General features: G+C 41.9%; 55 protein-coding genes (2 of these 55 cut by a window edge). 33 read left to right on the forward strand and 22 right to left on the reverse strand.

Annotated elements, in window-relative coordinates; genetic code table 11:
* The 6 genes from AC4E96_RS02165 to AC4E96_RS02190 all read right to left on the reverse strand — a co-directional run.
* A protein-coding gene (locus tag AC4E96_RS02165) for an inorganic phosphate transporter (protein WP_490254769.1) crosses the window boundary here: on the reverse strand, window positions 1-934 show its 5' portion. The gene continues 350 nt to the left of window position 1, outside the view; 934 of the gene's 1,284 nt are visible here — the first part of the coding sequence; it begins with the start codon at window positions 932-934; the stop codon falls past the left edge of the window.
* Between the two features lie 36 nt (window positions 935-970).
* Window positions 971-1,648 (reverse strand): TIGR00153 family protein, encoded by a 678-nt coding sequence (locus AC4E96_RS02170; protein WP_488032173.1) that lies wholly within the window; start codon window positions 1,646-1,648, stop codon window positions 971-973.
* 257 nt (window positions 1,649-1,905) lie between these two features.
* Window positions 1,906-2,610, reverse strand: a complete 705-nt coding sequence (phoU, locus tag AC4E96_RS02175; RefSeq protein ID WP_488032172.1) for a phosphate signaling complex protein PhoU — start codon at window positions 2,608-2,610, stop codon at window positions 1,906-1,908.
* 82 nt (window positions 2,611-2,692) lie between these two features.
* Window positions 2,693-3,517 (reverse strand): phosphate ABC transporter ATP-binding protein PstB, encoded by an 825-nt coding sequence (gene pstB / locus AC4E96_RS02180; protein WP_488032171.1) that lies wholly within the window; start codon window positions 3,515-3,517, stop codon window positions 2,693-2,695.
* 84 nt (window positions 3,518-3,601) lie between these two features.
* A complete protein-coding gene (gene pstA / locus AC4E96_RS02185; protein ID WP_490254770.1) occupies window positions 3,602-5,251 on the reverse strand; it encodes a phosphate ABC transporter permease PstA in 1,650 nt (549 codons plus the stop codon).
* Between the two features lie 32 nt (window positions 5,252-5,283).
* Window positions 5,284-7,533 (reverse strand): ABC transporter permease subunit, encoded by a 2,250-nt coding sequence (locus tag AC4E96_RS02190; RefSeq protein ID WP_490254771.1) that lies wholly within the window; start codon window positions 7,531-7,533, stop codon window positions 5,284-5,286.
* Between the two features lie 278 nt (window positions 7,534-7,811).
* Between AC4E96_RS02190 and AC4E96_RS02195 the strand changes: the two genes are divergently transcribed.
* Entirely contained in the window at window positions 7,812-8,324 is a 513-nt protein-coding gene (locus AC4E96_RS02195) for a glycine cleavage system transcriptional repressor (RefSeq protein WP_490254772.1), read from the forward strand.
* 111 nt (window positions 8,325-8,435) lie between these two features.
* Here AC4E96_RS02195 and AC4E96_RS02200 read toward each other — a convergent pair whose 3' ends face one another.
* Window positions 8,436-9,404, reverse strand: coding sequence for a PstS family phosphate ABC transporter substrate-binding protein (locus tag AC4E96_RS02200; RefSeq protein ID WP_488032167.1), 969 nt, complete (start codon window positions 9,402-9,404; stop codon window positions 8,436-8,438).
* 278 nt (window positions 9,405-9,682) lie between these two features.
* Window positions 9,683-10,585 (reverse strand): porin, encoded by a 903-nt coding sequence (locus AC4E96_RS02205; protein ID WP_488032166.1) that lies wholly within the window; start codon window positions 10,583-10,585, stop codon window positions 9,683-9,685.
* A 503-nt stretch (window positions 10,586-11,088) separates the two neighbouring features.
* Between AC4E96_RS02205 and AC4E96_RS02210 the strand changes: the two genes are divergently transcribed.
* Genes AC4E96_RS02210 through AC4E96_RS02220 form a run of 3 tightly spaced genes read left to right on the forward strand, consistent with a single transcriptional unit; the run spans window position 11,089 to window position 13,458 of the window.
* Window positions 11,089-12,012, forward strand: coding sequence for a Dyp-type peroxidase (locus tag AC4E96_RS02210; protein WP_490254773.1), 924 nt, complete (start codon window positions 11,089-11,091; stop codon window positions 12,010-12,012).
* Between the two features lie 48 nt (window positions 12,013-12,060).
* Window positions 12,061-12,996, forward strand: a complete 936-nt coding sequence (locus AC4E96_RS02215) for an SPFH domain-containing protein (RefSeq protein WP_488032164.1) — start codon at window positions 12,061-12,063, stop codon at window positions 12,994-12,996.
* Window positions 12,997-13,005: 9 nt separating this feature from the next.
* Complete coding sequence (locus AC4E96_RS02220) at window positions 13,006-13,458, forward strand: NfeD family protein (RefSeq protein ID WP_490254774.1); 453 nt, start codon at window positions 13,006-13,008, stop codon at window positions 13,456-13,458.
* A gap of 194 nt (window positions 13,459-13,652) precedes the next feature.
* On the opposite strand, the gene argR is transcribed toward AC4E96_RS02220, so the two are convergent.
* Window positions 13,653-14,117: a transcriptional regulator ArgR gene (argR, locus tag AC4E96_RS02225; protein ID WP_488032162.1), complete on the reverse strand. Its 465-nt coding sequence runs from the start codon at window positions 14,115-14,117 to the stop codon at window positions 13,653-13,655.
* 144 nt (window positions 14,118-14,261) lie between these two features.
* Between argR and mdh the strand changes: the two genes are divergently transcribed.
* Window positions 14,262-15,203 (forward strand): malate dehydrogenase, encoded by a 942-nt coding sequence (mdh, locus tag AC4E96_RS02230; protein WP_488032161.1) that lies wholly within the window; start codon window positions 14,262-14,264, stop codon window positions 15,201-15,203.
* Window positions 15,204-15,308: 105 nt separating this feature from the next.
* On the opposite strand, the gene AC4E96_RS02235 is transcribed toward mdh, so the two are convergent.
* The 3 genes from AC4E96_RS02235 to ispB all read right to left on the reverse strand — a co-directional run bounded on the left by AC4E96_RS02235 (window position 15,309) and on the right by ispB (window position 17,484).
* Window positions 15,309-15,977 carry an SdpI family protein gene (locus tag AC4E96_RS02235; RefSeq protein WP_490254775.1) on the reverse strand — a complete coding sequence of 223 codons (669 nt, stop codon included), beginning with the start codon at window positions 15,975-15,977 and terminating at the stop codon, window positions 15,309-15,311.
* The gene (locus tag AC4E96_RS02240; protein ID WP_490254776.1) at window positions 15,967-16,275 is read right to left on the reverse strand and encodes an autorepressor SdpR family transcription factor; all 309 of its coding nucleotides are present in this window, start codon (window positions 16,273-16,275) and stop codon (window positions 15,967-15,969) included. Before AC4E96_RS02240 ends, AC4E96_RS02235 begins: the two co-directional genes overlap by 11 nt.
* A gap of 237 nt (window positions 16,276-16,512) precedes the next feature.
* On the reverse strand, window positions 16,513-17,484 hold the full coding sequence (gene ispB / locus AC4E96_RS02245) for an octaprenyl diphosphate synthase (protein ID WP_490254777.1): 972 nt from the start codon (window positions 17,482-17,484) through the stop codon (window positions 16,513-16,515).
* Window positions 17,485-17,729: 245 nt separating this feature from the next.
* On the opposite strand from ispB, the gene rplU reads away from it, so the two are divergent.
* The 5 genes from rplU to AC4E96_RS02270 all read left to right on the forward strand — a co-directional run bounded on the left by rplU (window position 17,730) and on the right by AC4E96_RS02270 (window position 20,654).
* Complete coding sequence (rplU, locus tag AC4E96_RS02250; protein WP_208833176.1) at window positions 17,730-18,041, forward strand: 50S ribosomal protein L21; 312 nt, start codon at window positions 17,730-17,732, stop codon at window positions 18,039-18,041.
* An 18-nt stretch (window positions 18,042-18,059) separates the two neighbouring features.
* Window positions 18,060-18,317: a 50S ribosomal protein L27 gene (gene rpmA, locus AC4E96_RS02255; protein ID WP_208833175.1), complete on the forward strand. Its 258-nt coding sequence runs from the start codon at window positions 18,060-18,062 to the stop codon at window positions 18,315-18,317.
* Window positions 18,318-18,473: 156 nt separating this feature from the next.
* A complete protein-coding gene (gene cgtA, locus AC4E96_RS02260) occupies window positions 18,474-19,613 on the forward strand; it encodes an Obg family GTPase CgtA (RefSeq protein ID WP_488032157.1) in 1,140 nt (379 codons plus the stop codon).
* Between the two features lie 95 nt (window positions 19,614-19,708).
* Window positions 19,709-20,203, forward strand: a complete 495-nt coding sequence (gene folA / locus AC4E96_RS02265; protein WP_490254778.1) for a type 3 dihydrofolate reductase — start codon at window positions 19,709-19,711, stop codon at window positions 20,201-20,203.
* A gap of 82 nt (window positions 20,204-20,285) precedes the next feature.
* The gene (locus AC4E96_RS02270; RefSeq protein ID WP_490254779.1) at window positions 20,286-20,654 is read left to right on the forward strand and encodes a DUF3718 domain-containing protein; all 369 of its coding nucleotides are present in this window, start codon (window positions 20,286-20,288) and stop codon (window positions 20,652-20,654) included.
* 121 nt (window positions 20,655-20,775) lie between these two features.
* Here the strand turns inward: AC4E96_RS02270 and AC4E96_RS02275 are convergent, their stop codons facing one another.
* Window positions 20,776-23,274, reverse strand: coding sequence for a GGDEF/EAL domain-containing response regulator (locus tag AC4E96_RS02275; RefSeq protein ID WP_488032154.1), 2,499 nt, complete (start codon window positions 23,272-23,274; stop codon window positions 20,776-20,778).
* A gap of 155 nt (window positions 23,275-23,429) precedes the next feature.
* On the opposite strand from AC4E96_RS02275, the gene queA reads away from it, so the two are divergent.
* The 6 genes from queA (at window position 23,430) to AC4E96_RS02305 (ending at window position 30,160) form a co-directional block, all read left to right on the forward strand.
* Entirely contained in the window at window positions 23,430-24,485 is a 1,056-nt protein-coding gene (queA, locus tag AC4E96_RS02280; protein ID WP_488032153.1) for a tRNA preQ1(34) S-adenosylmethionine ribosyltransferase-isomerase QueA, read from the forward strand.
* A 111-nt stretch (window positions 24,486-24,596) separates the two neighbouring features.
* Window positions 24,597-25,733 (forward strand): tRNA guanosine(34) transglycosylase Tgt, encoded by a 1,137-nt coding sequence (tgt, locus tag AC4E96_RS02285; protein ID WP_490254780.1) that lies wholly within the window; start codon window positions 24,597-24,599, stop codon window positions 25,731-25,733.
* Between the two features lie 99 nt (window positions 25,734-25,832).
* Window positions 25,833-26,168, forward strand: a complete 336-nt coding sequence (gene yajC / locus AC4E96_RS02290; RefSeq protein WP_488032151.1) for a preprotein translocase subunit YajC — start codon at window positions 25,833-25,835, stop codon at window positions 26,166-26,168.
* A gap of 63 nt (window positions 26,169-26,231) precedes the next feature.
* A complete protein-coding gene (gene secD, locus AC4E96_RS02295) occupies window positions 26,232-28,091 on the forward strand; it encodes a protein translocase subunit SecD (protein ID WP_490254781.1) in 1,860 nt (619 codons plus the stop codon).
* 15 nt (window positions 28,092-28,106) lie between these two features.
* Window positions 28,107-29,078 (forward strand): protein translocase subunit SecF, encoded by a 972-nt coding sequence (secF, locus tag AC4E96_RS02300; protein ID WP_488032149.1) that lies wholly within the window; start codon window positions 28,107-28,109, stop codon window positions 29,076-29,078.
* A 704-nt stretch (window positions 29,079-29,782) separates the two neighbouring features.
* Window positions 29,783-30,160, forward strand: coding sequence for a YacL family protein (locus AC4E96_RS02305; RefSeq protein WP_488032148.1), 378 nt, complete (start codon window positions 29,783-29,785; stop codon window positions 30,158-30,160).
* Window positions 30,161-30,170: 10 nt separating this feature from the next.
* Here AC4E96_RS02305 and AC4E96_RS02310 read toward each other — a convergent pair whose 3' ends face one another.
* The 3 genes from AC4E96_RS02310 to ygfZ form a co-directional block, all read right to left on the reverse strand.
* Window positions 30,171-31,814: a methyl-accepting chemotaxis protein gene (locus AC4E96_RS02310; RefSeq protein ID WP_490254782.1), complete on the reverse strand. Its 1,644-nt coding sequence runs from the start codon at window positions 31,812-31,814 to the stop codon at window positions 30,171-30,173.
* Between the two features lie 293 nt (window positions 31,815-32,107).
* Window positions 32,108-32,593, reverse strand: coding sequence for an FKBP-type peptidyl-prolyl cis-trans isomerase (locus AC4E96_RS02315; RefSeq protein ID WP_488032146.1), 486 nt, complete (start codon window positions 32,591-32,593; stop codon window positions 32,108-32,110).
* An 8-nt stretch (window positions 32,594-32,601) separates the two neighbouring features.
* Window positions 32,602-33,450 carry a CAF17-like 4Fe-4S cluster assembly/insertion protein YgfZ gene (gene ygfZ, locus AC4E96_RS02320; protein WP_490254783.1) on the reverse strand — a complete coding sequence of 283 codons (849 nt, stop codon included), beginning with the start codon at window positions 33,448-33,450 and terminating at the stop codon, window positions 32,602-32,604.
* A 199-nt stretch (window positions 33,451-33,649) separates the two neighbouring features.
* On the opposite strand from ygfZ, the gene AC4E96_RS02325 reads away from it, so the two are divergent.
* Complete coding sequence (locus tag AC4E96_RS02325; RefSeq protein ID WP_488032144.1) at window positions 33,650-33,952, forward strand: FAD assembly factor SdhE; 303 nt, start codon at window positions 33,650-33,652, stop codon at window positions 33,950-33,952.
* Between the two features lie 55 nt (window positions 33,953-34,007).
* The gene (locus tag AC4E96_RS02330; protein ID WP_490254784.1) at window positions 34,008-34,619 is read left to right on the forward strand and encodes a hypothetical protein; all 612 of its coding nucleotides are present in this window, start codon (window positions 34,008-34,010) and stop codon (window positions 34,617-34,619) included.
* 59 nt (window positions 34,620-34,678) lie between these two features.
* On the opposite strand, the gene nadB is transcribed toward AC4E96_RS02330, so the two are convergent.
* Complete coding sequence (gene nadB / locus AC4E96_RS02335) at window positions 34,679-36,331, reverse strand: L-aspartate oxidase (protein WP_490254803.1); 1,653 nt, start codon at window positions 36,329-36,331, stop codon at window positions 34,679-34,681.
* Between the two features lie 293 nt (window positions 36,332-36,624).
* On the opposite strand from nadB, the gene rpoE reads away from it, so the two are divergent.
* From rpoE to acpS, 11 genes are all read left to right on the forward strand, one after another.
* Complete coding sequence (gene rpoE / locus AC4E96_RS02340; protein WP_488032142.1) at window positions 36,625-37,206, forward strand: RNA polymerase sigma factor RpoE; 582 nt, start codon at window positions 36,625-36,627, stop codon at window positions 37,204-37,206.
* Between the two features lie 17 nt (window positions 37,207-37,223).
* Window positions 37,224-37,907: a sigma-E factor negative regulatory protein gene (locus AC4E96_RS02345; protein WP_488032141.1), complete on the forward strand. Its 684-nt coding sequence runs from the start codon at window positions 37,224-37,226 to the stop codon at window positions 37,905-37,907.
* 159 nt (window positions 37,908-38,066) lie between these two features.
* The gene (locus AC4E96_RS02350; RefSeq protein WP_488032140.1) at window positions 38,067-39,257 is read left to right on the forward strand and encodes a MucB/RseB C-terminal domain-containing protein; all 1,191 of its coding nucleotides are present in this window, start codon (window positions 38,067-38,069) and stop codon (window positions 39,255-39,257) included.
* 96 nt (window positions 39,258-39,353) lie between these two features.
* Window positions 39,354-39,821 (forward strand): SoxR reducing system RseC family protein, encoded by a 468-nt coding sequence (locus AC4E96_RS02355; protein WP_488032139.1) that lies wholly within the window; start codon window positions 39,354-39,356, stop codon window positions 39,819-39,821.
* Between the two features lie 103 nt (window positions 39,822-39,924).
* Window positions 39,925-41,733, forward strand: a complete 1,809-nt coding sequence (gene lepA, locus AC4E96_RS02360; RefSeq protein WP_488032138.1) for a translation elongation factor 4 — start codon at window positions 39,925-39,927, stop codon at window positions 41,731-41,733.
* A 38-nt stretch (window positions 41,734-41,771) separates the two neighbouring features.
* A complete protein-coding gene (gene lepB / locus AC4E96_RS02365; RefSeq protein WP_488032137.1) occupies window positions 41,772-42,695 on the forward strand; it encodes a signal peptidase I in 924 nt (307 codons plus the stop codon).
* Window positions 42,696-42,755: 60 nt separating this feature from the next.
* Window positions 42,756-43,427 carry a ribonuclease III gene (gene rnc, locus AC4E96_RS02370; RefSeq protein WP_490254804.1) on the forward strand — a complete coding sequence of 224 codons (672 nt, stop codon included), beginning with the start codon at window positions 42,756-42,758 and terminating at the stop codon, window positions 43,425-43,427.
* Window positions 43,424-44,389, forward strand: coding sequence for a GTPase Era (era, locus tag AC4E96_RS02375; protein WP_488032136.1), 966 nt, complete (start codon window positions 43,424-43,426; stop codon window positions 44,387-44,389). Before rnc ends, era begins: the two co-directional genes overlap by 4 nt.
* 17 nt (window positions 44,390-44,406) lie before the next feature.
* Entirely contained in the window at window positions 44,407-45,168 is a 762-nt protein-coding gene (gene recO, locus AC4E96_RS02380) for a DNA repair protein RecO (RefSeq protein ID WP_490254785.1), read from the forward strand.
* Window positions 45,169-45,261: 93 nt separating this feature from the next.
* Window positions 45,262-45,999, forward strand: a complete 738-nt coding sequence (pdxJ, locus tag AC4E96_RS02385; protein ID WP_488032134.1) for a pyridoxine 5'-phosphate synthase — start codon at window positions 45,262-45,264, stop codon at window positions 45,997-45,999.
* Window positions 46,000-46,001: 2 nt separating this feature from the next.
* Window positions 46,002-46,379: a holo-ACP synthase gene (gene acpS, locus AC4E96_RS02390; protein WP_488032133.1), complete on the forward strand. Its 378-nt coding sequence runs from the start codon at window positions 46,002-46,004 to the stop codon at window positions 46,377-46,379.
* A 16-nt stretch (window positions 46,380-46,395) separates the two neighbouring features.
* Here acpS and AC4E96_RS02395 read toward each other — a convergent pair whose 3' ends face one another.
* Window positions 46,396-47,445, reverse strand: a complete 1,050-nt coding sequence (locus AC4E96_RS02395; RefSeq protein ID WP_488032132.1) for a patatin-like phospholipase family protein — start codon at window positions 47,443-47,445, stop codon at window positions 46,396-46,398.
* 208 nt (window positions 47,446-47,653) lie between these two features.
* Between AC4E96_RS02395 and AC4E96_RS02400 the strand changes: the two genes are divergently transcribed.
* From AC4E96_RS02400 to AC4E96_RS02410, 3 genes are all read left to right on the forward strand, one after another.
* The gene (locus AC4E96_RS02400; protein WP_490254786.1) at window positions 47,654-49,840 is read left to right on the forward strand and encodes a S46 family peptidase; all 2,187 of its coding nucleotides are present in this window, start codon (window positions 47,654-47,656) and stop codon (window positions 49,838-49,840) included.
* A 149-nt stretch (window positions 49,841-49,989) separates the two neighbouring features.
* On the forward strand, window positions 49,990-50,715 hold the full coding sequence (locus AC4E96_RS02405) for an ABC transporter ATP-binding protein (RefSeq protein ID WP_490254787.1): 726 nt from the start codon (window positions 49,990-49,992) through the stop codon (window positions 50,713-50,715).
* Window positions 50,705-52,153, forward strand: a complete 1,449-nt coding sequence (locus AC4E96_RS02410) for an ABC transporter permease (RefSeq protein ID WP_490254788.1) — start codon at window positions 50,705-50,707, stop codon at window positions 52,151-52,153. Before AC4E96_RS02405 ends, AC4E96_RS02410 begins: the two co-directional genes overlap by 11 nt.
* Here the strand turns inward: AC4E96_RS02410 and recJ are convergent.
* The 3 genes from recJ to xerD form a co-directional block, all read right to left on the reverse strand.
* Window positions 52,150-53,898 (reverse strand): single-stranded-DNA-specific exonuclease RecJ, encoded by a 1,749-nt coding sequence (gene recJ / locus AC4E96_RS02415; RefSeq protein WP_490254789.1) that lies wholly within the window; start codon window positions 53,896-53,898, stop codon window positions 52,150-52,152. The genes AC4E96_RS02410 and recJ overlap by 4 nt on opposite strands.
* 9 nt (window positions 53,899-53,907) lie before the next feature.
* Window positions 53,908-54,633: a bifunctional protein-disulfide isomerase/oxidoreductase DsbC gene (gene dsbC, locus AC4E96_RS02420; RefSeq protein WP_490254790.1), complete on the reverse strand. Its 726-nt coding sequence runs from the start codon at window positions 54,631-54,633 to the stop codon at window positions 53,908-53,910.
* A gap of 133 nt (window positions 54,634-54,766) precedes the next feature.
* A complete protein-coding gene (xerD, locus tag AC4E96_RS02425; RefSeq protein WP_490254791.1) occupies window positions 54,767-55,687 on the reverse strand; it encodes a site-specific tyrosine recombinase XerD in 921 nt (306 codons plus the stop codon).
* A 121-nt stretch (window positions 55,688-55,808) separates the two neighbouring features.
* Between xerD and fldB the strand changes: the two genes are divergently transcribed.
* On the forward strand, window positions 55,809-56,336 hold the full coding sequence (fldB, locus tag AC4E96_RS02430) for a flavodoxin FldB (protein WP_490254792.1): 528 nt from the start codon (window positions 55,809-55,811) through the stop codon (window positions 56,334-56,336).
* Window positions 56,337-56,404: 68 nt separating this feature from the next.
* On the opposite strand, the gene AC4E96_RS02435 is transcribed toward fldB, so the two are convergent.
* A protein-coding gene (locus tag AC4E96_RS02435) for a winged helix-turn-helix domain-containing protein (RefSeq protein ID WP_490254793.1) crosses the window boundary here: on the reverse strand, window positions 56,405-57,671 show its 3' portion. It continues 176 nt past the right edge of the window; 1,267 of the gene's 1,443 nt are visible here — the last part of the coding sequence; its start codon lies off the right edge, out of view; its stop codon occupies window positions 56,405-56,407.

Here is a 57,671-nt window from a genome sequence, read left to right on the forward strand (position 1 = left end):
TCCACCAAGCAAGAGATGCTTTAGGAAGGATTTGACCGTCGTTAGATACGATACTTACAACAGCAGCTAGTGGACCAATTGCGTTTGCAACGTCATTTGAACCGTGTGCGAATGCCATACAACAAGCTGTAACAACCATTAATACTGCGAAGATTTTTTCAACGTTGTTGAAGTGCATTTCTTTGTCAGCACTTGGATCAATTTTGATACGGCTAATGAAGTATTTACCAATAAGCGCTACAACGATACCCGCTAAGATAGCGTAAAGGTAAGCTTCTGTACCTGAGATGTTTAAGTCACCAGACTTAACAACGTGCTTAAGACCTTTCTTGATAGTAACGAGTGCCATTACAAAACCAGCTAGGAACATGTAAAACGGAACGTATTTCTTAGCGTTTTTAAGTGGCTCGTCCGTATCAAATATCAGCTTTTGTGCTGAGATGAAGATTAAGTATGCAATAAGGCCTGATAGCATTGGTGTTACAATCCAGCTACCAACGATACCACCAACTTTACCCCAGTTAACGGCGTCCATACCTACACCAAACGCAGCAAAACCAACTATTGCACCTACGATTGAGTGAGTTGTACTTACCGGCCAGCCTAAGTAAGAAGCAACAGCAAGCCAAATAGCAGCGGCAAATAGAGCTGAGATCATACCAAGAACTAAGTATTCTGGATTAGGAATGAAAGGCGCTGAATCAATGATGCCTTTACGGATGGTTGAAGTTACCTCACCACCGGCTAAGTATGCACCAGCGAATTCAAATACCATTGCGATGATGATCGCTTGCTTGATAGTTAGAGCTTTAGAACCAACTGATGTACCCATTGCGTTTGCAACGTCGTTGGCACCAATACCCCAAGCCATGAAAAAGCCGACAATGGCTGCGGTGGCGATCAGCATGACGCCGTACGTAGATATAATATCCATGAAAATTACCTAAATTAAAAAATAAAAAGTGAGTGCTTAACGCGCTAACATAAGTTCAAGTCTTGAACCCACACGTTCTGCTAAGTCGGCTAAGTCCCCAATCCATTCAATCATTCTGTACGTCACCATGACATCAATAGGATTTAACTCGTCTTCGATTTTTCTAAGTTCCTGGCGGATAGAGATTTGCATGCTATCTGTATCATCTTCAATTGAATCTAATTCAGTAATCATGCGCTCTACTAGTTCCACTTCGCGGCCGCGAAATCCTGTTTCTAGTAGTTCGTCAAATTCATTAATAGCTTTAGCTGCTTGTGCAATTGCATCGATGCTGCGATCAACAAAGGCAACAAAACTCGGTTGAATTTGAGAAGGAATTGCTAACTCACGCCCTAAGAATTGGCCTGAGATGTCTTTTGCTTTATTAGCAATTTTGTCTTGTTGAGTGATTAACTCCAACAAATCTGTTCTTTCTACTGGTAGGAATAAACCACGAGGTAAATTCATACGAACTTCACGTTTTATTTCGTCAGCGTCTTTTTCTAACTGAGAAATTTGTACACGAAGCTCAGAGGCTTTGGTCCAATTTTCTTCACAAACAGCTTCAACAAAAGGTTTTAGTAACTTTGCAGCTGAATGTACAACGTCGATGTGTCTTTCTAACGCTTTTAATGGCGATTTAGCAAAAACATCTAAAATTGAGTTAATGGCCATAATGAACCCTTATTTTGGTAAATGATAATGGCAAAAAAAAGCCTGCATCGTAATGCGGGCTTTGTTTAAAGTTGTATTTTACGTTCTTCTAGACCAATTGCATAGCCTGAATGACAACTTGGTGAAGATTTTATGACAGGTATGTTACAGAAATATTACAGCAGAAAAATGAAAAAAAGCCAGCCTGCGAAACGACACACACACTGACTTATTCTTTAATTTTTGACGAAGATTTAAACTGGATTTAAATCAGTCGTTTACAGGACGTTTTCTTTAATGTCTGACTCAGAGGTGTGACGAACATCTTTTCCTTTTACAAAATAAATAATGTACTCAGAAATATTTTGACAACGATCGCCAATGCGCTCTAATGATCTAACTGACCATAAAACGTCCATTACTTTCGGAATTGAACGTGGATCTTCCATCATGTAGGTCATTAATTGACGCGTAATACCTTCGTATTCTTTGTCCAAAATCTTATCTGACTGGTGAACTGCGAAGGCCGCATCTACATCCATGCGAGCAAAAGCATCAAGAACCTCGTGCATCATAGTGATGGCTTTTCGGCCCATGTTATCCATAGATACCAAAAACTCTTGTTGCGTTTTGTTAAATGATTCAAGTGCCACGCGAGCAATGCGCTCTGCTTCGTCACCAATGCGTTCTAAGTCAGTGATTGTTTTGATAATGGCCAAAACTAATCTTAAGTCTGAGGCTGCAGGCTGGCGCTTAGCGATGATACGCGTACATGCTTCGTCAATTTGAACTTCCATCTTGTTAACATGAATGTCGCTCTCAAGAACCTGTTTTGCTAACTCTTGGTCTTGATTGTTAACCGCGTTTAAGGCGTTTGTCAGCTGTTGTTCAACTAAGCCACCCATTTTTAAAACATCGTTACGGATCTGTTCAAGTTCAACGTTGAACTGACCAGAAATGTGTTTATTTAAATTAATTTCCATTATCTACCCCTCAAAACCTAGCTCTATATACTATATAAACCGAATTAGAACGCTGCGCAATTATTGGCAGCGTTTTGTTTTTCTAACCGTATCTACCAGTAATGTAGTCTTCCGTTTTCTTCATTTTAGGTGTTGTAAATAGCGCGTTAGTGTCAGCGTGCTCGATAAGTTGCCCCATGTACATGAAGGCTGTCTGGTCTGATACACGGGCCGCCTGTTGCATGTTATGCGTAACGATAACAACAGTGTATTTGTCTTTTAGCTCAGTGATCAATTCTTCAATCGTTAGCGTTGAAATTGGGTCAAGCGCTGACGTTGGTTCGTCGAGTAACAATACTTCTGGCTCGATTGCGATAGCACGTGCAATAACAAGACGTTGTTGCTGACCACCTGATAAACCAAGTGCACTTTCGTGTAAGCGGTCTTTTACTTCGTTCCAAAGTGCTGCATTAGTTAATGAGCGCTGAACGACTTCATCGAGAACGCGGCGATCATTAATGCCTTGTAAGCGTAAGCCGTAAACTACATTCTCATAAATACTCTTTGGGAATGGGTTAGGGCGCTGGAATACCATGCCTACTTTTCGACGTAGTGAAGCAACATCAACAGACTTGTCATAGATGTTTTGGTTGTGAAGTAGAATTTCACCGTCGATTCGACATGTATCAACTAAGTCATTCATACGGTTGATACAACGTAATAGCGTTGATTTACCGCAGCCCGATGGACCGATGAAGGCAGTTACCTGGCCTTTTGGAATCACCATGTTAATGTTTTCAAGCGCTTGCTTTTGACCATAGTAAAGGTCGAGATCTTTAATTTGCAAAGCAATTTGATCTTGGCTTAAGTTATCTAAATCAACGCTTGAAGACGTTTTGTTGCTCATATCCGGTGCTACAGAAATCATCTGGTAACCTCTTAACTTCAATTAATTCTTTTACTTAAGCTGGTGACATGCACCAGCCAATTTGTATTCTTGGTAATCTCTAGATTAGTGTTCTAAAGATTTGTATTTTTCACGTAAATGGTTACGAATGCCTATCGCTGTAATGTTTAGCGTAATAATGACAGTAACCAATAACAATGACGTTGCATAAACAAGTGGACGCGCAGCCTCAACATTCGGGCTTTGGAAACCAACATCATAGATATGGAAACCTAAGTGCATGAATTTACGATCTAAGTGCACATACGGGAAGTTTCCATCAATTGGCAACGTCGGCGCCATTTTAACAACACCAACCAACATAAGAGGCGCAACCTCACCAGCTGCACGAGCAACCGCTAGAATAAGACCTGTCATGATAGCAGGAGAGGCCATTGGAATAATAATACGCCAGATTGTCTCGGCCTTTGTCGCACCAAGTGCTAAAGAGCCTTGTCGCAACGAACCTGGAATACGCGATAGACCTTCTTCTGTTGAAACGATAACAACAGGCAAGGTTAAAATTGCTAACGTTAGTGCTGACCAAATAACGCCAGGAGTACCAAACGTCGGGCCTGGTAATGCTTCAGGGTAAAACAATTGGTCAATCGAGCCACCTAACATGTAGACAAAGAAACCCAAACCGAAAACACCATAAACGATAGATGGTACACCTGCTAAGTTAATAACAGAGATACGGATAATCTTTGTTACTGGGTTGTTGCCTGCGTATTCGTGTAGATAAATTGCGGCAACTACACCAAATGGCGTCACAATAACAGCCATAAGAAGTACCATGAAAACAGTACCGAAGATTGCAGGGAAAACACCACCTTCAGTGTTAGCTTCACGAGGGTCGTCAGTAATAAACTTACCAATTTGCTTTATGTATTGACCGACTTTGGCGATAAAGCTCATGTCATTTGGAAATGACACGTCTAGTACATAGAAAATTGGAATAACAACAGATTCGCCACGCATATCGCGAACTGTTACCGAGTCACGGCGAGCCAAGTCACGGTATTCAAAAAGTTGTTTTTCGTATTCTTTATATTTAGCTCTCAGTTCATCACGACGTTGGTTTAACTGAGCTAGGTTCTCGTCAGTTAATTCATTCTCAAGTTCGTATTTACGTTCTTGCAAACGCAACTGCTCTAACTCGTAATTAATTGAACCAATTTCATCGTTTTGTAGGTCGAGTGCTAAATCATTTAACTCAACCGCTCGGTCAATTGCTTTGAAAAGTGCTTCTTGAGTGTTTTGGGTGATAACTTCACCGTCTAATGAAACCGACTCAACAAAACCGTAAAAGTTACCATTTTTTGAACGTTCGAAAACCGCAATGCCCGAAGGTGTTGTCTGAGACTTTATTTCTGGGCCTAAAATCCACTGGAAGTCCAAGTCAACAAATTCACGGTTACCAGTTTTAACAAGTAAACGCTCTACAAATTCACCTTGTACATTTTCAAACTTTACACCCGATTGAATCAAGCGAGCTGTAGGAACCTCTTCACGATCATAAATCTCACCGATAATTGTGCGTGTTTGACCGTTAGCATCAACCAAATCAAATTGATGTATTTGTGAAGGCCAAAAGAATGACAAACCTCGTGACGCGATCATCAGTAACAAACCGATGACGGCTAACAAACTGATGCTTACCGCACCAGCCGTCATCCAAACCCAAGGGGCACCTGATTTAAACCACAACTTCATATTTATTCTCCAAATCTTTTAGTAGGTGCACATTAAAGTGAGCTGTACTTTTCACGTAATCGCTGACGAACAAATTCGGCGATAGTGTTAAATACAAAGGTAAAGATAAATAAGACAAACGCCGCTAAGAATAGGATTCGGTAGTGAGAACTGCCCACCTCAGACTCTGGCATTTCAACAGCAATGTTTGCACTTAGGGTTCTCATGCCCTCAAAGATACTCCAATCCATAATAGGCGTGTTACCCGTTGCCATTAATACAATCATAGTTTCACCTACGGCACGGCCTAAGCCCATCATCACAGCAGAGAATATACCTGGACTTGCGGTCAACAATACGACCTTAGTCAGGGTTTGCCACTGAGTTGCACCAAGCGCTAACGAGCCACTTGATAGTGCTTTAGGAACACTGAATACTGCATCTTCTGCAATTGAGAAGATAGTCGGGATAACCGCAAAGCCCATTGCAATACCAACAACCAAAGAGTTTCGTTGGTCAAAAGTAATGCCTAGCTCATTAGTGATGAACAAACGGGTATTGCCATCAAATAATAGCTCTTCGACCCATGGGCTCATTGCAAATGCTGAATAACCAACTAAAGCAACGACTGGAATTAGGATGATTGAGTCCCAACCTGCAGGAACCTTATTTTTAATGTGTTTTGGAATGTTATGCCAAATAAATGCTGCTGCAAATATCGCTACAGGCAACATTATCAATAACAAAACAACACCAGGAAGTTTGTCTTCAATAAGCGGTGCTAACCAAAGGCCGGCTAAGAATCCAAGAATTACGGTCGGTAATGCTTCCATGATTTCAACGGTTGGTTTAACGACCTTACGTACTGACGGAGCCATAAAATAAGCAGTGTAAATAGCCGCGGCTAAACCAATTGGTACCGCAAATAACATCGCGTAAGCGGCCGCTTTTAACGTACCAAATGAAATTGGAACTAGGCTGAATTTTGACTCAAAATCGTCACTTGCAGATGAGGACTGCCAAATATAGTCGGCTTCTGGATAACCTTCATACCATACTTCTTGCCACAATCCTGACCACGTCACTTCAGGGTGTTCATTTTCAATGTTGTTAATTTGTATGTTGTTTTCGCCTAATACAACAAATGCGTTAGCACGTGGTGCAAAGCGAATGTGTTTAATATCAGCCGTTGTTAATTGACCTTCCCAAAGCTCAGCTTCTGAAGTGGCATGAAATAGATTTACTTCACCCGAATCGGTTAAAGCAATGAACGTACGGCGATAGAATTCTGGGTAAATAGCGACAACCGCTTGATCGTCAGCCTTGGTCTGCATTTCAAAGTGGCGAACTAAAACAAAGTCACGGCCATCTTTACCATTTGATTCAAACCACTGGTTGATAATGCCGTCACTGTAGCCAAGCATAAGAGAATTAGCGCCGGCTAAAAGGTTTGACGTCGTTAACTCGGCACCTTTACGGCTAATGTTTTTGTTGTACAACAGCTCGACTTCGTCACCAAAGCGGCTACTAGCGACGTATAGCTCGTGTTTAGTGACGATAAAGCTACGACTGCCATCTGGTGACACAAGTAAGTTTTTAATTTCACCGTCTACAAAATCTAAGGTAGATTTTTGAATCTCCCATTCGATTTCTTCGGTCATGAAGTTTTCTTCACCCTCTAAGCGGGCAAATTGCACCTGGCCATTGCTCAATTGGTATAAAACGCTGATGACACTTTCTTCAACAGAGAAGGTAAAGTTCGTGACCGTTTCATCATTAGATTCGAATAATGACGGTAATGGTGCCTCACCAAACGGGTAGTTGACTCTTGGTGTTTGAGAACGCTTATTGTCTTTAAAATCAATTTTAAATGATGGTTTAATGATGCTCAGTTCTGCGTTCTCATTCATGAATCCATAAAGACCTAAATGCGGAGCAGCTTCTGAAAATGCAACAATATTACCATTAACGTTAGCTTGAATAGAGTCTATCTTTTGACCAGCGTTTGGGCCTTTTGCATTGAAAAAATCCACCGTTGCACTTGGTGTTACAGCAAAAGTTATCTCAGTTTGCTCTTCTATACCCGCAGAAAAGTATTCTTGACTGATTGACGTGGTTGCCTCTCTAGACTCGACCTCAGCCGAATTAAAAACAGGTTTAACCACGTATAAAAGATAAAAGAAAATAAGTAACAATGCGCACAGCACTAAAATACCGCCAGTCATTACGCCATACTTAGCCAGTTTGTCCTTAAGTATACGTGTTGACTCGGTTTTTAACGCGTTGTCTGATGTTTGAGACATACTAAATACCTACCCTAAATTAGTTGCCGCGCAGTATATTTCATTATTGTTACAAGATTGTGACAAACAGGTCGATGTCGGCGCGAGACACCTTAGAAAATTGACAGCAATTATAGTAGGGAATTGAGATAATTCACGCTATGTAAAGCCATATTGTGGCAATTTGTCACTTAGTTTTATGTTGAAAGCTTGTATTTAAAATAGTCACATTGAAACTGGATATATTCATTAATTTTGTTAATACTCACTAAGACAGTGGAAAAAAAGGTACATAGTTAATGAAGCATTTAGTATTAACGGTAATTGCCGAGGACCAAAATGGACTTGTTGAGCGAGTATCGAATGTCGTTGTCAACCACGACGCAAATTGGTTAGCCAGTAACTTAAGTATATTAAGTGGATATTTTGCCGGGGTCATCGAGGTTATGGTACCTGAAAACAAACTTGCAGGTTTGCAAGCCGACCTCAGTAAGCTTGAAGGGATGCAGATTACGACTCATCTTTGTGACGCAAAGGATAATGTTAAAGCACAAGAAATTGAGTTTGTTATCACAGGAAATGATCGAAAAGGGATCGTTCAGGAACTCGCTAGCGTGATTAGTCACAAAGGGGCGAATATTGTGAGTTTTGTTTCATCACATCAAACGGCACCAAATTGGGGCGGTGAACTGTTTCATGCAATTGCAAAAGTAGGCTTGCCAGAGGGAATGCAGCCAGAAGTGATTGTTGATGCTTTGGAGGAGATCGCAGCCGATATCGTCGTTGATATCGAACTTGAAGAAGCGTCGTAAGGCCTGTCATTCCTCTTTAAAATCACTAACGACATAATCAAACTCATAAAAAAAGTCACTGACTAAGCAGTGACTTTTTTTCTTATCGAGTAGGACTCGAATCGACCTTTATTATTTAAGACCTAGCTTGCTTAGCTGCTTTGATACAACCGCTGCTGGTAATGGAACGTAGCCATCTTTTTCAACAATCTTTTGGCCAGATTGAGAAAGAACCATCTTAATGAACTCAGCTTCCATTGGTGAGAATGGTTTGTTTGGATTTTTGTTTACATACATCCATAAGAAACGAGAAAGCGGGTATTCACCTGTCACTGCATTTTCCATTGTTGCATCAACATAGTTGTCACCACGCTTAGCTAGTGGAACAGTACGAACGCCTGACGTTTTGTAACCGATACCAGAGTAACCAATACCGTTTAGTGAAGAAGAGATTGACTGTACAACAGACGCAGAACCAGGTTGTTCGTTTACGTTATTTTTGAAGTCACCTTTACATAGGCCTTTCTTTTTAAAGTAGCCGTATGTACCAGATACAGAGTTACGACCAAATAACTGAATGTCTTTAGCAGCCCACTCACCTGTTAAACCTAAGTCACCCCAACGATTAACGTCTTTGTCACCGCCACACTTACGTGTAGATGAAAAGATTGCGTCTAGCTCAGAAATTTTCAAACCTTTGATTGGGTTATCTTTGTGTACGAATACTGCAAGAGCATCGATTGCTACTGGAATTGCAGTTGGCTTATAACCGAAATGTTTTTCAAAAGCTTCGATTTCTTTTGATTTCATTTTACGGCTCATTGGACCGAACTGAGATGTGCCCTCAGTTAGAGCTGGTGGAGCAGTTGAAGAACCAGCAGCTTGAATTTGAATGTTTACGTTAGGGTAAAAACGCTTAAATTCTTCAGCCCAGAACGTCATCATGTTGGCTAATGTGTCAGAACCAACAGACGAAAGGTTACCAGAAATACCACTTGTCTTTTCGTAAACTGGAATGTCCTTGTCTACTGCTGTTGCAGATGTACTTACTAATGATGCAAGCGTTAAACCTAACGCGCCAACTAGTGCTTTTAGTTTCATTGTTTTGCTCCAATTATTTTAGAATTTGCGTTCAGTGGTTGGGACTGAACTGAAACTTAATTCGTTGTAACTGAGGTTATAGTAGGTCAAGAATGTGACAAGTTTATGACATGAAATGCGATTTATCACTTTTTGTGATCTTTTTTTAACAACGAAGATCACTGAGATCAAAAGTATGGTGAGATTGTTTTTTATACAGGTGTTTTGACGAGGAAACCTGGCTTTAGAAAACAAAAAAGGCCGTAAAAATACGACCTTTCTTTAGCGATTTTAAGAGATTAGAACTTGTGTTCTAAGCCTAGACCTAAGTATGTTTCATCTTCGGCCATGTCGAAGTTGAACGTAGTGTAGAACGCAAATACTTTTGTGCTCTTACCAAGTTTACGGTCGGCACCAAGTGTAAAGCCACTGTCATCTTCCATCGTTTGGTACTGACCTTTTAAGTTGTATCCACCAACTTTGTATTGAGCGTTAACCATGAAGCCGTCTTTGTCTTCGCCAGACTCAACGTTTTCTTGAGTTTGGTACATAGCACCTAATTTAACGCCAGATACCTTAGTACCAACAGTTAAACGAGTTGCGTCATAACCTTTAACTTCGCTATCAATTGCGATGGCTGCGTAGTACTTGCCTTTTTTAAGAGCACCGTCACCGTAAGTTAAAGAAAGTGATGTTGCTGAATCATCGTTGTCTTCATCCAGGATGTAGCTGATACCAGCTTGGAAGCCGTTCATTTTTGGCGTCTTATAAGTGATGCTGTCACTCATACGGTTTTCACCTTTCCAAAGGTTTTTGATATCGGCTTCAAGGTCAGAGAAGATATCGAACTTACCTTGAGATTGCTTAAGTACTGTGTCGTTACGACCAACTAAAACTTCACCAAACGCGCCTTTAAGACCAACGTACTGGTTACGTGACTTAAGGTTTTTTTCACCTGACTCGTCAGATACGTCAACTTGAAGTTCGTATTTGTAAACAACTTCCAAACCACCGTCTAACTTTTGAGAGCCTTTAACACCTAGGCGAGAAGCATTGCTTTTCAATTCAGTGATTGAACCTGCACCTTCGTCTGAGCTTTGTACAGTTACGTTTGCTTTACCGTATACCGTAGTATCGGCCATTACTGGTGCCGCCATTGCTGAAAGAACAGAAGCTGCAACAAGAGTTTTTAACATTTTCATATAAGTACCTGTCTAAGGAAGTTGTAATATTAAAATCGCCAAATTGACATAAGCCAATTTTTGATGGTGGTATTACACTACATAAATGTTACAAATATATTTCAATGTGAAATATTCATGACATAAATATGTAAGCTTTCGTAATTGTTACATTTTTATTTAAATATAAAAACGATATCGAATCCTTTGTTGCTAATTTATATACAGTTTTTGTAAGTTATTTGTTTACTTGCACAGATATAAATCACATTTTTCCATATTTATTCCTTCTAGAAATTTGGTTCTGCTAAAAGCAACAATCTCTTAAGGTTGCATTAAATATAGAAGATAATTTTCAAATGTCAGTGTTTGTAAGGGCTACAGGTGGTTTTGTTTATTTTTTGTAGATTTGCGTTACGGCTAAAAGCCTGACTTTAAAGTGGTTAAAAATTCAAACTTCGAATTTTTGTTCACATTTTGTTAAATACAATTAAAATAACAAAAAAACGGAGACAAGGTGAATCATGGCTAGAGAACAGTGGGGGATATGCAGCGAAGCTAATTTGCATGGCTTGCACCTGTTTTTTAATGCACACGAAGGATATGAGCCTGCCATCCGTGAAGCATTGAGTCAGTTACCCAAACTGTTTGAAGAGCTCAATGAGCAATTTTCCGAGTCTATGTTCAGTGGTGTTGTTGCGATTGGTGCCAACTTTTGGTCCGAACTTTACCCTAATAATATTCCTGAAGGCCTAAAACCATTCCCATCTATGCGGCACGAAGACCGCCATATGCCTGCCGTTCCGGTTGATCTGTTTTTTCAACTTCGCTCAGATCGCCAAGATGTTAATTACATAGCTAGTCGTCGACTGCACAACCTGTTTGGTGAGATGCTAGAACTGATTGAGCAGGTCCCATGTTTTCGATATTTAGATGGTCGAGATTTAACGGGCTTTATAAAAGGCACAGCAAACCCTAAAGGGCGAAAGCGACGCGAAGTTGCATTAGTAACAGAGGATGGTCCGTTTAAAGGTGGCAGTTATTTGCACGCGCAACGCTTTAGGCATCACCTAAACCGCTGGCAACGCACCCCAACGGAAGAACAAGAGTTAATCATTGGCCGTCACCTTGAAGACAACAACCGTCTTGATCATCAAGAGTTGCCGGAAACCGCTCACGTTTTTCGAGCGCGTTGTTTTGACCGCCAAGGCGAACGTATCCAAATTCTTCGCCAGAGTATGCCTTATGGTAATTTAAATACTCAGGGCTTGTTGTTTTTATCCTACTGCGCCAAGCCAGACAGTTTTGAAAAGATTTTAGCTAATATGGTATTTGGCAGTGATGCGGGTAATTACGACCACTTGTTAAATTACACTACAGCCGAAACTGGAGCGGCGTTTTTTGCTCCGTCTATTGATTACTTAGAAAATCAAGGTAATTTAGAATAACACCACGCCTTCACTCTATAAGGCTCACTTTTAAAAAAGGAACTTTCAATGAACGAGTTGTTTAATATGGTGCTGTCATTCGAATTTGCAGCCCTTATTTTAGTTATTGTTTTACTAAAATCATCCATTAAGTTTGTCCCACAAAACCGTGCTTATGTGATTGAGCGATTTGGTAAGTTTAATAAAACCATCGAAGCTGGTCTTAACTTTATTGTCCCTTTTATCGATGTGGTTGCCTATGACCGCTCTTTAAAGGAACAGGCATTTGATGTCCCTGGCCAATCAGCAATCACCAAAGACAATATTTCGCTTATCGTTGATGGGGTTTTGTATTTCCGTGTACTTGACCCGTACAAAGCCTCATATGGCGTAGACGACTATGTATTTGCCGTCATCCAACTTGCCCAAACTACAATGCGTAGTGAAATCGGTAAGATGGAGCTAGACAAAACATTTGAAGAGCGTGACTCACTAAACACCAATATTGTTGCGTCTATTAATGAAGCATCTTCACCTTGGGGTGTTCAGGTATTGCGTTATGAAATTAAAGACATTGTACCGCCGTCTTCTGTTATGGAAGCGATGGAACGTCAAATGAAAGCCGAACGTGAAAAGCGTGCAAAGGTTCTTGAGTCGGAAGGTGATCGCCAAGCAGCAATTAACGTTGCAGAAGGTGAAAAACAATCTCAGGTTTTAGCCGCAGAAGCTGAAAAAGCCGAACAAATCCTTAAAGCCGAAGGTGAAGCGAAAGCAATCATGCAAGTTGCTGCAGCACAAGCAGAGGCGCTTGAGCTTGTTGGTAACGTTGCTAAGACAGAGCAAGGTCAAAAAGCAATTCAGCTTGATTTGGCTACGAAAGCGATTGATGCGAAACAAGCAATTGCTAAAGAATCGTCAGTGGTGCTTTTGCCGGACTCTAGTACGGATGCAAGTAGCGTTGTTGCTCAAGCAATGACCATCATTGATACCTTAAACAAGAAGTAAGGAGTCAGTATGTGGATTTTTGATAATACAGCACAAATTTTAATGGCCTTAGGCATTATGATGGCGGTTGTAGACATTGTTGTGCTGGGCTTTGCGACGTTCTTTTTAACCTTAATTGGTTTGGCAGTCCTTACGACCGGCGTACTTTTAAACTTTGGGGTAATGACAGATTCTTGGGCAAATATACTGATATCTGTCGCAGTTCTGTCAGCTATTTATACTGCTTTATTATGGAAGCCTCTGAGTCGTCTTCAGCAAGACACCAAGCCACAAGAAGTCAAATCGGACATTATTGGGCACCAATTCCATCTGGAAACGGATGTAACCGCCAGCCAACCAGGCATGTATTTGTACTCAGGCGTAAATTGGAAAATTGAAGCAGACGAAGAGCTTACCGCTGGTGCAAAAGTAGAAGTGACCCAAGTTAAAGTGGGTGTAATGAGAGTAAAGCCCGTTGAGTAGTGAGTTATGACACCGTAATTCAATACAACGTGTCACTAAGAAACTAAAAAGCCTGCAGTCGAGCAGGCTTTTTGTTTTCTGTAATTGCCACAATTATCCTAATTGGAAATTTAGCTTTCATTCGCATAGTAGCCCTATTCTTGACATCGAATGTGGACCGAATGGAATAGGGCAGTCACGACAGCTCTATTTAATTAGACAGTTTCAAATAGCGCTTTGACGTTGGCTAGGGTGTGTTCGATTTCACTGACCTTCAAAGGGGCGATAAAGATGGTATCGTCACCGGCAATCGTACCTAATACACCTTCTGCTTTACCAACTGAGTCCAACAAACGAGCAATTAGCTGTGCAGCTCCCGGGCTCGTTTTGATAATGACCATAGCTTCGTTGTGATTGACGTCTAGCACTAATTGTCTAAGAGGGCTTTTAGCTGTTGGCATACCAAGTTCGGCTGGCAAACAATAAACCATTTCTTGTTTGGCGTTACGAGTTCGAACTGCGCCAAAGCGGGTTAACATTCTCGACACTTTTGATTGGCTGACGTTATCAAAACCCAACGCTTTTAGTGCATCTACGATCTCACCTTGTGAACCGAAGCGTTCTTCGTTTAAAAGGTCTTTAAATGCTTTGATTAGGGCGTCTTGTTTATTTTGCGTCATTGTATTTATTCCTTGCCAATCTTTTGAGCGGAATTTTAATGCATTTCAACATATAATACTAATTGCGAATTGAGTTTTGGCGGATATTTAAGTAAGGTTGCCGGCAAAATTTACTTCAGATCATAATTTAAATCGGAGATTAATATGAAAGTAGCAGTGTTAGGTGCCGCTGGTGGTATCGGTCAGGCTTTATCTTTATTACTAAAAACTCAGTTACCTGCGGGTTCTGAATTGTCATTATATGACGTTGCGCCAGTTGTTCCAGGTGTTGCTGTTGATCTTAGCCACATCCCTACTCAAGTAAAAGTAGAAGGTTTTGGTAAAGACGACCTAGAAAAAGCATTAACGGGTGCTGACATTGTATTAATCCCTGCAGGTGTTCCTCGTAAACCTGGTATGGATCGTTCAGATCTTTTCAACATCAACGCTGGTATCGTGAAGACGTTGGTTGAAGGTTGTGCGGACTTCTGTCCAGATGCATGTATCAGCATCATCACTAACCCTGTTAACACAACAGTAGCAATTGCTGCTGAGACGTTAAAAGCAAAAGGCAAGTACAACCCAGCTAAGCTTTTCGGTGTAACGACACTTGACGTTATCCGTGCTGAAACATTCGTTGCGGAAGCAAAAGGCCTAAACTGTGAAGATATCGTTGTTCCAGTTATCGGTGGTCACAGTGGTACAACTATCCTTCCTCTTCTTTCTCAAGTTGAAGGTGTAGAGTTCACTCAAGAAGAAATCGAAAAACTAACTCATCGTATCCAAAACGCGGGTACTGAAGTTGTTGAAGCTAAAGCCGGTGGCGGTTCTGCAACACTTTCAATGGGTCTAGCGGCTGCGCGTTTCTGCTTAAGCCTAGTTGACGCATTAAACGGTGAAGAAGACGTATTCGAATTCACTTATGTTGAAGGTGACGGTTCAGACGCTCGTTTCTTTGCTCAGCCAGTTTTACTTGGTAAAAACGGCGTTCAAGAAATTTTCGACTACGGCGAGTTAAGCGACTACGAAGCAAAATGTAAAGCTGACATGCTTGACGGCCTAAAAGGTGACATCACGTTAGGCGAAGAGTTCGTTAACGGTCAATAATCGTTAGGCTCGTTAATAAGGACGGGCCATACTTAAAATTAAAAAGCACCCAAAGGGTGCTTTTTTTGTATCAAAATAATTATTTTAGGCACTTAATACACGTGATCATTTAATCAAGTCGTTTTCTTGTGTAACTTGTTCTTGTTTCCAGTACCACCAAGAATAAAGCGCTGGTAACAGAAGGCTAGGCACTAGTATAAACAATACTAGATAGGTAGATTGGCGAGGCTCAACAAACCATATTACAACACTGCATATTAAGCCGGCGATAACACAAAGCCTACCGGCCAGGCGATGCGTTTTTTGCCAAACGCGATCACTGCTCAAAGTCCAAGCTGTTCTAATACCAACAAAAAAATTACTTCTAATCTTCCCGAAAAAATTCCCCATCAAAACAAAGCTTAAACTTATCGCAAAGATTAATAATTGAGTTATAGAAATATCAAACTCGAATGCTAGCAATAGGAAACCAACTTCTAATACAAAAAATATCGAAACAATACTTAAAATAATTGCATTAATCGCTGCTTGAGATTGTTGCAAGTGAGTTTGTCGAGGCTCAATGAATTTGAGCACGAATCGAATACCTATTGTGAACAACATAATAAGTGGGGGTAACATGAGTGCTTCAAGCGCACTAGCCCAATTATCAGGTTGTCCTTGAGCGTTCCAGTGTATTGGCAATTCGGTACCAGCAGGTAAAAGCCAAACAACAATAAGCGACGCAATTGTACTAACCAAAAACAAAATTACAGAAATAACATTAGCGTTCATAATCACTCCTTTGGTCATCTTCCTTTGGTTGATGACGGTTTGTGTCAGCGAATAGACTCATAACACTACTTAATAGATCTTCTACGACACTTGTGTTTAAAGAATAAGTAATGGTTGTTCCTTCTTTGCTCGTTACAACAAGGTTGGCAGTTTTGAGAACATTAAAGTGACCAGACAAGGTCGACTTTGCAACATTGATCTTTTCTGATACTTCACCTGCAGTCATATCTCTGTGTTTAAGCAAAGATAATATTTGTCGACGCACTGGGCTAGACAAAGCTTGATACACATCAGACATAGATTTTCCTTATTGGTTATTAATTAACCTATTTCGTAATTTAGCGAAAGACCAAAATTTAAGCAAGTTTTATTTCGTTAATTTACGAAATAAAGAATTGTAGGTGGATAGATATTGAGAATTTAACTTTTAATTAGAAAGGCTTAAAAAGGCTTAGAAGAAATTTTTATAAAAGGACCGAACAGGTTCAGTCCTTTGGAAAATAGATGTTATTTGCTAGATGATGACTTAAAGAGGTTATGCAGTTCGGTTTACAGCAACATGAGCCAGGTTAATCAGTGCTTCTTTATGAGCTGACTCAGGAATATTTGCTAAAGCGGCAATTGCTTTATCCGCTTCTTGTTCCGCTTTTGTTGTGGCGTACTCTAACGCACCCGTTTCTTTCATCACATTAAGAATTTGATCCAAATGATCCATGCCATTTGCATTTTCGATCGCATCTTTGATCAAAGTTGCATTATCAACGTCGGTATTCCACATTGCGTATAGTAAAGGAAGAGTAGGTTTACCTTCGGCTAAGTCATCACCGACGTTTTTGCCCATGTCATCAGCATCAGAAGTGTAGTCCATCACATCGTCAATAAGCTGGAAAGCCGTTCCTAAATGCATACCATAGAGTTGCATGGCTTCTTCTGCTTGTGTATTTGATCCCGATATGATCGCAGCTAATTGAGTTGCTGCTTCGAACAAACGTGCTGTTTTGCCGTAAATGACATCGAAATAGCTTTTCTCTGTAGTCTCAGGATCATTGCAGTTCATTAATTGCAACACTTCACCTTCAGAGATCGTATTGGTCGCATCTGCCAAGATTTGCATCACTCGCATAGAGTCAAGAGTGACCATCATTTGGAAAGAACGGGTATACAAAAAGTCGCCGACGAGAACGCTGGCCTGATTGCCAAATACAGCATTAGCCGTCTCTTTACCACGGCGCATTGTCGACTCATCAACAACATCGTCGTGAAGCAGCGTCGCTGTATGGATAAACTCGATTATCGCTGCCAAAGTATGGTGTTTATCACCTTGATAACCCAAAGCACGTGCCGCCAGAACCGTAATCATTGGGCGAATGCGTTTGCCACCGCTATTAACGATGTACATGCCGAGTTGGTTGATCAAAGCAACGTCTGAATTGAGTTGTTCGCCAATGCAGTTGTTGACGCTTTGCATGTCTTCTTCTGCAAGATCAATAATTTGTTTAATATCCATGTACAGCTGTTTGTTTTTTTGCCTATCGGAATGGTTGCGAAGTTTACCTGACAAAGCATAAATACCAAAATTTTATCGCTCAAATCATGGTAACCTATGATAGTTTAAGACATTAAGTTACAAAGGTTTAAATTTTATTAAATTAACGCCAAATTAGTCTTGCTAATAAGAGGGAAGTGCTTTAGAATTCGCGCCCTGTTTTACAGAATTAATTTGTGCGAAGAGCGCACAGGAGACGGAGTAATATGTACGCGGTATTCCAAAGTGGTGGTAAACAACACCGTGTTGCTGAAGGCCAAACCATTCGTCTAGAAAAACTTGACGTAGAAACTGGTTCTACAGTTGAGTTTGATCAGGTGTTATTAGTTGCTAACGGCGACGACGTAAAAGTTGGTGCCCCTTTAGTAGCTGGTGGAAAGGTTTCAGCTGAAGTTGTTTCTCACGGTCGTGGTGAGAAGGTTAAAATCGTTAAATTTAAACGTCGTAAGCATTCACGTAAGCAAGCGGGCCATCGTCAATGGTTCACTGAAGTGAAGATTACTGGCATTAACGCTTAATTAAGAAGGTACTTTAATATGGCACATAAAAAGGCTGGTGGTAGTACTCGAAACGGTCGTGATTCAGAAAGCAAACGTTTAGGTGTTAAGCGTTTTGGTGGCGAATCAGTATTGGCTGGTAACATTATCGTGCGTCAACGTGGTACTAAGTTCCACGCTGGTCAAAACGTAAGCATGGGTCGTGACCACACGTTGTTCGCGACTGCTGGCGGTAAAGTTAAGTTCGATACTAAAGGTCCACTTAACCGTAAATACGTAAGCATCGTTGCTGAATAAGTTTAACGAAAGTTACTATTTTGAAACCCCGCTTTTTGCGGGGTTTTTTATTTCTCCTGCAACATATCAGTAGCAAACTGGCGCTCTTGCAGCATCAGTCATATAGTTACAAGCAGATAGTTACAAGTCATCCAACCCTAAGAGAAAAGTAACCCCATGAAATTTGTTGATGAAGTTGAAATTAAAGTCGAAGCTGGTGACGGTGGTAATGGTGCCTCCTCATTTCGTCGCGAAAAGTATGTGCCTAAAGGCGGACCAGACGGCGGTGATGGTGGCGACGGAGGTGACGTATTCCTTGTCGCTGACGAAGGCCTTAATACATTAATCGACTATCGTTTTGAGCGTTTTCACAAAGCACAACGTGGTGAAAACGGAATGGGAAGAAACTGCACAGGCTCTCGAGGCGAAGACTGTTTATTATCTGTTCCTGTTGGTACACGTGCGCGTGACTTAGACACAGGTGAAGTGATTGGTGACTTACTTAAGCACGGTCAAAAGCTTCTTGTTGCAAAAGGTGGTTACCATGGGTTGGGTAACACTCGTTTTAAGAGCAGTGTAAACCGAGCGCCTCGTCAGAAAACCAATGGTACTCCTGGTGAAGTTCGCAACTTGCAGCTCGAACTATTGCTATTGGCCGACGTAGGTATGTTAGGTTTGCCAAACGCAGGTAAATCAACCTTTATTCGTTCTGTTTCTGCTGCCAAACCAAAAGTAGCGGACTACCCGTTCACGACTTTGGTGCCTAACTTAGGTGTAGTACGCGCAGGTAATTCATTTGTCGTTGCTGACATTCCGGGGTTAATTGAAGGTGCTGCGGATGGCGCTGGTTTAGGTATTCGCTTCTTACGTCACTTAGAGCGCTGTCGTGTATTACTTCACTTAGTCGACATTATGCCAGTTGATGGGTCTGATCCGGTTGAAAACGCGAAAGTGATCGTCAGCGAACTTGAGCAATACAGTGAAAAACTAGCGAGCAAACCTCGTTGGTTGGTTTTCAATAAAATTGATCTTTTGCCTGAAGATGAAGCTAATGAGCGATGTAAAGAGATTGCTGAGCAATTAGGTTGGGAAGGTCCAATATATCAAATTTCTGCATCACAAGGTTTGAATACTAAAGATCTTTGTAATGATCTTTCTGATGCATTAGAAGAAATGCCTCGTGAAGTGGTTGAAGAACAAGAAGAGAAAGTCGAATTCCAGTGGGATAGCTACCACAATGAAGTCATTGAAGATTTTGATGACGACGATGACTTCGATGAAGATGACTATGACGTTGAGGTTATTTACAAACCATAACGTCCACTGAGTGTTTTAATATTCACTTGTCTATATTTATAAGTGAAACACAACAAGATATGATAGCCCTCTACATTTAGAGGGCTTTTTTATTTATGACAAAAATATCGTTAATTGCAGCAATGGCAAACAATCGGGTAATTGGTAAAGACAATGATATGCCGTGGCATATGCCCGCCGATCTGAAGCACTTTAAATCGGTCACCATGGGTAAGCCTGTTGTGATGGGACGTAAAACGTTCGAGTCGATTGGTCGACCCTTACCTGGTCGTCAAAATGTTGTGATCAGTCGTAATAAAGAATGGCAACACGATGGTGTACTAGTTGCACAATCTACAGAAGAAGCATTGTCTTATTTAAAAGATGCGCCTGAGATAATGATTATTGGCGGAGGTAACATTTATGAGCAGTTTTTACCCTTAGCCACAAGTTTATACTTAACCTTTATCGACCTTGATGTTGATGGTGATACTTTTTTCCCTGACTACACCAAAGTTGCGACGTGGGAACAGACAGATGTGCAGGAAAATTCTGCAGATGAAAAAAATAAGCATGATTATCAATTTGTTACATTTAAACGTGTTGACTAAATTTTAACTATGTTATGTTGGTCAGATTTGCTATAGTTTGACCTCGTGGTAATGTACACAAAATTTAATTACGAGAAGTATTATGAAATTATTGGTTAGTTTTTTATCAACAGTAGTAGTTGTGTCAGCACTATCAACAAGTGCACCAGCGAAAGCAGATGTAGCCTCTTTCTTAGCCGGTGTTTGTGATAATGTAGCAGCAGATAATAAGAGCCGATTCCGTAAAAAGCTGAAAACAGCAGGCGTAAAGCTTCGCAACATCTATGATGGTGTTACTTGTGGTGGTGATAGCTTAATTCGCTACGCGATGCAGAAGAATGCTGATAGTGTTGGTGTCTTTATGGTAAAACGATTACCGGCATCACATTTTGCGACGTCTGGTGATTTAGAGTGGGCACAGGCAAATGGATTTGGCGATACTAAAATTGCAAAAGCAATTGCAAACCGCTAAATGTAAAGAATTAAAAAAACCGCCTAATTGGCGGTTTTTTTATGTCTCGATTTTAATGTCAGGCACCTTGTGTTTAGTATTTTCTGCTCTTTACATAGAGCAAGGTAACCAATTTAAAAGATCAGCTTTCCTCTTCAGGAGTAAAGCTAAAAGACAGCGCTTCTTTGAGTGGCAAAGGCTTACTGATAAAGTACCCTTGGGCATAAGTTACACCCATCTCGGCCAATGAATCAAAAATTTCTCTCGTCTCAACAAACTCTGCCACACTGGTTTTATCTAATACTAGGGCCACGTTAGCGATAGCTTCGACTAGCGTTCGGTCAACATCACTTTCAATCATGTCTTTGACAAACGTACCGTCAATTTTGACGGAGTGGGCCGGAAGTTCTTTTAAATAGGCAAAAGTACTAAATCCGGTTCCAAAGTCATCTATCGAGAATTGGCATCCTAGTTTACTAAGTTGTTCAATCATTCGGCGGGTACCGCTGACATTAGTCAAACTGGCTGACTCTGTTAACTCGAAAATGATTCTTGCCCCTGCCACATTATATTGGGCAAGCTTTTCTTCAATTAAAGGTAACAAACGTTCATCAGAGAACGCTTGAGCGGATAAATTAATCGCTACACGTTCTAATTCTGGGTTTTCACTAACTAGTTTAATAGTCTTATGGACGACTTGGTGATCTAAAAAGCTAATATCTTCTGCATGCTCAAGTGCAGGAATAAACTCATTAGGGTAACAGATTCTACCGGCTAGGTTTAAGCGCACAAGGGCTTCGTAATAGGCTACTCTATTGTCTTTGAACGACCAGACGGGCTGAAAATGCATCATCAAATTGTCGTCTATAATGGCTTGTTGAAGACGTTGCACCCACTTCATGTTATCTAGTTGCTTAGCTGATTCGGTGTCACCCTCTTGATAACTATGAGTTCGGTTACGGCCTTTGTTTTTGGCAACATAAAGCGCGATATCGGCTTGTCTCAAGTATTCCGCTGCGGTCGCTTGTCCGTCAATTTCAGATACCCCAATTGAAGCGCTTACTTTGTAAGTCGTATTACCAAATTGAAAGTGGGCATTGGCAATCTGTTCGCAGATGTTGTCACCGATTTCAATCGCGTTACTCAGCTTGGTTTCTGACAATAAAATAACAAACTCATCGCCACCGACTCGACACAGAATGTCTGAATTTCGTAATCGCATTGATAATATTTGGGCAACTTCCTTGAGGACTAGGTCGCCCATTTGATGACCTTCTGTATCATTAATGATCTTGAAATGATCTAAGTCGATGTAAAGTAGACAATGAGTTTCATTACCTCGAGAAGCGAGTAAGGTCATTCGATTGAGTTCATTGTCGAAATAATAACGGTTATACAATCCGGTCAAAGTATCATGTAAGGCTAGGTGCTGAAGTTTTTCCTCAGCTTTTTTACGGTCATCAATGTTGTCTAGTGTCGCTGTAAGACCTTGCACACGCCCCTCTTTGACGAGTTGATGCAAGCGGATTTCTACCCATACTGTTTTGTTTCTAATTGTACGAATTTTGACTTCGGCGGTTGTACTTGTGACATGTTGCATCAAGATGTCATTCAGTTGATTGCTAAAACGACTGTGGCCCAAGTCATCAAATTCAATAAATTCCATTAATGTCAGGTTCATACTGTCATCAATATTAAACCCGGTTAACTCTCGCCATGCTCTATTCAAGAATTTGATGCGACCAGAAGTATCTAACTCCATGACAACTGAACTTAAGTTTTCGAGTAGCTTAGTGTGGGCACTAGATAAGTTTTTGAATTTTTGCTCACTCTGCTCAAGTTGGTTAACTTTGGATGCGAACTGCTTGTTACTGATAATAAAGTCGTTACGTTGTGCCGCACGTTCACAAATATTTAGGACTCGAGCCTTGTTGACGGGGTTGTATAAAAAGTCACTGGCGCCATTAGTCATAAAAAACTCGGCGCGGACGGTGTCATCCCGAGGCGTGATTACAACAATGGAAATTTCAGGCTTTTCTTGTCTAATGCTGTTGATTAATAACAAAGAGGTTTCATCAGGTAAGTCACTGTCAATGACGACTAAATCAACATGATGCTGACGAATCAACGCAAGGCCTTGCTTAGAGCTTTCTGCTTCAATGGTATTAAACTTGGCGCTGAAAATAAGATTTAGTTCGTCACTTAGCTCAGGGTTAGCAATTACTGTCAGTGACGTTAGTTTGGTAGTAACGGGTAATTCACTGGAAAAAGCATCGGCCAAGATGGTATTAACTTCGTTGAGTTCACTTTTGGTGACGACTGCATTAATGCCAAAAGACTTTGCGGTAGCTTCCGCGATTCGTTCACAGTGGGTATCAGTAATGAGTACTATTGGAACCTTTTTATCGGTTTTGTAAATATCAGAACGAATCAAACTGGACAAACTCCAGCCGTCTACTTTGCCTGCCTCTATTTCAGAAATGACAAATTGGTACTTTTTTGTTTTTAGGTTTTCAATCGCAGCTGTACTGTCCGGAACGGTATCTATATCAAACAATTGTAATGAATTGATCTTCTCCATTAATAATCGTTTGGTCTGAAAATCAGACGTGATTAGCAAAAGTGGCAGCAACTGCGGCATTTTTTCTACCTAAAAATCTATATTCTACTTGGTACTTTATAAACTAATCGAGAATTTAACAAGTTATCCATTTATTTCATTTGTCTACTTTTAGTGTGGTTAGCCCTTAAACACTGGTATAATCCCCATCAAAATTGTAACTAGAAAGGTGTATCGTGCAAGTCGCTGATTTTCATTTTGAACTTCCTGAAAGTTTAATCGCTAAGTCGCCTAAAAAAGAGCGTTCTTCTAGCCGTTTAATGCAGTTAGACGGAAATACAGGTGAAATAAATCACCATCAGTTTAGTCAAATTATAGACCTTGTTCAGCCTGGTGACTTATTAATATTTAACAATACCCGAGTTATTCCGGCTCGTTTATTTGGTCAAAAGTCGTCTGGCGGCAAAGTCGAAATTTTAGTTGAGCGTTTACTCGATGAACATTCCGTACTGGCGCACGTTCGAGCGAATAAAGCACCAAAGCCTGGTAACGTAATCCATTTTGATGGTGGTATCAGCGCCGAAATGATTCAGCGTCATGATGACTTGTTTGAATTGGCATTCGAAAAATCACAGCCAGTTTTAAACTTGTTAGAAGAGCATGGTCACATGCCACTTCCGCCATACATTGACCGTCCAGACAACGAAGACGACAAAGAGCGTTACCAAACCGTTTATAATGAAAAGCCTGGTGCCGTAGCCGCCCCGACAGCGGGCCTACATTTTACTGAGGCATTATTACAACAGTTAGAAGAAAAGGGCGTTCGCAAAGAGTTTGTGACCTTGCATGTTGGTGCAGGTACTTTTCAGTCGATTCGTGTCGATGACGTTAAAGAACATAAAATGCATTCGGAGTACGCCGAAGTGCCTCAACACGTTGTTGATGCAATTGCTGAAACCAAAAAAGCCGGCGGTCGCGTAATCGCAGTTGGTACGACGTCGGTACGCTCGTTAGAGTCAGCAGCTTGGAAATCGGGTATGCAGAGCAATCAATTCGATCAGCTATCAACGTTTACCGGAGAAACTGACATTTTCATTTATCCGGGTTATGAGTTTAAAGTGGTTGATGCAATGGTGACTAATTTCCATTTGCCAGAGTCCACACTCATCATGCTCGTTTCTGCTTTTGCGGGTAAAGAAAATATCCTAGCAGCCTACAACGAAGCGGTTTCTGAGCAATATCGCTTTTTTAGTTATGGCGATGCGATGTTTTTAACTAGGAAAAACAATTAATCCCATATTTGCGAGCCGTTAGGTGGCGATTTTTGTTGTGCTATCCGATATAATGTCGCGCACATAATTTGGACAATAGCAGTCTAATTAACACAGATTAAGAGTAACAAAATGAAGTTTGAGCTGATCAATACCGATGGTAAAGCACGCCGCGGTAAAATACATTTTGAACGCGGTACGGTTGAAACGCCGGCATTCATGCCAGTTGGTACGTACGGTACAGTTAAAGGCATGACACCTGATGAAGTCGAAGCGACCGGTGCCCATATCTGTCTGGGCAACACGTTTCATCTAATGCTTCGTCCAGGTACTGAAATTATCAAAAAGCACGGTGATCTGCATGACTTTATGAATTGGGACAAGCCAATTCTTACTGACTCTGGTGGCTTCCAAGTATTCAGTCTTGGCGATATGCGTAAGATCAGTGAGAAGGGCGTCGAATTCCGCTCACCGATTAATGGTGAAAAGATCATGTTAACCCCAGAGCGTTCTATTGCTGTGCAACGTGACCTGGGCTCCGACATTGTGATGATCTTTGACGAGTGTACGCCTTACCCGGCGACTCGCGAAGAAGCTAAGAAGTCGATGGAATTATCATTGCGCTGGGCCGAGCGTTCTAAAACGGAACACGGCGACAGCGACTCTGCATTATTTGGTATTGTTCAAGGTGGTATGTATCCAGACTTACGAGAAGTATCGTTAGCAGGCTTAGTTGAAATCGACTTTGACGGTTATGCGATTGGCGGTTTATCAGTTGGTGAGCCTAAAGAAGATATGATCAATATCTTAGATACGACTGCTTACAAATTACCTGAGAATAAGCCGAGATACCTAATGGGTGTTGGTAAACCAGAAGATTTGGTTGAAGCTGTTCGTCGTGGTATCGATATGTTTGACTGTGTAATGCCGACTCGAAACGCTCGAAATGGCCATCTGTTCATTACGGGTGGTGTGGTCAAAATCCGCAATGCCAAACACAAAGACGACACTAGCCCTCTTGACGAGAACTGTGATTGTTACACTTGTAAAAACTATTCAAGAGCCTACTTACACCACTTAGATAAGTGTAATGAAATTTTAGGCGCACGTTTGAATACGATTCACAACCTTCGCTACTATCAACGTGTAATGCAAAGCCTGCGTGATGCGATTGAAGAAAATCGCTTAGAAGAATACGTAGCTGAGTTTTATGCGCGTCGTAACTTGCCTGTACCACCTTTATCAGACGAAGGTATGCCGGCAAATTAATTTTGCATTATTTATGGATGAAGTATTGTGTGTGCAATGCTTTGTCCTTATATAGCTATTCATACATTACAAAAATAAAAAACCTTTAGGGGAATTAAAATGAGTTTGTTTATCTCAAACGCCCACGCGGCGGCACCGGGCAGCGCAGCAGCGGCTGGCCCAGACATGATCATCATGTTAGTTATTTTTGCGTTGATCTTCTATTTCATGATCTTCCGCCCACAGTCAAAGCGCGTTAAAGAGCACAAAGCATTAGTTAGCTCACTAAGCAAAGGCGATGAAGTGCTGACAGCTGGTGGCCTTATCGGCAAAATCACTAAAGTGTCTGACGAAAAAGACTTTGTAAAAGTTGAGCTTTCAGAAGGCAATGAAGTTATGATTCAAAAATCATCAATCAACTCAGTATTGCCAAAAGGCACTATCAAGTCGATTTAATATCAAGCCAGTCGCTTTGCGGCTGGTTTTTTGTTTGGAAAACGATTCGAAAAGGGTTAGTTCGTGTTAAATAAATATCCGATGTGGAAATACATCATGGTGCTGATTGTGTTGCTAGTTGGCGCACTGTACTCAGCTCCAAACTTATATGGTGAAGATCCGGCTGTACAAGTCTCTGGTCTTCGTGGTGCCGAAGTGGATGAAGTGATTTTAGATAAAATTATTTCGACACTGGATGAACAACAAATTGTTTACAAAAAGACCGAACTAGCTGCTGGTCGTCTTTTAATCCGTTTACAAAATGAAGATCAACAATTACGTGCAAAAGAGGCGATTGCTGAACAACTCGATGACAAGTTTGTTGTAGCGCTTAACTTAGCACCGGCTACGCCAGCTTGGTTAGAGGCTTTTGGTGCTTCACCATTAAAACTTGGTCTTGACTTACGTGGTGGTGTCCACTTCTTGATGGAAGTAGACATGAAAGAGGCGATGAACAAATCATTCACGCAAATGGTTCAAGACTTTAGAACGGATTTACGTGAAGAGAAAATTCGCTATCGCACCATCAAGCGTGATATCGCAAAAGAGGCCATTGTGGTCCAGGTCCGCAAAGCGGAAGACTTAGATGCAGCGCGTCGCTTCTTATCGAATCGTTACCCAGATCTACAAGTATTTGAAGACTCAAATACCGATGAGCCTGACCTGTTGGTTAAAATGACAGAAGAGCGCATCAAAGAGACTCGCCAATACGCTGTCGAGCAAAATATTACGATTATCCGTAACCGTGTAAATGAGCTAGGTGTAGCTGAGCCGTTAGTACAGCGCCAAGGTCTAGACCGAATTGTTGTCCAATTACCAGGTGTTCAAGACACGGCTCGTGCAAAAGAAATTCTAGGTGCAACCGCAACGCTTGAATTTAAGATGGTTTATGAAAATGCTGATATTTCAGCAGCGATGCGAGGTCGTGTACCACCTAAAGCCAAGCTTTACGAAGATGAAGATGGACGTCCTGTTCTACTAGAAAAGCGCGTGCGTTTAACGGGTGACCATATTATCGATGCTCAGAGTGCGTTTGACGAATACGGCATGCCTCAAGTTACCATTAACCTTGATACAAAAGGCGGTAACAAAATGCAGGCGATGACCAAGGACAATGTTGGTAAGCCAATGGCAGTGGTATTTATCGAATACAAACCAACTGAGCAAAAAGACGAAAACGGAGTTTCAAAACTTAAGAAAGTTGAGCAAGTTATCCAAGTTGCGACCATTCAGTCACGCTTAGGTCGTCGCTTCTCAATCACCGGTATCGACACACCGCAAGAAGCTCAAAACCTTGCATTGATGCTACGTGCTGGTGCTCTGATTGCACCTATTCAAATTGTAGAAGAACGCACCGTTGGCCCTAGTTTAGGTCAAGAGAACATCGATGCTGGTTTTAACGCAGTAATGCTAGGTTTTGCTTTAGTACTTATTTTCATGCTGTTCTATTACAAAAAGTTTGGCATGGTAGCAAACGTAGCACTAGCCGCGAACTTAGTGTTGATTATTGGTGTTATGTCCATGATACCAGGTGCAACGCTTACCTTACCTGGTATAGCCGGTATTGTATTGACCGTTGGTATGGCTGTTGATGCGAACGTTCTTATCTTTGAGCGAATTCGCGAAGAAGTACGTGCAGGTCGCAGTCCTCAACAAGCAATTCACCATGGTTATGACAGCGCATTTTCGACTATTGCCGATGCGAACATCACGACGTTTATTGCTGCGGTTATCTTATTTGCCGTAGGTACAGGTCCTGTTAAAGGCTTTGCAATTACGTTAGCGATTGGTATTGCCACATCAATGTTTACTGCCATCGTGGGGACACGTGCCATTGTAAATGGTATTTGGGGCGGTAAGAAAATTGATAAGCTTTCGATTTAATTGGCGGACGGAAACATGCAAATATTAAACTTAGATAAAACCATTAATTTTATGAATATCCGCCGCTTTACCGGTGCGATTTCTATATTGTTAATTATTGCTTCATTAGCGTCTTTTGCTATCAAAGGATTAAATTGGGGTCTGGACTTCACAGGCGGAAGCTTAATTGAAGTATCATTTGATCAAAGCGCAGACTTAAAGAAGATTCGTGGTGTCCTAGCTGAAGAAGGGTTTGCTGATGCGACCGTTCAAAACTTTGGCTCAAGTCGAGACGTTTTAATTCGCTTAGCACCAAGAAAGCGTAATTCAGATGAATCGAACGGTGAGAAGATCACGGCCGCTATGATTGGTGATAGCATCATGGCTGCCTTGGTTGAAATGGACTCGTCCGCTACTAAACGTCGAATCGAATTCGTTGGTCCTAGTGTAGGTGACGAGCTTCGTGAACAAGGCGGTCTTGCGATGCTAACGGCACTAATCTGTATATTGATATACGTCGCGCTTCGCTTCGAATATCGATTTGCACTTGGCTCTGTATCAGCACTAGGTCATGACGTTATTATCACGTTGGGCTTGTTTAGCGTGTTAGGGCTAGAGTTTGATTTAACTGTACTAGCGGCAGTGTTAGCGGTCATCGGTTACTCTCTTAACGATACCATTGTTGTATCAGACCGTATCCGTGAGAACTTTAGAAAAATTCGCGATGGCTCTCCAGAAGAAATCATCAACGAGTCTCTAACTCAAACGCTTAACCGTACAATGGTGACGTCAATTACTACAATCTTGGTATTGATTGCATTATTGGTAATGGGTGGAGAGTTGATTAAAGGCTTCGCGACTGCATTATTATTCGGTGTTGTTATTGGTACTTATTCTTCAATCTACGTAGCAAGTTCAATTGCATTGTCGTTAGGTATTAGTAAAGAAGACTTAATGCCGACAGTAGTTGAGAAAGAAGGTGAAGACCAAGATCAACTTATGCCATAAAGCACTAACTTAAAGCTACCACTGTTTAGTCAGTGGTGGCTTAATTTAGACAAGTGTCTAGTGAAGCATATAAGTGTCAAAGTCATAAGAGTTAGCTCAATCGACAGATATAAAAAAAGCGCCCTGAGGCGCTTTTTTTATATACTTTCCGGCATCCTATTGACCAAATCCTTCAGTCTATGTTCCTTCGGCATCCCGCAGTCAATTCCTTCGACGTCCTGCTCCCTGTAATCCCAAAACTCCTTTTTAAAGCTCCATGCTGTCCCAATAGTCCTTTGCGCATCCTACGCTTCCGTTCCTTTTGTTCCTAGCGTCCTGCTATCCTTGTTCCATCCCTTTGTTCAGCTCCTGCCTTCCTAACTTATGTCCCTAATCGCATCCAGCGTGTCCATTCCCTGTGTGTTAAATCATTTAACACTCTCGTCGTTAAGTGAGTTCAATATTAAAGGGAATTCGAAAGAGAAGAATAATCAGGATCAAAAAAAGTTTATGGATTACGAAATGAAACATTCGGAAAAATACCAAAAAGTCTTTTAAAACAGTCTCTTAGTCTTTTTTTGTAAGGGAAATACCTATATATTTAGGTAAAGTCTGTACTGATTGTGGGATATATCTCACAAGGTGGTGGGAACAAAGACTATTTGTTCTATAATGGAGCATATAATCTGTTTATTAATACGCCAAAACCTTAGGGACAGTTCATTATGGATGTCGATTTTGTATACGATACTGATAACAAAACCCATATTATCGAATTTGATGGCGAACACAAGGCGCTGGAAAATTTTCTCAATACCGAATTTTCTGCGACTCGAAAGGATACTAAAGACCTTGCAGAGCTGATCAAGTTATTGGAGTCTCCTCGTGGAACACATATATTCTCTGAATGGACAATTAGCTTTGATGAGCACGAAGTTGTCATTGCAAACAATACAAAGCAAAAGCCAGGGGCTATAGAAAGCTTGAGTGATACCTTTGGTTCAGAACTAAATGAGATGACGTGGGAATATGAATATGCCTGCGGTAAATTAGACCTTACCGCAGTATTATTAGATTGGTTCGACTTTATAAAAGAATCTTAGGTTGAAAAAGTTATTCTTGATAAAAAGCAATTGCTTTTGTCAGAGCTCGTCGCTCAGAGTCATCCATAGGATCAAACTGAATTCCGGCTAACACATGTTCTCCTTGCTCTTGTTGCCATGCCAATTTACCGGACAAAATCAAAGGTTGTTGCTCTCGGTAGGCCGTAAGGTCATTACAAGGTAATTTCAACTCGACAGTCATCGCTTCTAATGGCGCAATATCTGGAATTGGTTGAGTGAGTAATATACCAAGCCCCGATTCACTTAAATCTTTAGACAAACCGTTTAGCTCACCAAACGCACCTTTGATGCTCACTAAGTTATGACTAGCGATACGTGGCTTTTTGCGCTTGCAGGCTTGAGTGTGTTGGTTTGTGAAGGACGCCTTTTGTGCCTCTTTATCAATTATTAACCCGGATAGTTGAGAATTTAAGTTTTGGGTCAAATTATTGAGTGAGGTTGAAATATTCGAAGAATTACTGATCTTTTTACTGTTGTTAGCAATCGTCTTAAATAACGCCTTCAATAAACCGTTTAGCTGGTTGAACGATTGAATCTGTTGCTGAACCGATTGTTCGATTTTCTGGTTTAATTCTGATGTATCAATGATATCGGCCTGCATGGTTTGAACCGTTTCAGCGGTTTGGGTAATTTGGCTTTGACTTTGATTGATATTCTCAACTAAATGTCCCATAGACGACTGTGCATTGGTGACCTTGTGTTGAAGTTCGTCAAGAATATTCGTAATTTGCTCAGCTGAGTCTTGTGAGCGAACCGCCAAGCCGCGAACCTCATCGGCGACAACCGCAAAGCCTTTACCCTGTTCACCTGCCCGAGCGGCTTCAATAGCTGCGTTTAGTGCCAGTAAGTTAGTTTGCGATGCAATATCTTTAATTGTGGCCAAAATAGAATTGATGTTACGACTAAACTCCACAATTTCTTCAACTTGTGCGGAGGTTTGGCCAATATTGTCTGAGACTTGGGTTAAGGTATTCACAGATTCTGTCAGAGATTGGAAACTTCTGTTCGCCTGTTGTTCAGCAGCCAGCGAGCGCTGATTGGCATTTTGTGCAATATCTTCTACTTGCTCAGCGACTTGATGAACTTTCTCAGTCGCGCTGTTTATTTCTGACTCTTTAGCCTTTTCGGTCTCACTCATGGCTTCTATTTCTTGCGAAATAGACGCAATTTGAAATGCGCTTTGGCCCATGTGTTTGGTCGAGTGCTCTACATCATTGAGGATGGCGTTGAGCTTGTTGAGCATTAAGTTGAATCGGCGCTCTAATTCACCAATTTCATCCTTTGACGTTACCTCGACCGTTTGGGTTAAGTCGCCATGTTCAACTGCTTCTAAAGAGCGAACGAGTTTGAGGATTGGCTCAACAAATAGCTGGGCCACTAACATTATGACAAAAAACTGTAAGCCAAACTGCAGTAGTGAGTCCCAAATAGAACCAATATAGAAATCGCTAAGTTGGCTATTTAGGGCCTGAATAAGTACAGGGTCATCAGTGGATTTGGAAACTATTGAAATGAGGTTTTCTAGCTCATTAGAGGCAATAATGCGGTTATAAACGGTGGTGATCATGGCGATAGCCATAAAGCCAATTTGTAACTTCCACCTAAGGCTTAACTTCAACCAAAATGTATTCATTCTTATTCTTATTTTTTTTATTATTATTGATATAGATATGTGCGCCGAATTTACATTAACAACGTTTACTATGGCCGCTACTTGGCGGTTATATTTTGTTTAATTATTGTCGGCGATAGATGAGATTACTTTAATTTAGGCGCAAAAACCAAACAAAAAGACATAAAAAAAGCGAGTACGAAACTCGCTTTTTTAAAATATGTCACACTATTCTTAGTTGAGCCTAATTGAGAAACGCTTCAACTTGTTTTTAGTATTTGATATTACAGAACGTTGACTGTCAGACCTTTGGTTTAGTGGCTGTGGCCACAACCACCTTCAGAGTGCGCATGACCGTGTGCGATTTCATCTTCCGTTGCCGTACGAACGTCCAAAATCTCAACGTCAAATTTTAAATCAACACCAGCGAGAGGGTGGTTACCATCTACTGTGACTGATTCGTCATCTTTATCGATTACAATAACGGTTTGTTCGCCATTGTCTGTAGTTGCACGTAATTGCATACCCACTTCTACATCAAAGTCAGCAAACATCTCGTTACCGATTTGTTGTACAAGACCATCATGACGTGGGCCATATGCATTTTCAGCGTCAACCGATACTTCAAACGTATCGCCTTTTTCGTGCTCTAATAACGCGCTTTCTAAGCCTTCAATCAGAAAGTTTGAGCCTTGTAATACGACTAATGGCTCACTGTCGTATGAGCTGTCAATTAAATTGTCTTCTTTGTCTTTTACCGCGTAATGCATAGTGACAACGGTGTTCTTTGCGATTTTCATAAGGATCCTTAATCTTGATCTAGTGAATAGGGAAGAGGTAATAAACGAGCACGTTGTTCACTCTGTGGTTCAATATATATCGTTTGTTTTAAGTCTGTATCGTTAGGTAATACAGCTTGGAATACAGTTGTGCCGTTCTGTGCTTGCGAAAGTAACACTTTACCCGACTTTCTGTAGTTACCGTTCATTTCGATGTAAACATCATGGCCTGGTTCCAATGCTATTTCTTCATCTAATTCAGCAATAAATAAGGCACGTTTGTTTTTACCCAAGTAGCGCATTCGAGCAACCATCTCTTGGCCCATATAACAGCCTTTGTTAAATGAGATGTAGTTAAGCGCTTGGAGGTTCATCATTTGCGGCACGTATTCGCCGACCAAATCTCCAAATAAGTGAGCACGACCTGTTTTGATTTCATTTTGCCACCAAACGTTGTGCTCATTTGAGTCCGTTTCTAAAGCACCTTCTTTTGCTTGTTTGGCTAAGATGAGGAAATGGTTTGGCGCGAGTTCAAGACATACGTCTTGTTCTGATGTTGCGGCGTTCGCCCCATAAATGTGCCAGTTCGCTGTGTCATCTGTGATGTCGGTTTTTGAAAATACTGCGTATTTGTTTAACTCTGCTAAAGATTGAGCGGCGCTGTCTGCCACCATAACCAAGAAAATATCACCGTCTTGTTCAAACGAAACAAATGCAGACCAAGCTTTACCTTTCGCGTTGCAATGAGCTCCGCCAAGAAATTGATTGTCTTTAATTGCATTGACGTCGCAGGTAACCTGTCCTTGTAAAAAGGAGTGGCTCTGTTCACCGGTCAATTTGATCACATTAAATTCTGGTAATCTTACTAGCTTTGTCATATCTCAAACTTTTTGGGTAATTTAATCTTCTTTATGGGGTTATTGTACTAAAGAACAAGGGGGATTTGCAGAAGATTCAAAAAAGAGTGATTCAATTTTCTGTTTCAAATGTATAATCAGATTATTAAGAAAAAAACGCCTTAGTAGCCATTAGTTAGTAGTCGCTAGTAAGGCATGATAGTTAGGAATGAAAAGCATTATGGCAGACAGCAAAGCACAGGTTGTGTACGTTGACGTAAGTGGTACTAAGTTTCAATTGGACTCCAAACCAAAGTTAAAGTGGGCATGTCGACGCGGTATGCTAGAGCTTGATGTATTGTTTGAACCATTTGTAGATGAAGCGTACGACGCTTTGGCAGATAGTGACAAAGTCGCGTTTCAAAAATTACTTGCCTGTGAAGATCCTGATTTGTTCGCTTGGTTCATGGGACACAAAGAGTGTGAAGATCCAGAGTTAAATCGCATCGTCCAGATAATTCTGAACCGAGTCAAAGTTTCTTAATCCCGAAGAGCCGCTACCATGTAATAAATGTAGCGGCTTTTTTTATGGGACTTCTGTGATATTTTCAGTTATCAAATCGACGTCAGGGGGCAATACTGACTCAACCCAAGTTGCCATTGACCCACGTATTCTCCTCGCCATTGATCCCAATTCTACCTTTCGCTGGGGTTATCTATTATCTCTGTTATTGGCAGTTGTTTGGTGTTTACACCGTTTTTATTTGGCTCCTGTTGGTTATTTTCCAGAAAAGTTTTGGTTGTGTTTAGGGGTACTCACCACGTGGTTAGGCTATGTTGAGTGGCTTAATAACCAGTCTGTGTTAAAACTGCGGACTTGTCTCAAAAAGAACAAAGTAAAAGGCTGTCAAAATTACGATTATTGCGATAGCCATGAAAGAAGTGTGTATAACAATAACGACAAGCCGACGGCCGTGTATTTGTGCAATCCCAGTTTCGACTTTGGCTGGATAATCTTGATTAAAATACAAACAAAAAAACGAAGAAAGCGTAAATTGCAAAGTAGCGTAGCACTGAGTTCAAGTAAAAAGAGCTCTGAATCTGAGAGCACTATCCAAGCTCACTGGTTAATGTTGTTTCCAGATCAAGTGCGTGTGTCAGTATGGCGTCGTTTGATTTGGCAAATCAAAGTGCTAAATCAACAGGCCTGATTATTATCAGGCCTTTGCTGGTACCGGTTTTAGAATAATCACGTAATGATTAACAGAGACTATTTCGTCAGTATTGTGGGAGACGTTTTTGACAGAGTATCGGGATAATCCACTGTGTAGTGCAAACCTCGACTTTCTTTGCGTGACAATGCGCTTTGCACGATAAGCTGCGCAACTTGAACCAAGTTTCTCAATTCGAGCAAATTATTACTTACTCTAAAAGAGGCATAAAACTCATCTGTTTCTTGTTTAATTAGCTCGATTCTTTTTAGCGCTTTGGTTAAACGTCGATCAGAACGCACAATACCAACATAGTCCCACATCAAAAGTCGTAACTCATGCCAGTTATGACTAATAAGGATGTCCTCTTCAGAAGTAGTGACGAGGCTTTCATCCCAGCTAGGAATATCGCGTGGCGCTGGTTGCGTGGCCAATTTATTCAATATTTGCTTGGCTGCACCTTGAGCAAATACGATGCACTCTAAGAGGCTATTACTCGCCATTCGGTTGGCACCGTGTAAGCCTGTGTATGCGACTTCACCTATCGCAAATAGGTTGGCTATATCTGTTTGTCCATTTAAATCTGTCATGACACCGCCACAAGTATAATGAGCGGCTGGCACGACAGGGATTTGTTCCTTGGTGATATCAATGCCAACTTTCAAACAAGCTGCATAAATAGTGGGGAAGTGATCTAAGATAAAGTCTTCGTCTTTGTGGGTAATGTCCAAAAACATGCAATCTGCACCAAGACGTTTCATTTCAAAGTCGATAGCACGAGCAACGATGTCTCGAGGGGCCAATTCTTCTCTTGCATCAAAATCGGGCATGAAGCGTGTGCCATCAGGTCGGCGCAATTTGGCACCTTCACCTCTTAACGCTTCGGAGATTAAAAAGTTTTGTGCTTTTTCATGATAAAGGCTAGTTGGATGGAACTGATTAAACTCCATGTTCGCCACTCGACAGCCAGCACGCCACGCCATGGCAATTCCGTCGCCGCTGGCAATATCTGGATTAGAAGTATATTGATATACTTTACTTGCACCGCCCGTTGCCAGCGCAATAAATTTGGCGGTTATCGTCTCAACGCGTTCTAGATTACGGTTCCACACATATGCGCCATTGACACTCTGATTATTTGCAGAGTGATTGGTACCTTCAACTTGGTCTTTAGTCACTAGATCTAAGGCATTAAACCGCTCAAACAATCGGATGTTAGGGTGTGATTTAACTTTGTCCAGAAGCGTGGTTTGAACCGCTTTACCTGTCGCATCTGCAGCGTGGAGAATTCGTCTATGACTATGACCACCTTCACGAGTTAAGTGATATTTAGATGCTCCATCGGGCGTGGTAATTTGATCAAACGGCACACCTTGTTGAATTAACCACTCCATTGATGATTTCGCGTGTGTCGCTGTATACTGGACGGCTTCTTCGTCGCACAGCATTGCCCCAGCGACTAAAGTGTCTTGAACATGGGACTCAATACTGTCGTTTTCATCAAAAACCGCTGCGATTCCACCTTGAGCGTACAAAGTAGAACCTTCTTTAAGTTCTGATTTACTGACGACGATGACATTGGCTTTGTCAGCAATACTTAAAGCTAATGTAAGGCCCGCAGCGCCACTACCTATGACTAAGCAGTCTGTCGCATGTTGACTCGGCCATTCTGATTGACCTTTTAAACTTGGGTTAGAGTCGCAGTCAGACATAGAGGACTGTTCAGAATCTAATGAAAAATTAGGAGATTGGTTGTGCTCTGATTGTAAAGCATCTGAGTTCGACATTTAAATTTACCAAGTTAATCTGTGTGTTATGTTCAGTTAAAGGACATATGTTGACGTATAGGGAAACGGACAAAGTTTCACAAATGACGGTTTTACGTCTATTTTATAAAAAAAATCAAAATAATTAGAACTTTTTATAATCGGTGCAGTCATAAAGACAGCAAAACGCGATATTAGCAGACTTTAGTCGCTAGCTAAAAGCAGGAGTAGTAGCTCTGATGAGCGAGCAGAGTAAAGATTTAGGATTAGTAAGAAAAGCCCAAGCGGGTGACAAAGCGGCATTTGATTTGCTAGTAAGAAAATATCAGAACAAGGTGATTAGTCTTGTGTCTCGATATTTGGGCAATAACGGCGATGTTCAAGACGTCGCTCAAGATGCGTTTATTAAAGCTTATACCGCACTACCGGGTTTTCGTGGTGAAGCGGCGTTTTATACTTGGCTGTATAGAATTGCTGTTAACAGTGCCAAGAATTACTTAATGGCAAAAGGACGTCGCCCTGCCAATGTAGATGTCGACGCCGAAGAAGCTGAGTATTACGAAACCAGTGATGCGTTGCGCGAAAATGCTTCGCCAGAGCGCTTAGCATTAACAGAAGAAATAAAAAAAGTGATTTTCGATACCATCGAACAACTACCGGAAGAGTTGCGTGTGGCGATTCAACTTAGGGAAATCGATGGGATGAGTTACGAAGAAATAGCGACTGCAATGGGGTGCCCTATCGGTACAGTGCGCTCTCGGATATTCCGAGCGCGAGACGCCATAGATGCAAAGTTACAGCCGCTTTTAGAGAACCGTTAAATGGAGCCATTCGCAGTATGACGAATAATTATCAAGAACCATTGTCCGCTTTATTAGATGACGAGCTAACCGACAAGGAACTGGCAGACGTTTTATCTGAAGTGGAACAAGACGCAAACAAAAACTCACAGTTTAGTCGTTACGCGTTGATCGGTGATGTATTGAGAAAAGAGCAAGAACTTGTTGTTGATGACAGTTTTGCCGCGTCTATTTCAGATGCAGTGGCTAACATAGATATTTCCAGCCAAACTCAACAAGTAGAGTCAGTTACAAATGCAAGCAACGACGAAACGTCAGCTAGCCAAGTTATATCTGATGCGGAAAACGTAAGTTCGATAGCATCTCACCCTCACTGGGGTAAGAGATTGGCAGGGTCAGTGGCCGCTTTCACTACTTCTCAATTAGGAAAAGGGGCTGCTCAGTTTGCCATTGCCGCGTCCGTTGCCTTAGTGGCAGTATTTGGGGTTAGTAATATGCAAGTCTCAGAAACCGAGCGTATGTCATCACCAGTATTAAATACGGTTCCGATTGTGCAAGACTTTAAGCCGGTTTCACTTGATGGTAATCAGAAAAAGCCAACGGCTAATCAGGTGACACAGTCACGCATCAATGCGTTGATGGCGGACCACAATCAGCAGATCAGAGCCGCTGAAGAGCTAACAGAAACTGAAGAAAATAAAGACGACAACCAAGGTAATTAATCACCACAATTAAATGCCGACGGTAAACAACGTTAAAAGCGCAGCGCCTGTGATATTATTGGTTTTCAATATCGCGGGCGTTTTTGTTTTAATAACAGAGCTCATGGAATGTAGATTTTCAACCGCGCGAGTTTAAGTGACAAAGGACAAGACAAGCACATGAAAGTAGTGACCTCAGAATTGCTATATAAACCAAATTGCAGTGACATTAATAACACGCTATTTAGCAAAGCAAAGGTGTTCGTTTTAATGCTTGTCATTATAGTAACGGGCATGCCGAATGCTTTTGCCGTAACGCAACAAAGCGATGCCTTCGAGCCTTCTGCTCGTATTACTGAAATGTCGACACCCGATCCTAAATCTGACCAACTGTCTAGTATAGCGAGTGATCAAACCCTCCTTACTTCTGCCGAAAAAAATGTCGACTTATCTAAAGGTGTAGAGAAAATAAATGCGGCGTTTTGGCTGAGAAAGCTAAGAACTGCACTGCGTGAAGGGCAATTTGAAGCCGGTATCGTAAGACAAAAAGGTGAAAATACAGAGTCTTACAAATGGTTACATGGTGTTGTTGAGGTAGAGCAAGAATCAGGAGAATTACAAGCCGTTGAAGTAGAGCAAGTTTCACAATTAGTTGGTGGTGTGGGCACTATGATCCGCCGCGATAATACCATTGCTTTATTTGACTCAAACAATGAGCCTTATGCGGTCAATGGCAATAGCATCCGCAATTTTATTCCACCGATTTTTTACCGAGATGCTGGAGAACTAATTGATAGCTACCAATTTGTCTTGGTCAGTAAAAGCCAAATCGCTGGTCGTTCGGCTCAATTGATTCGTATCGAGTCTATAAAGCGTCAAACCTACAACTATTGGATGTGGATTGATGTAGATAGCGGTTTACCACTGAGAATGTTGTACGTTGATGACAGCGGCGATGTGGTTGAACAAATTATTATGACTCACTTATCGATTTATAATGCTCCTACCGCAGACATGGAAAAATTGGCCAAAATGTCATTACCAAATGCACCTATGGCAGTTGCCGCTACGCAACAAGCGAACAATTGGGAGGTGTCATACTTACCTAAAGGGTTTGAGTTAATTAAAAGTGATCGGCACCACGTTTCTATTAGTCGAGAAGTATCTGACTACTTTTTATTTAGCGACGGGTTGGTAGAGTTTTCTATTTATGTGCAACGACCATTAGATAACTTCACAAGCCCGGTTGTATTGACCGATGGCGCGACGTCTTTTGTAATGATTCACGCCGATAGTATTGATGTCACCGTCGTTGGCACTATACCTCCTAAGACAGCTTATGCCATTGCTCAAGGTGTACAGGCAAAGTAAGGCGTCGGACAAGGACATCAAAAAAGGTGTTATGAATTTAAAGCACAATGTAAAATCAGACATGACAGTCAATACTGTGACAAAGTTGGTGGTTGAGTGATTAAAGAAATCGGCGTTGTCGTTCAGCGCGAAGACGAATACATATGGGTTGAAACCGCAATCAAATCGACCTGTTCGACTTGTGCTGCCAAGTCAAATTGTGGCACCAATAGTGTTGCAGAAGCGTTTGCGGGCAAATCCGTCATTAATAAAGTAAAAAACACACTTGGCGCCGAAGTGGACGACCAAGTTGAGATTGGCATACCAGAGGACAGTCTCGTGCAAGGTGCTTTCTGGGTGTATATCTTACCTATTTTGACTGCTTTAATTGCTTGTATGTTGGCTGAATATTGGCTCAGTCAATTTATCGTTGCGGGAGAGTGGCTTGTCATTTTATTTACTCTTCTAGGTGGCGCGTTGGGCTTTGTTATTGCTAATAAAAAGCTTGCGACACCCGACAGCGACAAATATCAACCGCAATTACTAACTGTCCTTCCACAAACGATTGCCGTTACACGCGTCTAATTTCCAACTAAAATAAACGTAAAGTGGTGGAGTGCATACGCAATTACGTGTAAAATTGCGGCCTTTTTACGCATTCTGTGTTTTTATCTTTTGAGGTTTTCCTTTGGAAAAAGCTACGATCAACAAAAATATACGTAATTTCAGTATTATTGCCCACATTGACCACGGTAAATCGACGTTATCAGACCGTTTAATCCAATACTGTGAAGGATTAACTGACCGTGAAATGAAAGCTCAGGTTTTGGACTCGATGGATATCGAGCGTGAGCGTGGCATCACCATCAAAGCGCAAAGTGTAACGTTAAACTACACAGCCAAAGACGGCGAAACGTATCAATTAAATTTCATCGACACGCCAGGGCACGTTGACTTTACTTATGAAGTTTCTCGTTCATTGGCCGCTTGTGAAGGCGCACTATTAGTCGTTGACGCAGGTCAAGGTGTAGAAGCACAGACAGTTGCCAACTGTTACACCGCAATCGAAATGGATTTAGAAGTACGTCCAATTCTAAACAAAATCGACTTACCACAAGCCGATCCAGAGCGCGTTTCAGAAGAAATCGAAGATATCGTAGGTATCGATGCTGTAGATGCGGTTCAATGTTCTGCTAAGACGGGCATTGGTATTGAAGATGTACTTGAAGACATCGTTAAAAATGTCCCAGGCCCAGAAGGTGATCCTGATGCGCCAGTTCAAGCCTTGATCATTGACTCTTGGTTTGACCCATATCAGGGGGTTGTTTCATTGGTTCGTATTAAGCACGGTCAATTGAAAAAAGGCGACAAGATTAAAGTTATGTCGACGGGCGAGTCTCACATCATCGACAAAATTGGTATTTTCACTCCAAAACAAACCGACACTGGTATTTTAAGAACGGGTGAAGTTGGTTTTGTTATTTCTGGTATCAAAGACATTTTAGGTGCGCCAGTAGGTGATACCTTAACAACGACTGTTAATGCCGCTCAAGAGCCGCTTCCAGGTTTCCAACAAATCAAACCACAAGTATATGCTGGTGTATTCCCGGTTAGCTCTGATGACTATGAAGCGTTTCGCGATGCACTTGGCAAACTGAGCCTTAACGACGCGTCTTTATTCTACGAGCCAGAGAGTTCGACGGCACTAGGTTTAGGTTTCCGTTGTGGCTTCTTGGGTATGCTCCACATGGAGATCATTCAAGAACGTCTAGAACGTGAATATGACTTAGATTTGATCACAACAGCACCGACGGTAAATTACGAAGTAATGACTAAAAAAGGTGAATTACTGAGTATTGATAGCCCTTCAGAGTTACCTGCTGTTGGAGATATTGACGAAATTAGGGAACCAATTTGTAAAGCAGACATCTTAGTACCACAGGAGTACTTAGGTAACGTTATTACACTTTGTGTTGAAAAACGCGGCGTACAAACCGCAATGAGCTACCATGGTAAGCAAGTTGCAGTTAGTTATGACTTACCAATGGCTGAGGTTGTGATGGACTTTTTTGACCGTCTAAAATCAACGAGTCGTGGTTTTGCATCACTCGATTACAATTTCACTCGTTTCCAAGAAGCTGACATGGTTCGTGTTGATATTCTTCTAAACGGTGAACGTGTTGATGCATTAGCGATGATTTGTCACCGTGACTTTGCTCAAGGCCGTGGTCGCGAATTAGCGGAAAAACTGAAAGAGCTAATTCCACGTCAAATGTTTGATATCGCTATCCAAGCGGTTATCGGTGTTCACGTAATTGCTCGTACTACGGTTAAACAATTACGTAAAAACGTTATCGCTAAGTGTTACGGTGGTGACGTATCTCGTAAGAAAAAACTCCTTCAGAAACAGAAAGAAGGTAAGAAGCGTATGAAACAAGTCGGTAATGTTGAGTTACCACAAGACGCCTTCTTAGCTATCTTGAAAGTAGGCAAGTAACGCCGGATAGGTATAGTTTTAAACAGGAAGAAGAAAGTATGGCAGGATATTTCGCAGTCTTTTTAGTGGTATTTACCCTAGCAATGGGCTTAATTTGGTTAATTGATGCCAAGTTATACGCACCGGCCAGACGTGAAAAAATTGCACAGGTACAAGCAGCCGCTGGTGGCGCTGTGCTTGCGGAAGAAGAGTTAGAAAAAATTGCGCCTCAGCCTGTTTGGGCCGAAACAGCGCAGTCTATTTTTCCGATTCTTGCCCTAATCACGTTATTTCGTTCTTTCCTGTTTGAGCCGTTTCAAATTCCGACGGGCTCAATGATGCCAACCATGTTGGTGGGTGATTTCATATTAGTGCAAAAGTACTCATATGGTGTTCACGATCCGATTTGGCGTACTGAACTCATTGAAACGGGTGAACCTGAGCGTGGTGATATCGCGGTATTTAAATACCCACTTGATGAGCGTTTAGATTACATCAAGCGCGTAGTCGGTGTACCAGGTGACCGCGTTATATATCGCAACAAACAGTTTTTTATCCAACCAAGTTGTGAACGTCAACCTGACAATTGCGACAAGCTAGCACCAGTCGAGCTAAGTAAAGTGGCGCAAGGTGAATTTGAAATGATGGGTATTCCTCTCATCACTGCAAAGGAGCAATTGGGCGACGTTGAGCACGATGTGTTGATTAACCCGGCTTATCCGGACATGGCAAACCGCTTCTATTCACAACCGGGCACACGTCAAGGCGAGTGGGTTGTTCCTGAAGGTTATTACTTTATGATTGGTGATAACCGCGACAACAGTACAGACAGTCGTTTTTGGGGTTTTGTTAGTGAAGAGCAAATGGTGGGTAAAGCCGTATTTATTTGGATGAGCTTTGTCTTTAACGAAGGCAAAATCAGCTGGTTACCAAACTGGGTTCCAGTCGATATTCGATTTTCTCGTTTAGGCAGTGTTCAGTAATGACATTGCCAACTCATCATTGTGATGAGTGAACACTTTTATAGATTAGAGTAAGCATTGATCAAAAAAGATTATAAACAATTAGGTAAAAAACTCGGTTATCAATTTAACGACGAGTCTTTATTAAAACAAGCGCTGACTCACCGCAGTGCGAAGGGCGCTCATAACGAGCGCCTTGAATTTATCGGTGACTCTCTGCTCGGTATGTTTGTTGCCGAAGCTCTATATTTTAACTTCCCGAAAGCGAATGAAGGCGAGCTTACTCGTATGCGTTCGCAAATTGTTCGCGGTCAAACCTTGACCGTTATCGCCAAGGAATTCGAATTGAGCAACTGGCTCGTTTTGGGACCTGGTGAAATGAAGAGCGGTGGATTTAGACGTGACTCTATTTTGGAGGACGCCGTCGAAGCCATTATAGGCGCCGTTTATTTGGACTCTGATATCAACCAATGCAAAGATTTTGTTCTAGGCTTAGTAAAAGAGCACTTGGCAAACGTTGATCCTTCCACAGCGTTAAAAGATCCAAAAACGCAGTTACAAGAGTGGTTGCAGTCGAGACAACGACCATTGCCAGTCTATGAAGTAGTTGAAACCACAGGACAAGCACACAACCAAATGTTTACGGTTGAGTGTCAGTTAGACAGTGGTGAGTCAGTCTTAGCTCAAGGAACAAGTCGCCGCAAAGCAGAGCAAGCAGCAGCCAGAAAAGCATTAGAGGTAGTTAAATCATGAGTAAACCAGAACAAAGCCAAGCAGAATTAGACGCGTTATTAAATAATTTGAATAACCGCGCTGATTTATCACAAACCAAAAAGTGTGGTCTGGTTGCAATCGTTGGTCGTCCAAACGTGGGTAAGTCTACGTTAATGAACCACATTCTTGAGCAAAAAATCAGTATTACATCGAAAAAGCCACAAACCACACGTCATCGTATTTTAGGCATTCATACTGAAGAAAATGAACAAATTGTATATGTCGACACGCCAGGACTACACAAAGAAGAAAAGCGTGCGATCAACAAGCTGATGAACCGCGCTGCATCTAGTGCTTTAGGTGATGTTGAGGTAGTTTTGTTTGTGGTTGAAGCACTTAAATGGACAGAAGACGATGAAATGGTATTGACCAAAATTCGTCGTTCGAAAAAACCAGTGCTTCTACTTATCAACAAGGTCGACATGATCAAGGACAAAGAAACCTTGATGCCATATCTTCAAGAGATTTCCGCCAAGCATAACTTTGAAGAGATCATTCCTATCTCGGCCGAAAAAGGCACAAACGTAGAGCCAATCAAAGAAGCGGTTCGCGGTTACTTACCTGAAAACCCATTTTTCTTCCCAGAAGACCATGTAACTGACCGTTCGTCTCGTTTTATGGCGGCGGAAATTGTTCGTGAAAAGCTAATGCGTTTCATGGGTGAAGAACTACCATATTCAGCAACCGTTGAAATTGAACAGTTCAAGTGGGATGAGAAAATCTGGCGCATCAATGCCTTGATCCTCGTTGAACGCGAAGGCCAAAAGAAAATGGTGATTGGTAAAAAAGGCGAAAAGCTTAAGATCATCGGTCGCGATGCGCGTCAAGACTTAGAGCGTTTGTTAGAAGAGAAAGTCTACCTTGAGCTTTGGGTTAAAGTGAAAAGTGGTTGGGCAGACGACGAACGTGCACTGCGTTCATTAGGTTACTCAGAAGACTAATCAGTAGCGGGCTAAGTATGGCAAAGGAACTGGAGTACGCGCCCGCATTTATACTGCATTCACGAGCGTTCAAAGAAAATCAACTCTTGCTCGAAGTACTTGTAGCGGGCGAGGGGCGAATGTCTATCGTTGGTTACAAAGGTAGCAAAAAAAACACCGCCAAAACCGCTATGTTTCGGCCATTTCGTCCCCTTATTATTCAATTCAAAAAAGCCTCAGGTTTACGCTCTCTCAAAACCGTTGACGATAATCAAGCACTCGCTAGACAACTCTCCGAGTTAAAAGGTAAGGCACTTTTTTGTGGGTTTTATATTAACGAACTTATTTGTCGACTGTGTAAAGCCGATGAAGACTACCCTGAGCTTTATCCACTTTATGTTTACGTCATTAAACAGCTGGCGAATAATGAAGAGAGTCAACACATTGAATGGGTGCTGAGGCAATTTGAGTATCGGTTAATTGGAATGTTGGGTTATGGCATCAGTTTTACTCACGAGTGCGAGCAAGGTGTGGCCATTGCCGAAGATGCTCATTACGAATTACGCCCGGATAGAGGTTTTTGTTTAAGTTCGGCGAAACCAAACAGCATCTTAGGCAAACATCTATTAGACTTAGCGACAAAGTTAGAAGCGTCACTAGAGGTTAATGAACCTAAAACGGATGTAGACGTAGAAACAGAAAAACACTGCTTACGCGTAGCTAAGGGAATCATGCGACAATGCTTGCATATTCATTTGGGTGACAAACCGTTAAAATCACGTGAGCTATTTAGAAAGTAGATTTTATAGCCCTTTATAAAGCGTAAAGACAAACTTATTTTTGAGTGACAACGTATGCTTGGTCATTCAGTCAAAAGAAACATTGGAGACATCATGAGCGAGATTCATTTAGGCGTTAACATCGATCATATCGCAACGTTACGTCAAGCCCGAGGTACGACTTACCCAGATCCAATTCACGCTGCCGCAGTCGCTGAGCACGCTGGTGCAAGTGGCATTACCATTCATTTACGTGAAGACCGTCGTCATATTCAAGACCGCGACGTGTATACACTAGCCGAAACGATTCAGACTCGCATGAATTTGGAGATGGCGGTAACTGAAGAAATGATCGCAATCGCTGCAAAAGTAAAACCACCATTTGTTTGTCTAGTACCAGAAAAGCGTGAAGAGCTAACAACAGAAGGTGGCCTTGATGTTAAAGGTCAGTTTGAAAAAGTGAAAGACGCGGTGGAGCGTTTGGCAGCGATTGGCTCTAAAGTATCTTTGTTCATTGATGCGGACGAGGCACAAATCAAAGCCGCGGCTGATACAGGCGCTCCTTACATAGAAATTCACACAGGTCACTACGCCGAAGCGCAGAGTGATGAAGAAATCAAAGCCGAGTTGGAACGCATTCAACACGGTGTCGCTTTTGCGACGCAACAGGGTCTTATCGTTAATGCTGGTCATGGTTTGCATTATCACAACGTAAAACCGATTGCGGCGATTCCTGATATTTATGAATTAAACATTGGTCACGCTATTATTGCTCGTGCCGCAATGGACGGATTAGACAAAGCCGTAAGAGACATGAAAACGCTTATGAACGAAGCGCGTCAAGGTATCTAATCATGCCAGTGTTAGGTCTAGGGACAGACATTGTCGAGATTGACAGAGTGACGAAAGCGGTCGAGAAATCAGACCGCTTAGCTGAACGAGTGTTAACTGATGTCGAGTTTGTTCGTTTCAAAAACCACAATCAACCCGATCGCTTTCTTGCTAAGCGCTGGGCAGCCAAAGAAGCGGCGGCCAAGGCATTAGGTCTGGGAATCGGGCGAGGCATTTCTTTTCATCATTTTGAAATTAGCAATGATGAATACGGCGCGCCATTTTTAAGTCTATCTGGTAAAGCTCAAGAAGTCGCCGAGTCCAAAGGCATTGCCACCACACTTGTCTCAATCAGTGACGAGAAAAACATGGCGATGGCCACCGTTGTCATGAGTGACTAGGAAGCGATTGTTCAGCCTAGAATGCTAATGGTTTGATATTGGCTTTTTCTGGGCTTTCTACTGCTTCAGCAAACGCTTCAGCTAATCGCTCTGTTTCATCAAACACTTTGTGCCAGTAGCGGATTCGCGTGCTCGAGTCCATGGTCTCAAAGTCGGTTCTATCTGGTATTTTTCCAAAAGGCAACTGCGCCACAAATTCATCGCTAGGGACTAACATGACTGTCGAGTCATAATGTTTGGGGTTGGCTGTGCGTTTTAGCTTTTTATCAAACCAGCCTGCTTTGGGTTGTTTGTTAAAGTGCGGGTATAAGGTCAAGCCTTCACTTTGCACCTTAAAATCAAAGTGGTAATCAATAATTCCACCATCGCGATACATGCCTTTTGGCGCACCTTTAATATCTGGAATCCCCAACATCACCATTGGGATGGCACCACTTGCTAAGAGCGCCTGATGAAAATTATCGGTCTGTAACGGAACCGTTTGAGTTGAGAATACGCTTGTTTCTGTCAAATCTAGCGGCTCTGGTTGAGTTGAAAATATCACTCGTTGATATTGCTTTGTAAGGTGCTGTCGACCAAAGCTATTTTTGAACATACTTTTTACCAACCCCAATCCTTGTTTTAATTTTTGCTCTTGAGCCACCGAGCCTAAACAACGTGCGGTAATAAAATGGACTTTAAAACGAGGGTTGGTAAGCACTTGCTCAATATTTTCATCAGGTAATATATGCGCTAACAATTGTTGAGCGGCGCGTGTCACGCCTGTTGGTGTTGCATCAAGTGCAAAGTCGGTAGCGGCATATCGGTAGGCGAGCTCAGTGATGGCTTCAACTGGATTTGACTGAGCCAAACAAGAGGCTCGAAACGCACCAGCGGACGAACCTATCAAGTCTAACTGGTTGTCGCTTTTGGCAAAGAATTCACCAAATAAATATTTGTCTAAACCAAAAAGGCTAAACCATTTAGGTCCACCGCTCGCTCCCAAAAATGTTGAAAAGTCTTCGGCGCGAATTCCGTGCTCATTGATGTGTGCTTGTGCGGCTGGTCCAGCGTAAATATCTAACACTCGGTTCCCTTATGGTTTGCTGTGATTAACCTAATGATACCAAACTGTTTACATTTGGTGACAATTTTAAGCCGTAACCTACCGTAAAAATGAGCAATTTTGTCGATTCTAGGATTACTTTTTGAACAAACATCGGGCAGACTAATGCGCACCAAATACCTCAGAGCCAATTTGGTTCGCACTGCTCTAAATCATCAAGGAATAAATAATGATTAAAAAGCTAATAACAACAGGGATTGCGCTGTCGGCGTTGGTCGGTTTATCTGCTCAAGCAGATGAAGGCATGTGGCAACCGCATCAACTTCCTCAGATCAAAGCGCAATTAAAAGCGGCAGGTCTTAAACTAAACCCAGAAAAAATGGCGGACTTAAGTCAATTCCCAATGAACGCCATTGTTAGTCTTGGTGGCTGTTCGGCGTCGTTTTTGTCAGAGCAGGGCTTGGTTGTCACCAATCATCACTGTGCGTATGGCAACATCCAGCACAACTCAAGCGCTGAAAACAACTTATTAGTTAACGGTTTTGTTGCCAAGAGCAAAGACAAAGAGTTAGCGGCAACACCAAATTCACGTATTTATGTGACTGAATCACTGACCAATGTAACCAAAGACATTAAAGGTTCTATTCCAAAAGGTGCCAAAGGTGTTGCTTATTTTGATGCCATTGATAAGCGTGAAAAAGAACTAGTAGCAGAATGTGAAGCATCACAAGACTATCGCTGTAGTGTTTATAGTTTCCACGGTGGGGCCGAGTATTTCCTTATCAAGCAATTAGCGATTCGCGACGTGCGTCTAGTGTATGCGCCGCCTTCAAGCATTGGTAAATTCGGTGGTGATACGGATAACTGGATGTGGCCGCGTCACACAGGTGACTGGTCATTTTATCGCGCGTATGTAGGCCCGAATGGCAAACCAGCTGACTTCTCTGAAGACAACGTTCCATTTAAACCAGACGCATTCTTAAAAGTTAATGCCAATGGGGTAGAAGCCGGTGATTACGTAATGGTATTAGGCTACCCAGGCCGCACAAACCGTTACCGTACGGATGTAGAAGTGAAAAACCAATTCACTAACGTATACCCTCGCTTGAAGCGTTTACAAGAAGAGTATGTTGCGGTTATCAAAGCAAACTCGGAAGAAGGCAGTGACGCACGCATCAAGTATGCAGGTCTAATTGCAGGTTTAGACAACTACTCTAAGAACTACGGTTCTATGATTGAGAGTTATAGCAAAGGCGACATGCTTGAGCGTAAACAACAACTCGCTAAAGATCTTAAAAAATGGATTGATTCTGACCGCTCTCGTAAAGCTAAGTACGGTCAAGCGTTAGATAACTTGAACCAATTGGTGCTTGAATCACAAGAAAACCAAGAAGCAAGAACATTACTTCGCTTGGTTAGTCGTGCCAGCATCATGAGCGCAGCGACCAATCTTTACCGTTTAGCACACGAAAAACAAAAGCCAAACGTAGAACGTGACCGAGGTTTCCAAGAGCGTGATATGCGTCGCTTTACTCAATCTATGACGATGTTAGACAAACGCTCTGATGAAGCAGTAGATAAAGCGGTATTCCTACATTTCATGAAAGAGTACATGGCGTTGCCAGCTGAACAAAGAGACGAAACCTTTGACGGTATCTTCGGTATCAAAGACGGTGTGGCGGAAGACAAAGCGATTGCAATGATCAAAGACAAAATCGATGCAATGTACGCGGCGACAGACTTAACATCAGCGGACGCTCGTTTAGCTTGGATGGAAAAGTCAGTTGAAGACTTTGAGAAAAGCGACGACCCGTTCATTCAATACGCGGTTGAAATGTACGACGTAAACATGGCCAAAGAAAAGAAAGACAAAGAGCTAAGCGGTAAATTACAACAAGCTCGTCCTGCTTATATGGAAGCCATGATCGCATTTAAGAAGAGTCGCGGTGAAGCGGTTTATGCGGATGCAAACTCATCACTTCGTATTACTTACGGCAACGTAAAAGGCTACTCACCACAAGACGGTTTGTTTGCAACGCCATTTACGACGCTTGAAGGTATGCTAGCTAAATACCAGCCAGGCGACGCTGAGTTTGATTTGTTCCCTAATATTCGCAAAGAGATCAGCAACAAAAATTACGGACCTTACAAAAATGAAGCGTTAGGTTCAGTACCAGTGAACTATCTATCTACACTAGATATCACAGGTGGTAACTCAGGCTCTGCGACGTTAAATGACAAGGGTGAGTTTGTCGGCCTAGTGTTTGATGGTGTTTATGAGTCAATCATTGGTGACTGGGATTACGATCCAAAACTAAATCGTGCGATTCACACAAGCGTGCCATTTATGTTGTGGACAATGGAATACGTTGATGATGCTCAAAACATCATTGATGAAATGACGATTGTAAAATAAACATAAAAGGGATGAGCATTGGTTGATGGCATAAGTTACGACCCTAAACCATCGCTACCCTTTGTTTAAAAGTCGAAAGCAGTGCTTGAAAGCACTGCTTTTTTTGTTCTTATTCGCTATGATAATGACCGAGATTTAAAGGAGATTGTATGTCCAAGCCTAACGTGATTTCGGTTAAAAACGCCACTTTTGCGTATCCTAATTCACCACAAAAACTCGTGCTGTCTATTAACGATTGGTCTGTGTCCAAAGGCGATCATGTTTTTCTTTATGGCCCTTCAGGTTCTGGTAAATCAACATTATTGAACTTATTGACCGGTCTCACTGAACCAACGGCTGGGCAGGTGACGATTCTCAATCAGAACTTGGATGAGCTCAAAGGAAAAGGTCGCGATATTTTTAGAGCCCGACATATAGGTTTTGTTTTCCAACAGCTCAATCTCATTCCTTATTTGTCGGTCAAAGACAATATTTTATTGGCGAACTACTTTTCTGAAAAACGTGACAAATCCAGCAGCCAATCTAACTCAATGAGTGTTGAAGATAAGCTAACCGATTTAATCTCTCGTCTTAATTTACCAGCTGACATTGTTGAGCAACCGGCAAGTCAGTTGAGTGTGGGGCAGCAACAAAGAGTTGCGATTGCCAGAGCGTTAATCAATGAGCCAGAGCTACTGATTGCTGACGAACCGACTTCTTCTCTTGATCAAGATAGTCGAGATGCTTTCATTAAACTTTTGTTCTCTTTGACTGAGTCTTATGGTGCGACATTAGTCTTTGTTAGTCACGATAAGAGTTTGGCAAGTCACTTTGATAATGTTTTGGATATTCAATCGATTAATCAAGCTGGGAGGCACTACCAAGATGTTTGTTAATATTGCCAAACAGAGCTTACTAAACCGCAAAGGAACCGTATTATTAACCGTTCTTGCTTTGACCATTAGTATTTTTGTTTTATTAGCGGTTGAGCATATTCGCCATCAAGCCAAAGAGAGTTTTAGCCGTACCGTTTCTGGTGTTGACTTGATTGTTGGTCCACGAACCGGACCACTAAACTTGCTATTAGGCTCGGTATTTCGAATTGGCGAGACAGGCCAAGCGATCAGCTGGCATTCCTATGAAGCGTTGGCAAAACACCCAATGGTCGAATGGGCGGCACCAATCGCACTTGGTGACTCTCATCGAGGTCACAGAGTCATCGCGACCACATCAAGTTATTATCAAAACTTCAAATATGGCAACAAGCAAGCACTTCACTTGCAAAGTGGTCGCCTGCCTTCTGCTGATTTTGACCTTGTCTTAGGGGCTGATATTGCAGACAAGTACCACTATCATGTTGGCGACAAAATTGTGTTGTCTCATGGTACAGGCGTAACCAGTTTTACCCATCATGATGCAACACCATTTACCATTGTCGGAATCCTAGAAAAGACGGGCACACCAGTCGATCAGGCATTACACATCAGCTTTGTTGGTTTGGCATTGATGCATGGCGAAGGTCACTCACACGAGCACGCTGAGGAAAGCCATCATACTCACTCTGATGAAGAACGCAGTCATGGGCATGACCACGGTCAGGAAGACGACCATAGTCATGAGGACGACCATAGCCATGAGCATGACGATAGTCACGACCACGGCGACAATGATGCGCATAATCATAACGACGACCATAATTCGCAGGCTGTTAGCCAAGGTGACAGCAAAGGCGATGATGTATCACAGGGGAATGAGTCGTTAGAAAAGTTAAACAAAGACGAAACTAAAGTCTCGGCTATTTTTGTTGGACTAAAAGCACGGTACGCGAGCTTGATTATGCAAAAGTGGGCGAATGATTTTGCAGACGAGCCTATCTCGGCTATTTTGCCTGGTGTGGCGTTGACGCAGTTGTGGCGAATTGTTGGCTCGGTAGAAGTCGTATTACAAGTCATCGCAGCGCTCGTTTTGGTAACGACTTTGATTGGGATGAGTACGATGTTATTAGCCACAATGAAAGAGCGAACTCGTGAAATTGCGATCATGAGGACACTCGGCGCAAGACCCATATTTGTTTTTGGCTTGATTCAGCTAGAAGTCATTTTGATTACGTTGGTATCTTTACTGTTGGCGACAGCATTGCTGTATGTTGCATTGTTGGCGAGCCAAGCTGCGTTAGCGAGTCAGCTAGGGTTGTTTATAGAAGTGGCGATTTTTAATGTGAACACATTGAAGATTTGGGGCGCGGTTTTAGTTGGTAGTATGTTGGTCGGGTTGATTCCGGCACTCAAAGCGTACCGGAGTTCATTACAAACGAGCCTGCAGATAAAAGTCTAGGCAGGCTCCAGTTCTCTCACTAACAGTTGAACGCTGATGTTGCCTCTAAACTCATTAATGTCGAGTTGATAAACAAGGCGTACTTTTTGACAATGTGGGTTTGGCCACTCGGTCAAGTCCACATTAAAGTGAATGGCATCGAATAGTTCGCCTTGAGTGTTGGCCAGCACCATTTTTAAGTGTTTGGCACCAACTAAGCGCTGATTAATCAGTTCAAACGTTCCGTCAAACGTCGGCTCAGCAAAACCTTGTCCCCATGGGCCCGCTTGCGTTAATTGCTGACAAAAGTCGATACTGAAACATTCCGGCGGTAATTCACCATCCGTTAAAGTAATTTGCGTAAGCACATCTTGAGTTAGGTGTTGGCTGAGTACTTGATCAAACGCCTGTTGAAAAGCATCGAGCTGACTCTCTTGGATACTCAAGCCGGCTGCCATCGCATGACCACCGAATTTGAGTATGGTTCCAGGATAACGAGTATTCACTTCATCTAAAATGTCGCGAATATGTAGACCAGGAACCGATCGTGCAGAACCTTTGAGTTCGCCATCGCCCGTGGCGTCGACAGCGGCTTTAGCAAACGCGATAGTAGGGCGGTAATACTTTTCTTTTAAGCGCCCGGCAACGATTCCAATAACACCTTGGTGCCAATCTGGTTTGTAAACACATATACCATTGGGAACATTTCCCTCATCTAAAGTGAGTTGTGAAACCACAGACTCAGCTTCTTGACGCATGCCTTGTTCTATATCTTTACGCTCATTGTTGAGATCATTGAGATCTTCGGCCATTTTTAATGCCTGACCGTAGTCCTCAGTTAACAAACAACGAATACCAAAAGACATATCATCTAATCGACCTGCGGCGTTAAGTCTTGGCCCAATAACAAAACCAAAATCAGATGAGGTGACTTTCTTAAGGTCTTTATTACTCATCGCCAACAAAGCACGAATACCTGGACGACAAACACCGCTTTTGATTCGAGCCAAGCCTTGATGAACCAAAATGCGATTGTTGGCATCTAGCTTTACGACATCCGCCACGGTTCCAAGTGCGACCAAGTCGATAAATTCCGCTAGGTTTGGTGGAGTGATTTGGTGTTGTTCAAAGTACCCCTGATCTCTTAGATAAGCGCGGAAACCAAGTAACAAATAAAATGCGACACCGACACCAGCAATATTTTTACTGGCAAATTCACAACCCGGTTGATTTGGGTTAATGATGGCATCGGCATTTGGCAATTGATGTCCTGCCAAGTGGTGGTCCGTTACGATGACGCCAATGCCCGCGTTTTTAACGATTTCGATTCCGGCGATGCAGGAGATGCCGTTATCGACGGTGATAATTAAATCCGTGTTGGTCTGAATAAGATCATTGGCAAGCTCAGGGCTCAAGCCATAACCATAATCAAAGCGGTTTGGAACCTTGTAATTTACATTGGCAAATCCGAGCTTTCTCAAGCCGAGCATCATTAGTGCTGTGCTGGTGGCACCATCGGCGTCAAAGTCACCGACAATGGTAATGTTCGCTTGGCGTTGTAATGCATCAAATAAAAGTGGCACTGCATCATTGATGCCTTTCATTGTCGAAACGGGCAGTAAGTCTCCGGCTTTTCGTTTGATTTGATCAAACGATGTTATGCCTCTTCCTGCATATATTTTGGCGATGATGGGATGAATATTACTCGGGAAAGCGTTTAGAGCTGCGTCATCAGACACAGCTCGTCGTTGGATGTTTAGGGGCATTGCTTAAACTTATAAACTGCGTTGTAAATCTGCTAGTAGTGATTTTGCTGGTTTATAACCAGGAATTAACTGACCATTTTCTAAAACAATAGCAGGCGTACCGGTAACACCAGCCGCTTGGCCTAAGTTGTAATGCTCTACAACTTTAGTAGGACAGTTTTCAGCATCGACGTAACCACCTGCTTTTGCAGTTGTCATTGCGCTTTGCTGGTCTTTTGAACACCATACAGCTTGGATTTGATCAAAGCCTTGGCTATTCATACCACCACGAGGAAACGCTAGGTACTGAATTGTGATACCAAGTTTGTTGTATTCTTCAACTTCTGAGTGCATTTTTTTGCAGTAGCCACAAGTTGTATCAGTAAATACAGTGACCACGTGCTTTTCGTTTTCCGCTGGGAAGACGATCATCGATTCTTTGTATTTTTCTATGCCGTTTAAGCGCAATTCAGCAAGAGCCAAGTCCGTTAAGTTCTTCATGCCGCTATTTACGTCAAATAAACGACCAGCAATAAAGTAGCTGCCGTCTTCTGAGGTGTAAAACACACCGCGGTTAGTCACGACTTGTTTAAGTCCTTCAATTGGCGTGTCTTCAATTTTGTTTGCTGTTAAGCCAATACGTAATAACTTACTTTTGATTGCTTGGTCTTTGTTAGCTTCAGAGCTTTGAGCAGAAAAACCTACCGACAATAGGGCAGATGCGGCGACAATTGCGACGACTTTTAATAACTTCATATTAATTCCTGTTGTTTGTCCTTCACAGATAGACCGCATACTAACAAAGAAAGTTTCTTATATGTGCAAAAAAATGTAGTCATGGCCATTTTATTAACAGTAACTTTGTATTGGTTTGGTTACTTGGCTTTTATTAGGCTCGTGGGTGGTGTTCACTGTGCAGTGACTTTAATCTTTCTTTGGCTACGTGCGTGTAGATTTGAGTGGTAGATAAGTCGCTGTGACCTAATAGCATTTGCACCACACGTAAGTCGGCACCGTGGTTGAGTAAGTGCGTCGCAAACGCGTGACGCAGAGTGTGCGGAGATAAGTGTGATTGAATGTTGGCGCGTTGAGCATAACACTTGATTCTGTGCCAAAAGGTTTGGCGTGTCATTTGCTGCCCTCGACTCGAAGGAAACAACACATCGTTGGGTTGTTTTAATAATGCACCGCGGTGCCTTTTGATATATTGCTCGAGCCAGTCAGATGCTATTTCGCCCATAGGTACTAAGCGCTCTTTGCCCCCTTTACCTATAACACGCACTACATTTTGGTTGAGGCTTACATCACTCATGGTAAGGCTGACCAATTCAGTGACGCGCAACCCGGTTGCGTACAGTAGTTCTAACATAGCGCGGTCACGAAATTCGATGTCATCCTCAAGGTTTTGAACCTCTAATAAAGCCTCTACGTCGTTTTCGGATAACGTCTTTGGAATAGGCGGGGTAATTTTTGGTGCTTTTACCAAAGCGGTTGGGTTAGTTTGGCGTTGCTTGGTTGTCAGCAAATACTTAAAAAAGCGTTTTATGGCGCTGAGGCTACGGGCAGTGGATCTCGTTTTGAAACCGCGCTCACCACGAAAAGCCAAAAAGCCTTCAATATCCAGTTCTGTGCAGTCTTGCAAAGTTGTCGCGTTACCATGGAGATATTCAACAAATAGGCTCAAATCATTTTTGTAGGCCGCTAGAGTATTGTCAGATAACCCTTTCTCTAGCCACAAATGATCCAAGAACTGTTTGACTAGGTTTATATCTGCAGAGTTGTTAGTGTCGAACGTGGCTGATAGAGACATGACTTATTCTGTTATTTGAATTGCGCACATGATTCCAATTTAACATAAATTTGCTAAACTGCGCGACGCTTTCCTTCCACATTGCAGTGTATCTGCAGCAGTAAACGATTTAGGAGTATCAATGAAAATCGGTTTGTTTTATGGCTCGACAACCTGCTACACAGAAATGGCCGCAGAAAAGATCCAGACTCAACTCAATACGTTATTTGATGCACCGCTTGTCGACATGTTTAACATTAAAGATACGCCGCTGAGCCAAATGGCTGACTTTGATTGGTTAATTTTGGGTATTTCCACCTGGGATTTTGGCGAATTACAAGAAGATTGGGAAAGCCATTGGGACGATATTGAAGGTATCGATTTAAGAGGCAAAAAAGTCAGTATTTTTGGCTTGGGAGACCAGGTCGGATATACCGAGTGGTTCCAAGATGCATTAGGTATGCTTCATGATGCTGTCGTTGCTCAAGGTGCAGAACCAATTGGCTACTGGCCTAATAGTGATGAATACGAATTTGAAGGCTCAAAAGCCCTTACTGAAGATAAGAGCCACTTTGTTGGATTGGCTTTAGACGATGAAACACAATATGAAAAATCAGATGAGCGAATTGCAACCTGGTGTGAGCAGTTGTTAGTGGAAGTAAGCGAATAAAACAGATCAAGCAAAACAAAGCGCATAAAACTAGGCGAGCATAACAAAGCGACTAATCGTCAGCATGTTTAAGACTTTTTCGTCTCGCCCAGTTCACTTTTTAGCTGGCTTAATGTTACCGGCCTAATATCTTTATTTTCGAGGTCAACCAATTGCAGTTGTTGGCCTTTTTTAACAATTAGTTTTTGATTGTTAACCCACTCGATGCCGCTTAATGCCGTTGTGGTCGTCACAAGGTGTGTTTCTCTATTCTCATTCAAGTCATATATGCAAATACTGAATTTTAAGTCGCTTTCGTTTTGCTTCATTTCGCTGATTAAGGCGAGTTGACTTGTGCCATTGTTAAAGGCAAAGGCCAAAACCTGACCGAAGTCATTTTGTTCACCAGACAAAATAGCGGACGACGCCCCTGTGTCTAACTCAATTCTGGCAAGGGTACTCGTTTGTGACCCTGAATTAAACTCAAGAAAAACTAGGTTATTTTCATCAATAAACGCCAACGGCGCTTTGATGTGATTTGGGTTACAATTCGCTACGACTCGTTCAGAGTTCTCAATTGCATAATGATTAGAATCAAGCTGTACAATCACGACGTTACATTGGCTAGTAGACTGAAGAGCATCGTGCTGTTGCGTTTTATCTATTGGAGTGCGGTTGATAAAAGCCAACTGAGTACCGTTTGGTGAAAACGCGGGTGACTCAATAACGCCAGATTGAGCGGTAAAAACCTTGTTTAATTGCTCACCCAAAACGCCTTTAACAAATAAATCATTAGCACCTTTAGAACCACTAACAAAGGCAATGAAAAGTCCGTCACTCGATAAGGCAACGGATTGATTAATACCACTTTCGGCATGGAATAGGTTCCAATCTGTTGCGCTGAGCTGTACCGATGGTGTGACTAAGTTATTCTCTTCATGTTTATGTTCATTACCCATTAAGAAAGCGATAAGTAGCATCAATAAAAGAATAATGATGAACTCCACTGAGTAGAGGCGCTGCCAGTTAATACGTTTAGATAAATGAGAAGAGCTCAAGTCCTCTAGAGGCATTGCCGCTTTTTTCATTACCGTTTGAGGGTTCACTTTTTGTATTGACGGTAAGCCAGAGGCAGTGTTTTCATGAATTTCATTTGCTGACGAGATGTCACTATCCTGAATATAAATCGGTTTTTTTGACACCGAACCGATCTCGTATTGACCGACAAACTGATAGCCAGTTTTTGGAATGGTTTTAAGGTATTTACCTTTCGTCTCAGGCGTCGTTTCCAATATTTTTCTTAATTTAGAGACATATGCGGTGATAGTTCCATCGGCGCGGGCATTTTCAATACCG

The sequence above is a fragment of the Psychrosphaera sp. genome (genome assembly GCF_982872775.1).

What these genes read in the sequence shown, in the direction of transcription:
- AC4E96_RS02210 (WP_490254773.1), top strand. Translation starts at nt 11,089, where the DNA reads ATGGCTAGAGAACAGTGGGGGATATGCAGCGAAGCTAATTTGCATGGC.
- AC4E96_RS02170 (WP_488032173.1), bottom strand. Translation starts at nt 1,648, where the DNA reads ATGGCCATTAACTCAATTTTAGATGTTTTTGCTAAATCGCCATTAAAA.
- AC4E96_RS02400 (WP_490254786.1), top strand. Translation starts at nt 47,654, where the DNA reads ATGATTAAAAAGCTAATAACAACAGGGATTGCGCTGTCGGCGTTGGTC.
- AC4E96_RS02235 (WP_490254775.1), bottom strand. Translation starts at nt 15,977, where the DNA reads ATGAACGCTAATGTTATTTCTGTAATTTTGTTTTTGGTTAGTACAATT.
- AC4E96_RS02405 (WP_490254787.1), top strand. Translation starts at nt 49,990, where the DNA reads ATGTCCAAGCCTAACGTGATTTCGGTTAAAAACGCCACTTTTGCGTAT.
- folA (WP_490254778.1), top strand. Translation starts at nt 19,709, where the DNA reads ATGACAAAAATATCGTTAATTGCAGCAATGGCAAACAATCGGGTAATT.
- cgtA (WP_488032157.1), top strand. Translation starts at nt 18,474, where the DNA reads ATGAAATTTGTTGATGAAGTTGAAATTAAAGTCGAAGCTGGTGACGGT.
- AC4E96_RS02220 (WP_490254774.1), top strand. Translation starts at nt 13,006, where the DNA reads ATGTGGATTTTTGATAATACAGCACAAATTTTAATGGCCTTAGGCATT.
- AC4E96_RS02350 (WP_488032140.1), top strand. Translation starts at nt 38,067, where the DNA reads ATGAAAGTAGTGACCTCAGAATTGCTATATAAACCAAATTGCAGTGAC.
- pdxJ (WP_488032134.1), top strand. Translation starts at nt 45,262, where the DNA reads ATGAGCGAGATTCATTTAGGCGTTAACATCGATCATATCGCAACGTTA.
- secF (WP_488032149.1), top strand. Translation starts at nt 28,107, where the DNA reads ATGCAAATATTAAACTTAGATAAAACCATTAATTTTATGAATATCCGC.
- yajC (WP_488032151.1), top strand. Translation starts at nt 25,833, where the DNA reads ATGAGTTTGTTTATCTCAAACGCCCACGCGGCGGCACCGGGCAGCGCA.
- tgt (WP_490254780.1), top strand. Translation starts at nt 24,597, where the DNA reads ATGAAGTTTGAGCTGATCAATACCGATGGTAAAGCACGCCGCGGTAAA.
- AC4E96_RS02215 (WP_488032164.1), top strand. Translation starts at nt 12,061, where the DNA reads ATGAACGAGTTGTTTAATATGGTGCTGTCATTCGAATTTGCAGCCCTT.
- ispB (WP_490254777.1), bottom strand. Translation starts at nt 17,484, where the DNA reads ATGGATATTAAACAAATTATTGATCTTGCAGAAGAAGACATGCAAAGC.
- lepB (WP_488032137.1), top strand. Translation starts at nt 41,772, where the DNA reads ATGGCAGGATATTTCGCAGTCTTTTTAGTGGTATTTACCCTAGCAATG.
- AC4E96_RS02310 (WP_490254782.1), bottom strand. Translation starts at nt 31,814, where the DNA reads ATGAATACATTTTGGTTGAAGTTAAGCCTTAGGTGGAAGTTACAAATT.
- AC4E96_RS02315 (WP_488032146.1), bottom strand. Translation starts at nt 32,593, where the DNA reads ATGAAAATCGCAAAGAACACCGTTGTCACTATGCATTACGCGGTAAAA.
- AC4E96_RS02345 (WP_488032141.1), top strand. Translation starts at nt 37,224, where the DNA reads ATGACGAATAATTATCAAGAACCATTGTCCGCTTTATTAGATGACGAG.
- acpS (WP_488032133.1), top strand. Translation starts at nt 46,002, where the DNA reads ATGCCAGTGTTAGGTCTAGGGACAGACATTGTCGAGATTGACAGAGTG.
- fldB (WP_490254792.1), top strand. Translation starts at nt 55,809, where the DNA reads ATGAAAATCGGTTTGTTTTATGGCTCGACAACCTGCTACACAGAAATG.
- rpmA (WP_208833175.1), top strand. Translation starts at nt 18,060, where the DNA reads ATGGCACATAAAAAGGCTGGTGGTAGTACTCGAAACGGTCGTGATTCA.
- pstA (WP_490254770.1), bottom strand. Translation starts at nt 5,251, where the DNA reads ATGAAGTTGTGGTTTAAATCAGGTGCCCCTTGGGTTTGGATGACGGCT.
- AC4E96_RS02410 (WP_490254788.1), top strand. Translation starts at nt 50,705, where the DNA reads ATGTTTGTTAATATTGCCAAACAGAGCTTACTAAACCGCAAAGGAACC.
- phoU (WP_488032172.1), bottom strand. Translation starts at nt 2,610, where the DNA reads ATGGAAATTAATTTAAATAAACACATTTCTGGTCAGTTCAACGTTGAA.
- pstB (WP_488032171.1), bottom strand. Translation starts at nt 3,517, where the DNA reads ATGATTTCTGTAGCACCGGATATGAGCAACAAAACGTCTTCAAGCGTT.
- recJ (WP_490254789.1), bottom strand. Translation starts at nt 53,898, where the DNA reads ATGCCCCTAAACATCCAACGACGAGCTGTGTCTGATGACGCAGCTCTA.
- argR (WP_488032162.1), bottom strand. Translation starts at nt 14,117, where the DNA reads ATGACGCAAAATAAACAAGACGCCCTAATCAAAGCATTTAAAGACCTT.
- dsbC (WP_490254790.1), bottom strand. Translation starts at nt 54,633, where the DNA reads ATGAAGTTATTAAAAGTCGTCGCAATTGTCGCCGCATCTGCCCTATTG.
- AC4E96_RS02200 (WP_488032167.1), bottom strand. Translation starts at nt 9,404, where the DNA reads ATGAAACTAAAAGCACTAGTTGGCGCGTTAGGTTTAACGCTTGCATCA.
- AC4E96_RS02195 (WP_490254772.1), top strand. Translation starts at nt 7,812, where the DNA reads ATGAAGCATTTAGTATTAACGGTAATTGCCGAGGACCAAAATGGACTT.
- AC4E96_RS02275 (WP_488032154.1), bottom strand. Translation starts at nt 23,274, where the DNA reads ATGCCGCAGTTGCTGCCACTTTTGCTAATCACGTCTGATTTTCAGACC.
- AC4E96_RS02305 (WP_488032148.1), top strand. Translation starts at nt 29,783, where the DNA reads ATGGATGTCGATTTTGTATACGATACTGATAACAAAACCCATATTATC.
- AC4E96_RS02190 (WP_490254771.1), bottom strand. Translation starts at nt 7,533, where the DNA reads ATGTCTCAAACATCAGACAACGCGTTAAAAACCGAGTCAACACGTATA.
- AC4E96_RS02240 (WP_490254776.1), bottom strand. Translation starts at nt 16,275, where the DNA reads ATGTCTGATGTGTATCAAGCTTTGTCTAGCCCAGTGCGTCGACAAATA.
- AC4E96_RS02270 (WP_490254779.1), top strand. Translation starts at nt 20,286, where the DNA reads ATGAAATTATTGGTTAGTTTTTTATCAACAGTAGTAGTTGTGTCAGCA.
- rpoE (WP_488032142.1), top strand. Translation starts at nt 36,625, where the DNA reads ATGAGCGAGCAGAGTAAAGATTTAGGATTAGTAAGAAAAGCCCAAGCG.
- era (WP_488032136.1), top strand. Translation starts at nt 43,424, where the DNA reads ATGAGTAAACCAGAACAAAGCCAAGCAGAATTAGACGCGTTATTAAAT.
- ygfZ (WP_490254783.1), bottom strand. Translation starts at nt 33,450, where the DNA reads ATGACAAAGCTAGTAAGATTACCAGAATTTAATGTGATCAAATTGACC.
- AC4E96_RS02325 (WP_488032144.1), top strand. Translation starts at nt 33,650, where the DNA reads ATGGCAGACAGCAAAGCACAGGTTGTGTACGTTGACGTAAGTGGTACT.
- nadB (WP_490254803.1), bottom strand. Translation starts at nt 36,331, where the DNA reads ATGTCTGACTGCGACTCTAACCCAAGTTTAAAAGGTCAATCAGAATGG.
- xerD (WP_490254791.1), bottom strand. Translation starts at nt 55,687, where the DNA reads ATGTCTCTATCAGCCACGTTCGACACTAACAACTCTGCAGATATAAAC.
- recO (WP_490254785.1), top strand. Translation starts at nt 44,407, where the DNA reads ATGGCAAAGGAACTGGAGTACGCGCCCGCATTTATACTGCATTCACGA.
- AC4E96_RS02205 (WP_488032166.1), bottom strand. Translation starts at nt 10,585, where the DNA reads ATGAAAATGTTAAAAACTCTTGTTGCAGCTTCTGTTCTTTCAGCAATG.
- rplU (WP_208833176.1), top strand. Translation starts at nt 17,730, where the DNA reads ATGTACGCGGTATTCCAAAGTGGTGGTAAACAACACCGTGTTGCTGAA.
- mdh (WP_488032161.1), top strand. Translation starts at nt 14,262, where the DNA reads ATGAAAGTAGCAGTGTTAGGTGCCGCTGGTGGTATCGGTCAGGCTTTA.